Annotated in this window: 39 protein-coding genes (1 of these 39 only partly in view); 16 read left to right on the top strand and 23 right to left on the bottom strand. The window is 63.8% G+C overall.

The features are described from left to right. A partial coding sequence (locus BLT98_RS25220) for a PQQ-binding-like beta-propeller repeat protein (RefSeq protein WP_139179375.1) occupies nucleotides 1-222 on the top strand: 222 nt, incomplete at its 5' end. A gap of 105 nt (nucleotides 223-327) precedes the next feature. Here the strand turns inward: BLT98_RS25220 and BLT98_RS25215 are convergent. Genes BLT98_RS25215 through hemC form a run of 4 tightly spaced genes read right to left on the bottom strand, consistent with a single transcriptional unit; the run spans nucleotide 328 to nucleotide 4,474 of the window. Next, nucleotides 328-1,524: a heme biosynthesis protein HemY gene (locus BLT98_RS25215; protein ID WP_071653290.1), complete on the bottom strand. Its 1,197-nt coding sequence runs from the start codon at nucleotides 1,522-1,524 to the stop codon at nucleotides 328-330. 4 nt (nucleotides 1,525-1,528) lie between these two features. Beyond that, nucleotides 1,529-2,677: a uroporphyrinogen-III C-methyltransferase gene (locus BLT98_RS25210; RefSeq protein ID WP_034786161.1), complete on the bottom strand. Its 1,149-nt coding sequence runs from the start codon at nucleotides 2,675-2,677 to the stop codon at nucleotides 1,529-1,531. Then, nucleotides 2,674-3,456 carry a uroporphyrinogen-III synthase gene (locus tag BLT98_RS25205; RefSeq protein WP_092612616.1) on the bottom strand — a complete coding sequence of 261 codons (783 nt, stop codon included), beginning with the start codon at nucleotides 3,454-3,456 and terminating at the stop codon, nucleotides 2,674-2,676. Before BLT98_RS25205 ends, BLT98_RS25210 begins: the two co-directional genes overlap by 4 nt. Continuing rightward, the gene (hemC, locus tag BLT98_RS25200) at nucleotides 3,449-4,474 is read right to left on the bottom strand and encodes a hydroxymethylbilane synthase (RefSeq protein ID WP_280141270.1); all 1,026 of its coding nucleotides are present in this window, start codon (nucleotides 4,472-4,474) and stop codon (nucleotides 3,449-3,451) included. The genes BLT98_RS25205 and hemC overlap by 8 nt, the downstream gene beginning before the upstream one ends. A 243-nt stretch (nucleotides 4,475-4,717) precedes the next feature. Between hemC and ppc the strand changes: the two genes are divergently transcribed. The 3 genes from ppc (at nucleotide 4,718) to BLT98_RS25185 (ending at nucleotide 10,730) form a co-directional block, all read left to right on the top strand. Continuing rightward, nucleotides 4,718-7,558 (top strand): phosphoenolpyruvate carboxylase, encoded by a 2,841-nt coding sequence (gene ppc / locus BLT98_RS25195; RefSeq protein WP_092612614.1) that lies wholly within the window; start codon nucleotides 4,718-4,720, stop codon nucleotides 7,556-7,558. 177 nt (nucleotides 7,559-7,735) lie between these two features. After that, nucleotides 7,736-9,532: a PAS domain-containing sensor histidine kinase gene (locus tag BLT98_RS25190; protein ID WP_170846493.1), complete on the top strand. Its 1,797-nt coding sequence runs from the start codon at nucleotides 7,736-7,738 to the stop codon at nucleotides 9,530-9,532. A 55-nt stretch (nucleotides 9,533-9,587) separates the two neighbouring features. Further along, the gene (locus BLT98_RS25185; RefSeq protein WP_092612607.1) at nucleotides 9,588-10,730 is read left to right on the top strand and encodes a hypothetical protein; all 1,143 of its coding nucleotides are present in this window, start codon (nucleotides 9,588-9,590) and stop codon (nucleotides 10,728-10,730) included. 64 nt (nucleotides 10,731-10,794) lie between these two features. Here the strand turns inward: BLT98_RS25185 and rpoD are convergent, their stop codons facing one another. Next, nucleotides 10,795-13,353, bottom strand: coding sequence for an RNA polymerase sigma factor RpoD (gene rpoD / locus BLT98_RS25180; protein ID WP_092612604.1), 2,559 nt, complete (start codon nucleotides 13,351-13,353; stop codon nucleotides 10,795-10,797). A gap of 569 nt (nucleotides 13,354-13,922) precedes the next feature. Here rpoD and BLT98_RS25175 point away from each other — a divergent pair. Genes BLT98_RS25175 through BLT98_RS25165 form a run of 3 tightly spaced genes read left to right on the top strand, consistent with a single transcriptional unit; the run spans nucleotide 13,923 to nucleotide 15,538 of the window. After that, on the top strand, nucleotides 13,923-14,432 hold the full coding sequence (locus tag BLT98_RS25175) for a ProQ/FINO family protein (RefSeq protein WP_034786166.1): 510 nt from the start codon (nucleotides 13,923-13,925) through the stop codon (nucleotides 14,430-14,432). A 9-nt stretch (nucleotides 14,433-14,441) separates the two neighbouring features. Then, nucleotides 14,442-15,089, top strand: coding sequence for a 3'-5' exonuclease (locus BLT98_RS25170; protein ID WP_070254960.1), 648 nt, complete (start codon nucleotides 14,442-14,444; stop codon nucleotides 15,087-15,089). A 20-nt stretch (nucleotides 15,090-15,109) separates the two neighbouring features. Beyond that, entirely contained in the window at nucleotides 15,110-15,538 is a 429-nt protein-coding gene (locus tag BLT98_RS25165) for an SMI1/KNR4 family protein (protein ID WP_070278698.1), read from the top strand. A 21-nt stretch (nucleotides 15,539-15,559) separates the two neighbouring features. On the opposite strand, the gene BLT98_RS25160 is transcribed toward BLT98_RS25165, so the two are convergent. Both BLT98_RS25160 and BLT98_RS25155 read right to left on the bottom strand, forming a co-directional pair. After that, nucleotides 15,560-15,907: a DUF4870 domain-containing protein gene (locus BLT98_RS25160; protein WP_034786172.1), complete on the bottom strand. Its 348-nt coding sequence runs from the start codon at nucleotides 15,905-15,907 to the stop codon at nucleotides 15,560-15,562. Nucleotides 15,908-16,006: 99 nt separating this feature from the next. Beyond that, nucleotides 16,007-17,419 (bottom strand): aminotransferase-like domain-containing protein, encoded by a 1,413-nt coding sequence (locus BLT98_RS25155; protein WP_092612600.1) that lies wholly within the window; start codon nucleotides 17,417-17,419, stop codon nucleotides 16,007-16,009. 163 nt (nucleotides 17,420-17,582) lie between these two features. Between BLT98_RS25155 and BLT98_RS25150 the strand changes: the two genes are divergently transcribed. The 4 genes from BLT98_RS25150 to BLT98_RS25135 all read left to right on the top strand — a co-directional run bounded on the left by BLT98_RS25150 (nucleotide 17,583) and on the right by BLT98_RS25135 (nucleotide 20,359). Further along, nucleotides 17,583-18,317, top strand: a complete 735-nt coding sequence (locus BLT98_RS25150; RefSeq protein ID WP_244517691.1) for a c-type cytochrome — start codon at nucleotides 17,583-17,585, stop codon at nucleotides 18,315-18,317. Next, nucleotides 18,314-19,588 carry a cytochrome c gene (locus tag BLT98_RS25145; protein WP_092612594.1) on the top strand — a complete coding sequence of 425 codons (1,275 nt, stop codon included), beginning with the start codon at nucleotides 18,314-18,316 and terminating at the stop codon, nucleotides 19,586-19,588. The genes BLT98_RS25150 and BLT98_RS25145 overlap by 4 nt, the downstream gene beginning before the upstream one ends. Nucleotides 19,589-19,664: 76 nt before the next feature. Next, nucleotides 19,665-19,946 (top strand): type II toxin-antitoxin system HigB family toxin, encoded by a 282-nt coding sequence (locus tag BLT98_RS25140; protein WP_092612591.1) that lies wholly within the window; start codon nucleotides 19,665-19,667, stop codon nucleotides 19,944-19,946. Next, nucleotides 19,934-20,359 (top strand): helix-turn-helix domain-containing protein, encoded by a 426-nt coding sequence (locus tag BLT98_RS25135; protein ID WP_092612588.1) that lies wholly within the window; start codon nucleotides 19,934-19,936, stop codon nucleotides 20,357-20,359. Before BLT98_RS25140 ends, BLT98_RS25135 begins: the two co-directional genes overlap by 13 nt. Nucleotides 20,360-20,411: 52 nt before the next feature. On the opposite strand, the gene BLT98_RS25130 is transcribed toward BLT98_RS25135, so the two are convergent. Then, a complete protein-coding gene (locus tag BLT98_RS25130) occupies nucleotides 20,412-21,047 on the bottom strand; it encodes a class I SAM-dependent rRNA methyltransferase (RefSeq protein ID WP_070224987.1) in 636 nt (211 codons plus the stop codon). A gap of 188 nt (nucleotides 21,048-21,235) precedes the next feature. Here BLT98_RS25130 and BLT98_RS25125 point away from each other — a divergent pair, with 188 nt between their 5' ends. Then, a complete protein-coding gene (locus BLT98_RS25125; RefSeq protein ID WP_034786183.1) occupies nucleotides 21,236-22,021 on the top strand; it encodes a head GIN domain-containing protein in 786 nt (261 codons plus the stop codon). Between the two features lie 60 nt (nucleotides 22,022-22,081). Here BLT98_RS25125 and BLT98_RS25120 read toward each other — a convergent pair whose 3' ends face one another. Both BLT98_RS25120 and purU read right to left on the bottom strand, forming a co-directional pair. Next, nucleotides 22,082-22,624 carry a YaeQ family protein gene (locus BLT98_RS25120; protein WP_034786185.1) on the bottom strand — a complete coding sequence of 181 codons (543 nt, stop codon included), beginning with the start codon at nucleotides 22,622-22,624 and terminating at the stop codon, nucleotides 22,082-22,084. A gap of 50 nt (nucleotides 22,625-22,674) precedes the next feature. Further along, nucleotides 22,675-23,556, bottom strand: coding sequence for a formyltetrahydrofolate deformylase (gene purU, locus BLT98_RS25115; RefSeq protein WP_034786194.1), 882 nt, complete (start codon nucleotides 23,554-23,556; stop codon nucleotides 22,675-22,677). Nucleotides 23,557-23,901: 345 nt separating this feature from the next. On the opposite strand from purU, the gene BLT98_RS25110 reads away from it, so the two are divergent. The 3 genes from BLT98_RS25110 to BLT98_RS25100 all read left to right on the top strand — a co-directional run bounded on the left by BLT98_RS25110 (nucleotide 23,902) and on the right by BLT98_RS25100 (nucleotide 25,511). Next, the gene (locus BLT98_RS25110) at nucleotides 23,902-24,399 is read left to right on the top strand and encodes a phasin family protein (RefSeq protein ID WP_092612585.1); all 498 of its coding nucleotides are present in this window, start codon (nucleotides 23,902-23,904) and stop codon (nucleotides 24,397-24,399) included. 60 nt (nucleotides 24,400-24,459) lie between these two features. Further along, a complete protein-coding gene (locus tag BLT98_RS25105; RefSeq protein ID WP_070254975.1) occupies nucleotides 24,460-24,843 on the top strand; it encodes a KGG domain-containing protein in 384 nt (127 codons plus the stop codon). A gap of 155 nt (nucleotides 24,844-24,998) precedes the next feature. Continuing rightward, entirely contained in the window at nucleotides 24,999-25,511 is a 513-nt protein-coding gene (locus BLT98_RS25100) for a YgjP-like metallopeptidase domain-containing protein (RefSeq protein ID WP_034758768.1), read from the top strand. 96 nt (nucleotides 25,512-25,607) lie between these two features. On the opposite strand, the gene BLT98_RS29615 is transcribed toward BLT98_RS25100, so the two are convergent. From BLT98_RS29615 to BLT98_RS25040, 12 genes are all read right to left on the bottom strand, one after another. Continuing rightward, nucleotides 25,608-26,204, bottom strand: coding sequence for a PEP-CTERM sorting domain-containing protein (locus BLT98_RS29615; RefSeq protein WP_244517701.1), 597 nt, complete (start codon nucleotides 26,202-26,204; stop codon nucleotides 25,608-25,610). 313 nt (nucleotides 26,205-26,517) lie between these two features. Then, nucleotides 26,518-27,063 carry an LOG family protein gene (locus BLT98_RS25090; RefSeq protein WP_034786386.1) on the bottom strand — a complete coding sequence of 182 codons (546 nt, stop codon included), beginning with the start codon at nucleotides 27,061-27,063 and terminating at the stop codon, nucleotides 26,518-26,520. A gap of 11 nt (nucleotides 27,064-27,074) precedes the next feature. Further along, nucleotides 27,075-27,848, bottom strand: coding sequence for a tetratricopeptide repeat protein (locus tag BLT98_RS25085; RefSeq protein ID WP_034786202.1), 774 nt, complete (start codon nucleotides 27,846-27,848; stop codon nucleotides 27,075-27,077). A 41-nt stretch (nucleotides 27,849-27,889) separates the two neighbouring features. Continuing rightward, the gene (locus BLT98_RS25080; RefSeq protein ID WP_034786204.1) at nucleotides 27,890-28,561 is read right to left on the bottom strand and encodes a TetR/AcrR family transcriptional regulator; all 672 of its coding nucleotides are present in this window, start codon (nucleotides 28,559-28,561) and stop codon (nucleotides 27,890-27,892) included. Between the two features lie 138 nt (nucleotides 28,562-28,699). Next, on the bottom strand, nucleotides 28,700-29,317 hold the full coding sequence (locus BLT98_RS25075; protein ID WP_092612579.1) for a phasin family protein: 618 nt from the start codon (nucleotides 29,315-29,317) through the stop codon (nucleotides 28,700-28,702). Nucleotides 29,318-29,452: 135 nt separating this feature from the next. Then, nucleotides 29,453-33,091 carry an EAL domain-containing protein gene (locus BLT98_RS25070; RefSeq protein WP_092612576.1) on the bottom strand — a complete coding sequence of 1,213 codons (3,639 nt, stop codon included), beginning with the start codon at nucleotides 33,089-33,091 and terminating at the stop codon, nucleotides 29,453-29,455. A 301-nt stretch (nucleotides 33,092-33,392) separates the two neighbouring features. Then, entirely contained in the window at nucleotides 33,393-34,352 is a 960-nt protein-coding gene (locus tag BLT98_RS25065; protein WP_092612573.1) for an esterase/lipase family protein, read from the bottom strand. After that, nucleotides 34,349-35,983 (bottom strand): GMC family oxidoreductase, encoded by a 1,635-nt coding sequence (locus BLT98_RS25060; RefSeq protein ID WP_092612570.1) that lies wholly within the window; start codon nucleotides 35,981-35,983, stop codon nucleotides 34,349-34,351. The genes BLT98_RS25065 and BLT98_RS25060 overlap by 4 nt, the downstream gene beginning before the upstream one ends. Before the next feature lie 7 nt (nucleotides 35,984-35,990). Then, the gene (locus BLT98_RS25055; protein ID WP_092612567.1) at nucleotides 35,991-36,512 is read right to left on the bottom strand and encodes a hypothetical protein; all 522 of its coding nucleotides are present in this window, start codon (nucleotides 36,510-36,512) and stop codon (nucleotides 35,991-35,993) included. 76 nt (nucleotides 36,513-36,588) lie between these two features. After that, nucleotides 36,589-37,794: an MFS transporter gene (locus BLT98_RS25050; RefSeq protein WP_244517689.1), complete on the bottom strand. Its 1,206-nt coding sequence runs from the start codon at nucleotides 37,792-37,794 to the stop codon at nucleotides 36,589-36,591. Between the two features lie 90 nt (nucleotides 37,795-37,884). Then, nucleotides 37,885-38,787 carry a LysR substrate-binding domain-containing protein gene (locus tag BLT98_RS25045; RefSeq protein ID WP_092612564.1) on the bottom strand — a complete coding sequence of 301 codons (903 nt, stop codon included), beginning with the start codon at nucleotides 38,785-38,787 and terminating at the stop codon, nucleotides 37,885-37,887. Continuing rightward, nucleotides 38,784-39,548 carry an RNA methyltransferase gene (locus tag BLT98_RS25040; RefSeq protein ID WP_070254993.1) on the bottom strand — a complete coding sequence of 255 codons (765 nt, stop codon included), beginning with the start codon at nucleotides 39,546-39,548 and terminating at the stop codon, nucleotides 38,784-38,786. The genes BLT98_RS25045 and BLT98_RS25040 overlap by 4 nt, the downstream gene beginning before the upstream one ends. Before the next feature lie 195 nt (nucleotides 39,549-39,743). Between BLT98_RS25040 and BLT98_RS25035 the strand changes: the two genes are divergently transcribed. Further along, a complete protein-coding gene (locus tag BLT98_RS25035; RefSeq protein WP_035826389.1) occupies nucleotides 39,744-40,526 on the top strand; it encodes an inositol monophosphatase family protein in 783 nt (260 codons plus the stop codon). Nucleotides 40,527-40,599: 73 nt separating this feature from the next. Here BLT98_RS25035 and BLT98_RS25030 read toward each other — a convergent pair whose 3' ends face one another. Further along, nucleotides 40,600-40,609: the 3' portion of a type II secretion system F family protein gene (locus tag BLT98_RS25030; protein ID WP_244517687.1), read on the bottom strand. The gene runs 932 nt beyond the window's last position; the window shows 10 of its 942 coding nt (coding positions 933-942); the start codon falls outside the window, past its right edge; the stop codon is at nucleotides 40,600-40,602.

The raw sequence follows: 40,609 nt of genomic DNA, 5'->3' as shown, positions 1-40,609 counted from the left end.
GACTACTATATCCGCGGCTACGACGTGCGCAACGGCAAGACCGTGTGGAAAGCCCGCCTGCCGGCCGGCGGCCAGGCCACGCCGATGAGCTATGTGTCGAACAAGTCGGGACGCCAGTTCGTCGTCGTCATGGCCGGCGGCCACGGTTCGCTGGGCACGAAGATGAGCGACACCCTGGTCGCATATGCCTTGCCGGAAGGAACTGCGGTAGCGAAGAAGTAAGTTAGCCAGGTAGCAGCGCACTCCGCCATGGGGTGCGCACAAAGAAAAAGCCGTTCAGTCTGCACTGAACGGCTTTTTTACGTCCGAGGAAATGGCCTGCAAGGCTTACAGGATGGTCGCCAGCGCACACTGCCGGTAATGCGCTGCAGCCTGTTCCGTCTGCTGCAAGGCGTCGTGCATCTGCGCCAGCTTCAGGTGGGCGTCGCGCACCATCTGCGGCTCGTTCGCGTCGGACAAAGCCTGCTCCAGGTGGCGCTGGGCCTTGCCCCACAGTTTTTGCTTGAGGCACAGGGTGCCCAGGGTCAGCGCCAGTTCCGCATCCAGCGGACGCTGTTTCATCCATTGCTCGCAATGCTCGATCTGCAGCAGCAGGGCCGGCGTGCCGCTCGGCGCCGCCGCTTCGCGGTAGGCGCGCACGACGCGCTCGTCCCAGTCGGCGGCCAGCGACTCTTCGCACACGAGGCGCGCTTCGTCGTGCAGGCCGCGCGCATTCAGGGCTGTGGCGGCGCGGCAGGCGATATACGGCTTGACCCGGTCCGCGCTCGGCACGGTGGACCACACGCGCATCAGCGATTCGGCGTCATGCGACGGGTCGGACAGCAAATGGTCGTAAGCCAGTTCGCGCAGGCGTGACGACAGGGCCGGATGCAGGGCGCGGTGCTTGTCGAGCGAACGCACGAGCCGCAGCACTTCCGGCCAGTTCTTCGCCTGCTGCTCGGCCTTGAGCGACCATTGCAGCGCGTGGATATGGCGCGTGCCGCTGGCATTGAGTTCGCGCACGGCGGCCAGGGCCGCTTCCGGCTGGTGGTCGTCGACCAGCAATTCCGTCACCGTCATCAGCCGCGCCGTCTTCAGGCTGGCATCGCCTTCGACGCGGGACAGCCAGCTGTCGCGGCGTTCGGACTGGCGCATGCGGTGCGCGGCGCGCGCGCCGATCAGCGCGGCCAGGCCGGCGTTTTCTTCCAGCTCGGCGGCGCGCAAGGCAGCCTTCTCGGCATGGCCGAAACGGCCTTCGAACAGGGCTTTCAAGGCTTCGCGCAAGCCCTTGTTGCCGTCGCGCTCACGCTTGCGCTGGCGGTAGGCCGCCACTTGCGCCGGCATGCGCACGGTGGCGCGCACGGCGCGCACCAGCAGGTACAGCAGCACGAACAGCACGACCTGCAGCAGCAGGAAGAAGTTCAGCGACAAGTCGATGCGGTACGGCGGATAGAACAGCACCACGTTGCCGGGATTGAAACGGGCCGTCACGGCGATACCGATCGCCGCGGCCATCAGGGCGAGTAACCAGAGAAATAGACGCATGGGCTCAGGACTTCGCTTTGTAGTTGCGCACAGCCGTCAAGCTGTCGGACAAGGTTGGCATCTCGATGGCCAGATTGCTGCCCTGCACCTGGCGCAGCAGGGCTTGCGCCGTCTGCGTGCTCTTGGCGCGGGTATCGAAATACTTGGCCAGCGCATCCTGCGCCGCGATCAAGTCGTTGCGGAAAGCCGTTTCATTGCGCGATAACAAGGCCATGCGGGCATTGAGCAGGCGCAGCTTGACGTTTTCACGCAAGAAATACGATTGCGTCGGCGACAGCATCAGCGCTTCCGGTGTATCGACGCGGCGGATACGGATCAATTGACGCACGTCGGCCCACATGTCGCCGCTCCAGGTATTCCAGCCGTCGCGCACTTTTTGCAGCAGCGGTTCCGGCGCAGGCGGTCCCATCAGCTTGCCGCTCGCATCGCGCACGGGCTTGGCCTTGCCCGGTTTTTCCGGCGCGGCCGGCAAGGCCGGCGTTTCGTCGGACAGCATCGGCAGGGAGTCGACCTGGGCGATCACGGCATCGAGGCGCAGGGCCACACCCGTCGAATCGACGCTGGGCAGGGCCTTGAGTTTTTCCATGTCGCGCCCGATGGCGCGGCGGATGGTGATGAATTGCGGCTTGTCGGAACGCGACAGGCTGCGGTCCGCGTTTTGCAGGGCGATCAGCGCGCCGGGCACGTTGCCGGCCAGCTGCAGCTGCTGGCTGGCCGTCGACAGCACTTGCTCGATTTCCGTCAGCGCCCACTCGTCGCGGTTCTTCGACAAGTCGTTGTACAGTTGTTCCAGCGCCAGCTGCTGGCTTTGCGTTTCGCTCTGGCGGTTTTCCAGCGCGCCCACCTTGATTTCCAGCTCTTTCGTGCCTTCTTGCACGTTGCGCGCCAGCACGCCTGTTTCGGCGTTGCTGACATCGCCCTTTTGCAGGCGCTTGGCCACTTCTTCGCGCAGGTTGCGGATCTGCTTGCTGGTCGACCAGCTTTGCGCAGCCAGCAGCACGGCCAGCACGATGACGGCGATGCTCATGGGCTTTTGCAGCTGTTCGAGCAGGGTCGGCGCGCGGCCGGCAGGTTGGTCGGCCGCCTGCGGCGCCGTCTTCACGGCGCTGCCAGGCGTTGCATTCGGTTCGGAGAGTGTAGGCATTTCGTTCATGGTCGTGATTGTAACGCGGCGAGCACTCCTGCGTCGCCTGATCCTGTCAAGGTGACACGGGCAAAACCCAGGGCCGCCGCCGTTTGTGCAATGCGAGCGTGCGGCACGATCAGATGCTGCTGTTGCATTTTCACAACAACTGTCTTTTCAGCATCCATTTCGCCCAGCAGCGCCAGCAAACCGCGCAGCGCTTCCGAGCTGGTGATGATCCAGTCATTATTATGCTGCAACAGATTTTCCAGGGTCGCCCGCAAGGCCGGCGTCAGCCTTGGCACCTTGCGGCGGTAGGCCGTGACGAACTCGACTGCGGCGCCCGCGGCGCGCAAGCCGTCGGCCAGATAATCGCGTCCGCCATCGCCGCGCACGATCAGCACGCGCTTGCCGCGCAGGGCCGGCAAGTCCAGCGCCAGCAACAGATGTTCGGAATCGCTGCGCGCCGCATCGAGCGGACTCGTGATGCTGGCATTCGCATCCGTGACGCCATGCGCCCCCAATGCCATCCTGCTGCCCTCGCCCACCACGGCCAGCGGCAGGCCGGGCGGCCAGGCGGGCAAGTGCGCAAAGACGCAGTCGATGGCGTTGGGCGAGACGAACGCCACCAGGTCATATTCGGCCAGGCGCGCCAGCACGGCTTGCAGCTGCGCGCATTCGTCCTCGCCGTCAAGCGCGTGGATTTCCAGCAGCGGCAGCAGTTGCACGGGCAAGCCCAGCGCCGCGATTTTGGCGGCCAGCGGCCCCGCTTGCGCCGCGGGCCGCGTGATCACCACGGTGTCAGGCATGCGGCGCCAGGCCTTCGTGGTTGTCGGGTGTGACGGCGCACGAGGCGAGGATGCCGGCGGCATCTTGCCCGCGCAGCAGTTCGGCCACCTGCTCGCCCAGCCGTTCCGGCGCACCGGCCGGGCCACTGACATCGGCGCTGGCCATGCGCGCGCCGTCCGGCGTGGCGACCATGGCGCGCAAGCGCATGTTGCCACCGTCGACTGTCGCGAACGCGGCCAGCGGAATCTGGCAGCTGCCGCCGAAGATCTTCGACACCTTGCGCTCGGCCGTGACGGCTTGCGCCGTATCGGTGTTGTTCAGCGGCGCCAGCAGGCGCACCAGGTCGGCGCCGTCCGCGCGCCCGCTGCGGATTTCGATCGCCATGGCACCCTGGCCGGCGGCCGGCAGGCTGTCTTCCGGCGCCAGCACGGCGCGGATGCGCGACGCCAGGCCCAGGCGTTTCAAGCCGGCGGCGGCCAGGATGATGGCCGCGTAGTCGCCACGGTCCAGCTTGCCCAAACGCGTATCGAGGTTGCCGCGCAGCGGTAAAATCGTCAGGTGCGGATAGCGCGCGGCGATCAGCGACTGGCGGCGCAGGCTGCTGGTGCCGACGACGGCGCCATGCGGCAGCTCGGCCAGGCTGGCGTAGTCGTTCGACACGAACGCATCGCGCGGGTCTTCGCGCTCGAGGATGGCAGCCAGGGCAAAGCCTTCCGGCAATTCCATCGGCACGTCTTTCAGCGAATGCACGGCCAGGTCGGCGCGGCCTTCTTCCATCGCCACTTCCAGCTCCTTGACGAACAGGCCCTTGCCGCCTACCTTGGACAGGGCGCGGTCCAGAATCTGGTCGCCGCGTGTGGTCATGCCGAGAATTTCAACGCTACACTGCGGATACAGGGCGGCCAGGCGCGCGCGCACGTGTTCAGCTTGCCACATGGCAAGACGGCTCTCGCGCGTGGCGATCACCAGGCGGGCGGGAATCTTCGGCGTCAATTCGTTCACGGGCAATTCATTCGGGGTCAATTCGGATGCTTTCAAAACAAGTTCTTTCGCTGTGGCTGTCGTTGTCATTATCGTTGCCATTTGGCCCGTCCGATATCAATTTGTATCGAAAAGGCGCTTGGCGTCGCTATAATCGTTATCCCTTGGCCTAGAAGGCCAAGTCAGGCTAGCGTCCATGTTGAAGACCACAAATTTTATCATGCGCCCCCTCCCCTCTGCGGCCAAACGCCCGGTGCGATCCACATTCCCTTGCTTTTACACTTACTTTGGTTCTTTATTATGCTCAATGACGCAGTAGCACCAGAAATAGTTCCAGCGGCCGGCTCCGACAAGGACGCGCCACTGAAAGAAGACATCCGCCTGCTGGGCCGCCTGCTGGGCGACGTGCTGCGCGAACAGGAAGGCGACGCCGTCTTCAATGTGGTGGAAACCATACGCCAGACGTCCGTGCGCTTCCGCCGCGAAGCGGACGCGGGCGCCGCGCTGGAGCTCGACGCCATGCTCAAGGAACTGAGCCGCGAACAGACGATTTCCGTCGTGCGCGCCTTTTCCTACTTTTCGCACCTGGCCAACATTGCGGAAGACCAGCACCACATCCGCCGCCGCCGCGCCCATTTGCTGGCCGGCTCGCCAGCGCAAAAGGGCAGCGTCAGCTTCGCGCTGAAAAAACTGCGCATGGCCGGCGTGCCGCGCAAGACCGTCGACACCTTCTTCCAGGACGCCCTGATCGCCCCCGTGCTGACGGCCCACCCGACGGAAGTGCAGCGCAAGAGCATCCTCGACGCCGAGCACGACATCGCCCGCCTGCTGGCCGAGCGCGACTTGCCGCAGACGCCGAAAGAGCGGCACGCCAACATGCAGCTGCTGCGCTCGCGCGTGGCCACCCTGTGGCAGACGCGCATGCTGCGCTATTCGAAGCTGACGGTGGCCGACGAAATCGAAAACGCCCTGTCCTACTACCGCATCACCTTCCTGCGCGAACTGCCGGGCCTGTATGACGATATCGAGGACGACATCGCCGCCGAGTACCCGAACGGCAATGGCACCATCGAACCGATCAATGCCGCCTACGTGCAGATGGGCAGCTGGATCGGCGGCGACCGCGACGGCAATCCGAACGTCAACGCGGGCACCATGCAGCACGCGCTGGCGCGCCACGCCACCACCATCCTCGACTTTTACCTCGACGAAGTGCACGCACTGGGCGCGGAATTGTCCGTCTCGACCCTGATGGTGGGCGTGAGCGGCGAACTGCAGGCGCTGGCCGACCAGTCTCCGGACGCCTCGCCGCACCGCAGCGACGAACCGTACCGCCGCGCCCTGATCGGCATCTATGCGCGCCTGGCCGCCACGGCCCGCGCCCTGGGCGCCACCAACATCCTGCGCAAGGAGGTGGGCGCCGCAGCCGCCTACCCTGACGCGGCCGCCTTTGTGGCCGACTTGCGCACCATCGTCGCCTCGCTCGAATCACACCACGGCGCCGCCCTCGTGCGCCCGCGCCTGGCCACCCTGGCGCGCGCGGCCGACATCTTCGGTTTCCACCTGGCCTCGCTCGACATGCGCCAGACCTCGGACGTGCACGAGCGCGTGCTGGCCGACCTGTTCGCGAAAAGCGGCGTAGCCGCCGACTACACGGCACTGTCCGAAGAAGATAAGCAAGCGCTGCTGCTGAACGAACTGGCCCAGCCGCGTTTGCTGTACTCGCCCTACATCAGCTACGCCACGGAAACGGATTCCGAGCTGGCGATTCTGCGCGCGGCGCGCGACATCCGCCAGCGCTACGGCGCGCGGGCCATCCGCAACTACATCATCTCGCACACGGAAACCGTGTCCGACTTGCTGGAAGTATTGCTGCTGCAAAAGGAAACCGGCTTGCTGCGCACCGACTGGCAAACTGGCGACAGCAGCTGCGAGCTGATGGTCATCCCCCTGTTCGAAACGATACCCGACCTGCAGCGCGCGGCCGGCATCATGAGCCAGGTCATGGCCTTGCCCTTGGTCAAGCAATTGATCGCCAAGCAGGGCCAGTTGCAGGAAGTCATGCTCGGCTATTCCGATTCGAACAAGGATGGCGGTTTCCTTACCTCCAACTGGGAACTGTACAAGGCGGAACTGGCGCTGGTGTCCGATTTTCAAAAGGCTGGCGTCAAGCTGCGCCTGTTCCATGGCCGCGGCGGCACGGTGGGCCGTGGCGGCGGCCCCAGCTACGAAGCCATCCTGGCCCAGCCGCCGGGCACCGTCAACGGCCAGATCCGCCTGACGGAGCAAGGCGAGATCATCGCCTCGAAATTCTCCAACGCGGAAATCGGCCGGCGCAACCTGGAATTGCTGGTTGCCGCCACCCTGGAAGCGAGCCTGGCGCCGCAGGAAGCCAATCCGGCCCGCAACAGCCAGCTGGCGCAGTTCGAAGCCGTGATGGCGGAACTGTCGGACCTCGCCTACCACGCCTACCGCCACCTCGTGTATGAAACGCCGGGGTTTACGGAGTATTTCTTCTCGGCTACGCCGATTGCGGAAATTGCCGAACTGAACCTCGGTTCGCGCCCCGCCTCGCGCAAGGCCAACCAGCGCATCGAAGACTTGCGCGCCATTCCCTGGGGCTTTTCCTGGGGCCAGTGCCGCTTGCTGCTGCCGGGCTGGTTCGGCTTTGGCAGCGCCATCGAAGCCTGGATCAGGCAGGCCGACGGCGACGCGCAGGATGAAAAGATCGCCACCCTGCGCGCCATGCATGCCGAATGGCCGTTCTTTGCCACCCTGCTGTCGAACATGGACATGGTGCTGGCCAAGACGGACCTGGCGATTGCCTCGCGCTATGCGGAACTGGTGGCGGACCAGGACTTGCGCGAACGCATCTACAAGCGCATCACGGACGAGCATGGCAACACCTTGCGCTGCCTGGAGCTGATCACCGGCAATACCGAGCGCCTGGCGGGCAATCCGCTGCTGGCCCGCTCGATCCAGAACCGCTTCGCCTATCTCGATCCGCTGAACCACTTGCAGGTGGAATTGATCAAGCGCAACCGCGCCCTGTCGGCGGAAAGCCGGATCGATGAAAGGGTGCACCGCGGCATCCAGCTGTCGATCAATGGCGTGGCGGCCGGCCTGCGCAATACGGGCTGATAGCGTCACATTGCCATCGGCAGGCAGGGGCCGGCACCGCAAGGGCCGGCCCTTTTGCTTGCTCAATGGAAAAATATTCTCAATAAAACAACATTTGGTATTACACTAGCGTCAGATACTTTTCCCTCTTCGGCGCCAGGCGCACCGCAGCGGCCAACCATGACGCCAGGGACGCGGATGAGCAAATGGTCGATTGAAACGCTGAGTACGGCATGCGCCGCCCTCATCCTGATCATGCTGGGCTGGCTGGCAGGCGCAGCCTGGCAGGCACTCGACTTCTGGGAACATGTCTGGCTGGCGCTGCTGCTGACGGCCGCCGCCGGCATCGCCATGTGGCTGATGCGCACGCTGCGCGCCCACCTGGCCAGCACGCGCCAGCAGCTCGATGCCAGCGCCATGCGCTACCGCGACCTGAGCGAAGCGGCGCAGGACGGCATGTGGCAAACGGACGCGCACGGCCGCATCCTGCACGTCAACCAGCGCCTGTGCGACATGCTGGGCCTCCCCGCCGAGCTGCTGCTGGACCATACCATGGAGGAATTCCACGACGAGGCTACCTTGCTGCGCCTGTGTCCGCTGCGCCAGACAGCCACGGATAGCTGCATGGGAGAACTGCATTACCGGCACAGCGATGGCTCGGAACGCTGGGCCATGATCAGCGGCCGCTGCCTGTACGACCCGCAAGGCAGCCTGACGGGCGCCCTCGTGCTGGCCAGCGACATCACGGAACACAAGCGGGCCGAACACGCGTTGAGCGTCGCCCATGCGGAACTGGAAAACCGCGTGGCCCTGCGCACGGCGCAGCTGCTCGATGTCAATCTCCAGCTCTCCGCGGAAATCGCCATGCGCGCGCAAACGGAAGTGGCGCTGGCGCGCAGCGAAGAGCGGCTGCAGGACATCATTTCCATGATGCCCCTGTCGCTGTTCCTGAAAGACGCCGATTCGCGCATGCTGCTGATGAACCAGGCCTGCGAGCAGCAATGGGGCGTGCTATTCCAGGATATCGCCGAGGGACGCGACGTGCAGCACTTTCCCTCGGACCAGACCCAGGGATTCCATGCGGCGGACCAGGAAGCGTTTGCCAGCCGCCAGGTGGTGATCCGCGAAGAATTGGTATGGAATGCGCGGCTGCAGGAAAACCGCCTGCTGCAGACGCATAAAAAACCCATCTTCGACGCGCAAGGCCGGCCACAGATGATCATCGCCATGGGCATCGACATCACGGAAAGCAAGCGCAACGAGGAGAGCCTGCAGCGCACCCTGGCCCAGCTGCGCGAACTGACCGACCACCAGCAGACCATCAAGGAAGAGGAAAGGCGCCGCATCGCGCTCGACATTCATGACGACCTGGGCCAGAACCTGATGGTGCTGCGCATCGACGTGTCGCTGCTGCATGCGCGCACGGCCAAGTCCCACCCGCGCCTGCACCGCCACGCCCAGCGCGTGCTCGACACCATCGATGCCACCATCCGCTCGGTGCGCACCATCATCAATGACTTGCATCCCAGCACCCTGGAACTGGGACTGGGCCCGGCGGCCGAATGGCTGATACGCCAGATGGAAAGCCGCGGCGCCATCCGTTACCAGCTATCGCTCGACAGCGAGGTGCCCGACCTGGGCCTGGACCAGCGCCAGACGTCGGCCATCTTCCGCGTGCTGCAGGAATCGCTGTCGAACATCGTGCGCCACGCCCAGGCCAGCGAAGTGAAGGTGGCGTTGGCGCAGGATACGGACGCCATCGTGCTGCGCATCAGCGACAACGGTATCGGCATGCAGCCGGACGATCACGGCAAGAAGGCCGCCTTCGGCCTGAAAAGCATACGCGAACGCGTCCACGCGCTGGGCGGCGAACTGCGCATCGACAGCCAGGCGGGCCGGGGCACGGTGCTGGCCATCCGCCTGCCGCAGGCGAGGAAAGGCGCGCCAGCCGGGCATGATGAAACACAGGAATTATCAAAAACAGTAGCAAATTAAGTATGCATTCTCGACATTAAAAAGTATAGTAAGTTTTTTCTTTGAGGAAACTATCATGCCGCCACGGTTCTCCCGCTTCCACGCCCCACTGCTCGGCCTGTGCCTGCTGGCCGCCGTCCCCACCGCCAGCGCCACTCTCTATGCCGAACGCGGCTTTGGTGAAAGGGATGGCAACGGCAGCATCGCGTCCGACCTGAATCCGGCGGGCCTGGTGGCCGGCATCATCATGGAGCAAGAAGGACGGCGCCGCGCCGTGACGTATCAGCATGGCCGCATCCGCGAGCTGGGCACCCTGGGCGGTGATGAAGGTTTCACCAAGGCCATCAATATCCATGGCGTGGTGGTCGGTTCCGCGCAGACGGCCAGCGGCGCCTGGCACGCCTTTCACTACGACGCAGCGGGCGGCATGCGCGACCTGGGCACCCTGGGCGGCACCAGCAGCTATGCCACGGCCATCGCGCGCGGCGGCCAGGTGGCCGGCTATGCCGATACCAGCGGCGGCGATTTCCACGCCTTTGTCACGAAAGCCGACCACAGCCTGCAAGACCTGGGCACCCTGGGCGGCGCCAGCAGCTATGCCAGCGGCCTGAACAACCATGGCGTGGTGGTCGGCACGGCCCAGCGCGGCGACGGCTACCGCCGCGCCTTCGTCTACCGCCCCGGCGCGGGCATGCAGGAAATCGGCACCCTGCCCGGCGGGCGCATCAGCTCGGCCACCGCCATCAACGACGCGGGCCTGGTCGTGGGCGCTTCGGAAACGGAGAAGCGCCGCTGGCACGCCTTTGCCTGGGACGGCAGGCGCATGCTCGACCTGGGCGCCCTGATCGGCCAGGGCGACAGCTACGCCACGGCCGTCAACGCGGCCGGACACGTGGTCGGCAGCGTCAGCATCAACGGCTTCGAACCGATGACCTTTGTCTACAAGGAAGGCGTGATGACGGTGCGCCGGCGCGACGATGGCCTGTACCTGACCAACAAGATCACGGATGGCGGGCTGGTGGTGGGCGCCATCTACACGGGGCACAAGTTCCAGGCCTTCGCCGTGCCGTCGCAAGCGTCGCCACCGCCGCCACCGCGCCGCACCCCGCTGGACTGGCTGTTCATCACCTTCATCCTCGGCGCCAGCGGCGTGGCGCTGTACCAGCTGCGGCGCCGTCACCGCGCCGGCGTGTCGGGCCAGCGCATGCATTTTCTGTAAGCCAACGCTGGGGACGGACGAAAAAAAAGAGGCTTGCGCCTCTTTTTTATTGCCTGCTGACTACTTAATTTTGAGTCAAGAAGGTTTTCAGCTTGTCCGAACGCGAAGGCTGGCGCAGCTTGCTCATGGCTTTCGCTTCGATCTGGCGGATGCGCTCGCGCGTCACGTCGAACTGCTTGCCCACTTCTTCCAGCGTGTGGTCGTTCGACATTTCCACGCCGTAACGCATACGCAGCACTTTCGCTTCGCGCGGCGTCAGGGAATCGAGTACTTCCTTGATCACGTTGCGCATCGACGCGTGCAGTGCGGCGTCCAGCGGCGCCAGGGTCGTGTTGTCTTCGATGAAGTCGCCCAGTTGCGAATCGCCATCTTCGCCCATCGGCGTTTCCATGGAAATCGGCTCTTTCGCGATCTTCATGATTTCGCGCACCTTGTTTTCCGGCATTTCCATCTTGACGGCCAGGGTCGCCAGGTCCGGCTCGCTGCCCGTTTCCTGCATGATCTGGCGCGAGATGCGGTTCATCTTGTTGATCGTTTCGATCATGTGCACCGGCACGCGGATGGTACGGGCCATGTCGGCGATCGAACGCGTGATGGCCTGGCGGATCCACCAGGTGGCGTAGGTCGAGAACTTGTAGCCGCGGCGGTATTCGAACTTGTCGACGGCCTTCAGCAAGCCGATGTTGCCTTCCTGGATCAAGTCGAGGAATTGCAAGCCGCGGTTGATGTATTTCTTGGCGATCGAGATCACGAGGCGCAAGTTGGCCACCGTCATTTCGCGTTTCGCGTGACGGGCACGCTTTTCGCCGGCAGCCATCTGCTTGTTGATCTTGCGCAAGTCAGCCAGCGGCAAGGCCACGCGGGCTTGCAGGTCGATCATCTTCTTTTGCAGTTCCTTGACGGCAGGCACGTTGCGGCTGAGGATGGCGCTGTACGGATACTTGCAATCGACTTCGCGGTCGACCCATTCCAGGTCGCATTCATTGCCCGGGAACACCTTGATGAAGTGGGCGCGCGGCATGCCGCATTTGTTCACGCACAGTTCCAGCACGGCGCGCTCGATATGGCGCACTTCTTCCATCTGGCCGCGCAGGGTGTCGCACAGCTTTTCGACGACCTTGGCCGTGAAGCGGATGCCCAGCAATTCCTGCGAAATGGCTTCCTGCGCCTTGATGTAGGCTTTCGAGTTGTAGCCCTCTGGCGCCTTGCGCATCTTGTCGTACTGCGTCGAAATGACGTTGAATTTCTCCAACGCATTCTTTTTCAGCTGGGCCAGCTGTTCGCTGGAGAAACCGGCCGCGCCGCCATTGGCGTCGCCGTCTTCTTCCTCGGCTTCTTCTTCCTCTTCCTCGTCGTCACCGCTGGCGGCGGCAGGCGCGGGGGCAGCGGCGGGCGCCGGGGCATTGCTTTCGTTCAAATCGACAAAGCCGTCGACCACTTCATCGACCTTGATTTCGTCGCGCGAGATTTTTTGCGACAGCGCAACGATTTCGCCGATGGTGGTGGGACAGGCGGAAATCGCCTGGATCATGTCCTTCAGGCCGCCTTCGATGCGCTTGGCGATCTCGATCTCGCCTTCGCGCGTCAGCAGCGCCACGGCGCCCATTTCACGCATGTACATGCGCACGGGGTCGGTGGTGCGGCCGAAGTCGGAGTCGACCGTCGACAGGGCGGTCGCGGCAGCCGCTTCCACTTCATCGTCGCTGGTGACGGTGGCGACGTTGTCAGTCAACAACAGGCTTTCCGCGTCAGGGGCGCGCTCGTAGACGGCGATGCCCATGTCGTTGAAGGTGGCGATGATGCCTTCGATCGCTTCCGGATCGATGATGTTTTCCGGCAATTGGTCATTGATCTCGGCATAGGTCAGGAAACCGCGTTCCTTGCCCATGTTGATCAAGCCCGTGATCTGCTTGCGGCGGCGTTCCAGGTCCGCTGCCGATGCTTCCGGATCGCCCAGTGCGTCCGCCAGGCCGCCCTTGGCCTTGCGGTCGCGCGCTTTCGACACGGCCTTCAGTTCGGCGCGTTCGACGGCGTTCAGTGCTGCCACTTCATCGTTTTCCGGCGTGAATTCGCTCGGTTTGCGGCCACGGCGGCCAGGTACCTTGACGGTCGGCAGGAAGTAATTCGAGGTATCGATGGCGGCCAGGGCATCGGCGTCCGTGGTCTTGCTGACCACTTGTGCGCCGGTGATGATGGTCACGGGCGCCGCTTCAGGCTTGGCGCGCACGACTTTCGAACGGGCTGCCGTCACCACCTTGTTCGTGGCGGCGCTTTCGCTGACCTTGCGCGGCGCGGCCGGGGCCTTGGCGCCGGGAGCGATCTTCACGCTTGGGGTTTTCGCCGGTGCGGCTTCGGCGGCCTCGGCCACGTCGGCAACAGCTTCGGCGGCCGGTGCGCTGACGGCCGCTTCCGCAGCCGACTCGGCCGGTGGCACGGCAGCCAGGCGCGAGCGGCTTTTCTTCACCACGGTGACGACGGTCGGCGCCGTCGTGACGGTGGCTTCCGGATTCGCTTGCGCATTATCGATGAAGTAAGATAAAGTCGTTTTGGGTACGGCAAGTGGCGCCGCAGCTGGGCGTGGCGCCTTGGCGGACAACGTTAAAGTTTTTGGCGTATTCTTCATGAGATATCTCTTAATGCGAGACCAGATGGTGTCGGCGCGAAGTGAATGATTCCACCTAAGCCTGCGAAACCGGACTCGATGGAGCGTATTGTTGCGGCTGCCGTGTTAACGGCAGCGGCGCCTGTCTATCGGGACGTTCAAAGCCCGCGCATCCGTCATGGGGAGCCGCGGGGCCGAAGCCGGGTCAGATAAATAAGCGATGTACATTGCGGAATGAAAAAAAGCCCGTACCAGAACGGGCTTGAATCTATTGTTGTTCAGTGAAGACACAGCGGAGAGCAAGATTATGCACGAAGGCCAGTTATCTGGATAATTGATAAACAAAATATCTGATATCAAAAATATCAATAATCGTGGCCCTGCACCGCACTGCTCCTATCCCCTGCACACCTGAGCCAGACCGTCAAATACGGGGTCCAGTCATCAGCGCAAGCCGACATTATACACATTTCCCGCATTTCGCGCTTGGCACGGCCAGCCACGCGCAGGCAGATCGCAGCGCAAGTTGCCAAAAAAGACAATGCACTTGCCTGTGGCGCGTGCTATGCTCCCCTTTTATAGCCCAACCAATGATGTCGATGACCAGCTCCACGCCAGACCAGCAAGCCACCACTCCTGACACGCCAGTCGATGCAGCCCCAGCGGCGGCACCGGCCGCAGCGACCACGCCGGCACCTGCCGGCCTGACCGCGCGCGCCCTGCTGAAGCAGTTCCAGGAGCAATTCCCGCCATTCCGCGATTGCCTGCCCTTGTCGATCGGTATCGACAAGCAGATCCTGGCGCGCCTGCCGGACCTGGACCGCAAGCTGATGCGCACGGCGCTGGGCATCCACACGGGTTCGCTGCGCTACCTGCGCGTGATGGAAAAAGCCAAGGTACGCTACGACCTCGACGGCACCGCCGGCGCGGAAGTGACGCAAACCCACCGCGACCACGCCACGCAAGTATTGCAGCAACGCTTCAAGAAGGAAGCCGAGCGCAAGAAAGCCGAGCGCGACGCGGCCGCCGCGGAAGAAGCGAGCCGTTTGCGCCTGGAAAAACTGAATCAGCTGACCGCGAAATTCTCGCGCAAAGGCTGATCCGGTTTCATGGACACAGCTGCCGCACCGCCACTGCCCCCCTATCAAGGCATTGCCCTCGACCACGTCAAGCTGGTACGCACCAGCGATGATGCAAAAGCGGCCATGGCCGCCCTGCTGGCAGCGGACGCCATCGGCTTCGATACGGAATCGAAGCCGACCTTTGTGAAGGGCGAGTCCTCCACGGGCCCCCATCTGATCCAGCTGGCCACCGACGACATCGCCTACCTGTTCCAGGTGGGCAGCACGCCGGCGCCGGCCCTGGCCGAACTGAAAGCCATCCTCGAATCGACCACCACCCTGAAAGTGGGTTTTGGCCTGTCCGACGATGTCAAGCGCCTGCGCAACAAGCTGGGCATCGCCCCGGCCCAGGTGCTCGACCTGTCCGTCGCCCTGCGCGGCGGCCAGCGCAACGACCTGGGCGCGAAGACGGCCGTGGCCAAGTTCTTCGGCCTGCACCTGCAGAAATCGAAAAAGATCTCCACCACCAACTGGGCCACGTCGCGCCTGACGGAAAAGCAGATCCTGTACGCGGCCGACGATGCGCAAGTGGCCCTGCGCGTGTACCGCCGCTGGATCGCCGACGGCGGCAAAGTCGCGCCGCAAAAAGCCCCGCGCGCCAGCACGCCACCGGCCCCGCCACCCATCGCCGCCTGAGCAGGCGCGCCTTCTGCAGCATGAACAAGAGCAAGTCCATCGGCACCACGCTTGACGCGATCGCCGCCGCCGAACAGGCGCTGGGGCGCGAACTGCCCGCGTCTCATGTGCAATGGTTATTGGCGAACAATGGCCGCGCGCTGGGCGCCTTGACTGTATTTCCCGTCTACGACGCGGACCATGCGCGCAAGACATGGGAATCGATCACGCGCCACTACCGTGAAGGCTGGCAGGAATGGCTGGAGAGTATGGGCGACAGCGGCAACGACGCCAGTAGCCTGCTGCCCTTCGCCCAGTTCGGCACGGGCGATTACTATTGTTTTGACTATGCACAAACGGGGCCGACCGGTGAACCGGTGGTCGTGCTGTGGTCGCACGAAACAGGCGCCGCCACCGCGGTGGCGCCCGGCTTTGCCGCATTCCTGATACTGCCCGGCCGCCCGGGCTGAAACCCGGCGGCCGGCGCAGTTTTATTTGACGAGCCGCAAGGTCAGGGGATAACGGTAGGTGACTCCGTTGCTGGCCTTCACGGCCGCGACGATCGAACACACCAGGTTGGCCAGCGCCACGATCCAGAACAGGAACAGGCCGATCAGCACGAACGACAGGATGAAGCAGGCGAAATACCAGATGATCAGGGTGATCTGGAAATTCAGCGCTTCGCGGGCGTTCTCGGCCGAGAATTTATCCGCATCGTCCTTCTTGATCAAATAAATGATCAGCGGCGCCACCCAGCTGGTGAACAGGCCGCCAACATGGGACAGAATGGCGATCGTCGTATCTTGCGTACGACCCACTTCCGGCTGCGTGTTATCCATTATCATTCCCATCATTAGTTATAGATACACCAATATAACAGCAATATTTCTTTTTGAAATGAAACACTTGCTGTCGCCAGGGACTTTTTTTGTTCTACGCTATGCCGCCGCCAGCGCCAGCCGCCCCAGGGTGGCGATGGCCTCTTCCAGCTGCGGGCTCCAGGGGTGGCCGTAATTGAGGCGGATACAGTGGCGAAACGCGCGCGTGGCGGAAAAAATGGGACCGGGCGCGATGCTGATGCCGGCCGCCAGCGCGCTGCGGTGCAGGGCCAGCGCATCGATACCGGCCGGCATTTCCACCCAGACGAAATAGCCGCCCTGCGGCCGCGTGACCCGCGTGCCGGGCGGAAAATGCACGGCAATGGCTTGCAGCATGGTACTTTGCTGCGCCGCAAGGGTCAGCCGCAGCTGGCGCAAATGGCGGTCGTAGCCGCCCTGCGCCAGGTAGTCGGCCAGCGCCATCTGCAGCGGTATCGGCGCCGACAGGCTGGTGGTCAGTTTCAAGCGCTCGACCTGGCGCGCGTAGCGGCCCGCCACGGTCCAGCCCAGCCGGAAACCGGGCGCCAGGGTCTTGGAAAACGAGCTGCAATGCATCACCAGACCCGCGCTGTCATGGCTTTTCGTCAGGCCTGGACGCTGCTTGCCAAAGTACAGCTCGCCATACACGTCATCCTCGATCAGCGGCACGCCATGGCGCGCCAGCAGTTCGACCAGCGCGCGCTTCTTTTCCGGCGGCATCAGGCTGCCCAGGGGATTCTGGAAATTCGTCATCAGCCAGCACGCCTTGGGCTGGTGGCGCTGCAGCAACTCTTCCAGCGCCGCCAGGTCGACGCCGTCGCGCGGACTGGTGGCAATTTCCACCGCCTTCAGTTCCAGCCGTTCCAGCGCCTGCAGGCACGCATAGAAGCTGGGCGACTCGATCAGCACCGTGTCGCCGGGCCGCGTGACGGCTTGCAGGCACAGGTTCAGCGCTTCCAGCGCGCCATTCGTGATGACGATGTCGTCGCTGGACACCAGCACGCCGTCGAGCTGGTAGCGCAGGGCGATCTGGCGGCGCAGCTCCGCATTGCCCTGCGACAAATCCGTGACGGTGCTCCACGGATCGAGGCGGCGCATGCTGGTCGACACGGCCCGTGCCAGCCGTTCCATCGGAAACAGATGCGGGCTGGGAAAAGCCGAACCGAAGGGCACGATATCGCGCACGCCCACGGCGCCCAGCACCTCGAACACGAGGTCGCTGACATCGACGGTGGTGCTGGCGTCGAGCGGATGGGAACTGTCCGGCTCGGGCGCCAGCGCGGCGCGCTGCGGCGCCACGTAGTAGCCGGAGCGGGGCCGCGAGACGATCATGCCGCGCGCTTCGAGCAAATAGTAGGCCTGGAACACCGTCGACGGGCTCACGCCCCTGCGCGCATGCTGCTGGCGCACGGAGGGCAACTTATCGCCAGGCAGCAACAACTGCGCACTGATCATGGCGGCGACTTCTTCCGCCAATTCCTCATATCGTTTCAACCCTGCTCCTCAAACTGATCCGTAGTTTTATTGCACAACTGATCCTGTCACAGTGACAGCACCCGGTATATGCTAGGGTAACAACATCCGGGCAGCAACACCGGCACGCCATCCCGACCGACGAGACAGCTCATTTCCCATGCCATTTCCCATGCGACTTTCCATGCTACTGCATTTCCCCCTCGTGCCGGTGCTGACCCTGGCCCTGGCCGTCGCACTGCCCGGCATGACGCTGGCCGCGCCCGCCAGCATTTCCGCCAGCCACGACAGCCTGGAACAGCGCATCAAGGCGTGCACGGCCTGTCATGCGCAACAGGAGCGCCACGACGCCTTCTTTCCCCGCATCGCCGGCAAGCCGGCCGGCTACCTGTACAACCAGTTGCTGAACTTTCGCGAGGGACGGCGCCAGTATCCGCTGATGAACTATATGGTCGAACACTTGCCCGACGATTACCTGCGCGAAATTGCCGAGTATTTTGCGGCACAGCACCCGGCCCCGCCGCCGGCCCAGCCCAGCAGCGCCGGCACGACGGCCCTGGCGCGGGGCAAACAATTGGTGCTGCAAGGCGATGCCGGTAAAAAGATTCCCGCCTGTATCGCCTGCCATGGCCAGCAGCTGGCTGGCGTGGCGCCCGCCATCCCCGGTTTGCTGGGCTTGCCGCGCGACTATATCAACGCCCAGCTGGGCGCCTGGAAGAACGGCATCCGCCGCGCCCATGCGCCCGACTGCATGGCGCAAGTGGCGCAGCGCCTGTCGGACGCGGACGTGGGCGCCGTCTCGGCCTGGCTGGGCACGCAAGTGGCCAGCGCCGATGCGCGTCCGGCCGCCAGCATCGCCCTGCCCTTGCCGCTGCATTGCGGCGGCGTGCCGGGCTCCGCCGCGCAGGTGGCGCCATGAAAAAATGGATGATCGCAGCCGCCATCGTCGCCATCGGCGCAGCCGGCGCCAAATTTCTGCTATGGCCGGCGGACGACGTGGGACCGCCGGCCGCCGCCAGCACCCTGAACCAGGAACAGCTGGTCGCGCGCGGCGCCTACCTGGCCAAGGCGGGCGACTGCATGGCTTGCCACACGACGCGCGGCGGCGTGCCGTATGCGGGTGGACGCGCCTTGCAGACGCCGTTCGGCAAGGTGCTCTCGCCCAACATCACGGCCGACAAGGAAACGGGCATCGGCAGCTGGACGGCCGACGATTTCTGGCGCGCCATCCACAACGGCAAGTCGAAGGATGGCCGGCTGCTGTATCCGGCCTTTCCCTACACCAGCTACACCAAGGTAAAGCGCGAGGACAGCGATGCCTTGTATGCGTATTTCCAGAGCGTGAAGCCGCACACGCAGGCAAACGCGCCACACGCGCTGCGCTTCCCCTACAACCAGCAGATCGCGCTGGCCGCCTGGCGCGCCCTGTACTTCAAGCCGGGCGTGTACCAGCCGCTCACGACGCAAAGCATGGAATGGAACCGCGGCGCCTACCTGGTACAGGGCCTGGGCCACTGCAGCGCCTGCCATAGCAGCCGCACGACGCTGGGCGGCAGCGACGACGGCCTGTCGGGAGGCCTGATCCCCGTGCTGGGCTGGTACGCGCCGTCGCTGACGTCGGACGCGGAAGCGGGCCTCGGCGACTGGGACACGGCGCATATCGTGGCATTGCTGCAAACGGGCGTGTCGCCGCGCGCCACCGTCTTCGGCCCCATGGCCGAGGTGGTACGGCAAAGCTTGCAGCACATGAGCACGGCCGACGTGCAGGCCATGGCCGTCTACCTGAAAAGCCTGCCCGGCCCCGCGCAGCCCGCTCAACGGGCGCCGCGCGACACGTCGGAGCAAGCCCGGCAGCAACTGGCCCTGGGCGCGAAACTGTATGAGGCGCAATGCGCGAGCTGCCACCAGGCCGACGGCAAGGGCGTGCCGCCCGGCTACCCGCCGCTGGCCGGCAACCGCGCGCTGACGACGGAGTCGGCCGTCAATGCCATCCGCCTCGTGCTCAACGGCGGCTTCGCGCCCGGAACCCGCGGCAACCCGCGCCCCTACGGCATGCCGCCGTTCGGCCCCGTCATGGATGATGCGGAAGTGGCCGCCGTGGTCACGTACCTGCGTGCGTCGTGGGGCAATGATGCGCCGGCGGTTTCTGCGCTGGAAGTGAACAAGTACCGCAGCGTGCCGCTGGAGTAGCGCCGTTTGACGATTATCTCAAATTGAGATAATCTGTACATCACGATATCACTTCGTCACGGCATCGCTTTGACATATGCGCATCGTCGCCAACAAGGCTTTGATGGATTTCGCCAGAAAACACCCGCTGGCGGGCGAACCCATGCAAGCGTGGCGCAAGGTCATCGAATCGCGGCCGTTTGCCAATTTCGCCGTGCTGAAGTCGACATTTAACGCCACCGATCGCGTCGGTGATTACTATGTTTTTAATATCGGCGGCAACAAGTACCGGATCATCGCCGCGATTCACTTCAATCGCCAGCTGCTATTCATCCGGGAAGTATTGACGCATAAGGAGTACGACGCATGGAAACCTTGATGCATCGTGAAATGATTACGGAAATCACTGTCCACTATCAAGCCCTGTCCAAGCTCGTTCCTCTGCAGGCAATTCCTGATGCGGCCGCTTATGAACAGGCTGTCAGCGTATTGCATCATCTGCTGGACGCCGGGGCGGCCGATGAACAGCATCCGCTGGCCGGTCTGGTTGACAGTATCGGCCGGCTGATCGGCGACTACGATCAGGAGCATTTTCCGCCTGCCGCCGTCTCGCCTGCCGCGACACTGCGCCTGTTGATGGAACAGCATGCGCTGACGCAATCCGACCTGCCGGAAATTGGCACCCAGGGCGTCGTCTCTGAAATACTCAGCAGCAAGCGAGCATTGAATGTGCGGCAGATCAAGGCCCTGACACAACGGTTCAATGTTCCCGCCAGTGTGTTCATGGCGTAAGCCAATAAAAAAAACCGGCCAGCGCCGGTTTTTTCACGTCAAGCAGCAGTTCTCAGCGGAACTTGCTCTTGTGACCCGTCTTCAAATCCAGCGCATAGCGCACGCCGTTGTCCGTCAACATGACTTCATCGGGCGGCTCTTCGCCGGCCAGGGCGCCGTCGATCAGGGGCAAGCCTTCGCCCTTGCGCATCAGGTCGTCGCAGCGCTCGTACACGTTCACGCAACCGGTGGACGCCATCAGCGATTGCACGATGGCCACTTTCCATGCATCGACGCCGCCGGCGTTGAATTCGCAGATCAGGTAGCCTTGCACGCCGCCGAACAGCTGCACCACCAGGCCGGGCAAGCCCTCGTCTTCGCCCTTGATCAGGGTCAACAGCTGGTTTTCGCCCGCCTTCTTGATGGCTGGCAGTTTTTTCTCGATGGCGGCCTTGACGCGGCGCTTGATCAGCGCGTGGTCGACCGGTTCGTCTTCCTTGAAACTCCAGATGCGCGCGCGGATCTGCGACTTCGAATTGTAGGCGGCACGGGCGATGAACTGCTTCGACGAGCTTTGCACGATGGCCGTCGAGCCAGGCTTCATTTTTTCCTGCGGCTTGCCCTCGACTTTTTCAATCGCGGACGCGTAGATCCACGATTGGCCCAGCAAGCTCTTTTCCTTGCCCTGTTTGATGGTGATGATCAGCATGTAATTCCAGTAGTGTGAGCGGCGCGAGCCGGTCGTCGTATGTCCAATACCGGCATGATACCTCATGCCATCCTGTCGCATCCTCCTGCATTCCATGCCGCTGCTGGTGCAGTCTGTCGCAGCGCGGTACGCAAGCCTGGCCGGCTGGCATACCATGCACACAGTCCAATTCCAAACAGGGAGCAAGAATGACACACGCAATTTTCCAAGCCCGCCATGCCCGCGCCGTGACCACCCTGCTGCTGGCCGCCTGCGCGCTGGCCATCCCGGCCGCGCCGGCGCTGGCGTCGCCGCTCGACTGGATTTCCGGCAACAGCATCCAGGGCAGCGGCAAGCTGCAAAAGCAGACGCGCGAAGTGGGCAGTTTCCATGCCGTGGCGCTGAACGTGCCGGGCACGGTCGAATTGCGTATCGGCAACACGGACAGCGTCACCGTCGAGGCCGACGACAATATCCTGCCGCTGATCGAGACAGCGGTGGAGAACGGCACCTTGCGCATCCGGCCCGCCAAACGCAACGCCAACTTCCGCCAGAGCAGCCTGACCATCGTCATCCAGGCGCGCCAGGTGGAACGCATCAGCGTGGGCGGCTCGGGCAACATCACGGCCACGGGCTTGCGCGCCGAGAATCTGCGCTTCGACGTGGGCGGCTCCGGCTCCATCCACGCGCGCGACCTCGACAGCCGCCAGGTCTCCGTGGCCATCGGCGGCAGCGGCAACTTCAAGGCCAGCGGCAAGACGGAGCAGCTGACGGCCTCCATCGGCGGCTCGGGCAATATCCAGGCGGGCAAGCTGGCCGCACGCGAGGTGCAGGTGAGCATCGGCGGCTCGGGCGAGGCGCAGGTGTGGGCCAAGGATGACTTGACCATCAGCATCGGCGGCTCGGGCGAAGTCAGCTACTACGGCGATCCGCGCATCAGCCGCAGCATGCAGCGTTCGAGCAGCATCAAGCGGCTGGGCAGTGCGCCGAACTGAGCGCCCGCAATGACAAAAGCCCGGAGCGATCCGGGCTTTTTGCGTTGCAAACGGTAAAAATCAGCGGGCCGGCTTCACCGGTTCGCGGTCGATCAGGACCGTGTTGACGCTGTCCGTCAGCCAGATCTGGCCATCCTGGATCGTGCATTGCAGCTGCATGCTGCGCTGCGCCAGCTTGCTCATGTCTTGCGCCGCCTCGGATGGCAAGTTGATCACGGTCAAGTTCTTCGCCCGTTCCAGTTTATTCGCGATCTGCTTCCACCAGATGTGGCTGGTTGCGCCATAGCTGTAGACGATCACCTGTTCCGAACGGCCGCAGGCCTTCAGGATGCGCTTTTCATCTGGCTGGCCCACTTCGATCCACAGCTGGATGGCGCCCGTCAAGTCTTTCTGCCACAGGTCGGGCTCTTCCGTATCGAACAGGCCCTTAGTGAAGGTCAGCGCCTCGTCGGCGTGGATGGCGAACGCCAGCAGGCGCACCATCATGCGCTCGTCCGTCTCGGACGGGTGGCGCGCCAGGGTCAGCGCGTGATCCTGGTAGTAATTGCGGTCCATGTCGGCGATCTGCAGATCGGCTTTGAAAATTGTTGCTTTGAGGGCCATCGTGTTTCTGTCTCGGTAAAGTGGATGTCAATATTGTACGGGCGAAGGTATCAGCGGAAAACCACGGTCTTGTCGCCATTTTTCAGGATGCGGTGCTCGACGAACCATTTCACGGCGCGCGCCAGCACCACGCACTCGACGTCGCGGCCGATGGCCGTCAGGGTCTCGGCATCCATCGCATGGTCGACGCGCTCGACGTCCTGCTCGATGATCGGGCCTTCATCCAGGTCGCCCGTGACGAAGTGGGCCGTCGCGCCGATCAGCTTGACGCCGCGGTGATGCGCCTGCGCATACGGCTTGGCGCCCTTGAAGCTGGGCAGGAAGGAATGGTGGATATTGATGGCGCGGCCATCGAGCGCCTGGCACAGGCCCGGCGACAGTATCTGCATGTAGCGGGCCAGCACCACCAGGTCGATCTTGTGCGTGTCCATCAAGTCGATGATCTTCGCTTCCTGCGCCAGCTTGGCCGCTTCCGGCGCGCCGGCCGCCAGCGGCAGGTGATGGAAGGGAATATTGTAGCTGGCCGCCAGCTGGTAGAACTCCATGTGGTTCGACACGATGGCGGGAATTTCCACGTTCAGCAAGCCGCTCTTGTAGCGGAACAGCAAATCGTTCAGGCAATGGCCAATCTTCGACACCATCAGCATCACGCGCGGCTTGACGCGCGCATCGTGCAACTGGCCGTGGAAGGGGCCGTTCAATTGCATGGCTTGCGACAGGTCGGCGAAGTCGCTGCGCAACTGGGCGTCGCTGACGGCGCCGTCTTCCAGCGCGAAATGCACGCGCATGAAGAACAGCTGGGATTCCTGGTCGCCGAACTGGGCGGAATCGAGGATGTTGCAGCCGCGTTCGGCCAGGAAGCCGGACACGCGGTGCACGATGCCGCGCTGGTCCAGGCAGGACAGGGTCAGGATGTATTCGGGATGCGTCATGGTCGCGGAATAAGGCAAAAAAGGTGGGCTATGCTCGGCTCAGCCACGCGCGCCGGCCATCGGCTGCGCTGCCGCGAGCCGGCTATTGTCGCACGGCCGGGCCTGTAAACCTGCATTTTCCACACAAGCAGCATGGCTGCCGGCGGCGGCAAGCTGATTCACGTTCATTTGATCTGGCGCAAAACCATCGCGTTTTTCCCCCTGCCAGGCCCCATTCTCGCGCCAAACCGCCATCTGGCGTGGAACCTGGCACACCATCCGGCGTCTATCCCTTTGCTTGTTGCACCATACGCCGCATCCGGTACACCGGGTGTTTCCTGGATCCGCTTTTCATTGAGGTAGAACATGTTCACAACCAGTATGTCCCCCAGTTTCAGCCCCGCCCTGAAGTCCCACCTGGAGGCCCAGTGCAATTTCGCCACGGAACTATCGCGCAAGATGTTCGATACGGCGCAGCAACTGAGCGAGCTGCATCTGCGGCTGGCGCAAGACTTGCTGCAGGAATGGAGCAACGCCAGCCAGCAACTGCTGTGTGCGCGCGACACGGGCGAGTTCATGTCGCTGGCTGCTGCCCAGCTGCAGCCGGGCAGCAACAAGCTGCGCCAGTACCAGCAGCAACTCGGCAACCTCGTCGCCAACGCCAATGTCGAGATGAACCGCACGGCAGAGAACCACCTGCCCGAAGCGAGCCGCACGGCCGTGGCCTTCGCTGACGAAGTGGTGCGCAAGACGGCCGAGGAAACGGAAAAAGCCACGCAGCGCCAGCGTGAAATGATCGAAAAAATGCACGCCACGGGCCACCGCGATGGCGCCGGCCACAGGCAATCCGATCAGCCGCATTGAAGACTTGAGTTAAACACGTGAGTTGAACACTGGACCCCACTCGATAGCAAGGAGAGCGACATGGCTAACAATCAAGGTAATGAACAGGGCAAAGGCGCTGGCAGCAGCCAGAAAGCCAGCGAATCGGGCAGCGCCAAAGGCACGAGCAAACGCGGCTTTGCCGCCATGAACGAGGAGCAGCAACGCGAAATCGCCAGCAAGGGCGGCCAGGCAGCCCATCAAAAGGGCACGGCGCATGAATTCGACTCGGAAGAAGCACGCCGGGCCGGGCAGAAAGGCGGCGAAGCCGTCAGCCGCAACCGCGAACACATGGCGGAAATAGGCCGCAAGGGCGGCGAAAGCCGGCAATCGGCCCAGCGCGCCAATGAAAACCGCGGCGGCACGGCGGCGCGCAGCGGCAACACTGGCCGGCAGGGTGGCAAGGAAGAAGACGACAAGGGCTGATCCGGGCTGACCGGGATTACCCGGACAGCGCGGCTTGACGAAGGCACGGGACGGTCCCGGCGGCCCCGCGCAAGGGCTGGCGCAACGCGGGGCGCGGCGGTATGGTACATTCTCGCCTTACCGACATCTCCGCGCCCCGCCCCGCCCTTCCCCGCATGCAGCCATCCCTGAAATACCTGAGCGCCTATTCCGAACAAACGCAAGCGCAAGTGCAGCAACTGATCGCGCAAGACAAGCTGGGCGACGTCCTGTTGAAACGCTATCCGAACGCGCACGATGTGCGCAACGACAAGGCGTTATACCAGTATGTGCAGGACTTGAAAAATGAATTCCTGCGCAATGCCGAACCCATCAACAAGGTGGCGTTCGACAGCAAGATCCATGTGATCCAGCATGCGCTGGGTTTGCATACCTCGATCTCGCGCGTGCAGGGCGGCAAGCTCAAGGCCAAGCATGAAATCCGCGTGGCCACCATGTTCAAGGAAGTGCCGCTGGAATTCCTGCGCATGATCGCCGTGCACGAACTGGCGCATGTGAAAGAAAAGCAGCATGACAAGGCGTTCTACAAGCTGTGCACGTATATGGAACCGCAATACCACCAGTATGAATTCGACGTGCGCCTGTACCTGACCCAGCTTGACCTGTCAGGCCAGCGCCTGTGGTCATGAAGTCAGGGTCATGAAGTCCACGTAACAATGCCGCCCGGCATCCACTGGGCGGCATTGTTTACGTATGCGCCGGCATGGCCGGCACCATGTTCAGGCTCAGGCGGCGTTCTTGCGGCGAAGCATGAAGCCCAGCAGGCCCAGTCCGCCCAGCAGCATGCCGTAGGTGGCCGGTTCCGGCACGGCGCTGACAGTGGCGGAGATATTGTCAACCTGGAAGGTGTGCAAGGCGCCTTCCTTCCACGATGCCGACAGCAGATTGCTGAAACCCGTAAACGTGTAATCGGCAAAGGTGTGGCCGCCGCCAAGGCTGAAGGTCTGGGTCACCGTGCCGCCGCCCATTTGGTGGCCGACAAAGGTCACATCGAAGGAACCAGGCAAGCTCACGAAGTCGGCCAGGCTGATCGAGCTCAGCGAGAAAGCGGCGCCATCGGCGCGCGACAAGGTCGTTGTCGACAGGGCTGTCGCACCCAGGCCGGCCGAGCCGGCATAGGCGAAGCTATCCTGATGTGCCGAGCTCAACAGGCCCAGGAAGCTGCTGTCAAAGTTATAGCCGCCTTCGGAGTAGGAATTGAATACGGAACCAAAGTAGCCGGGATGTTCGAGCGAATCGAAGCCGATCGTCGTCGTCTGCGCCTGAGCACCGCCAGCGGCTGCAAGAATGGCGGCGACAGCGGTCGCGCGCAAGAGGGTCATAGGTTTCAAAATAGCATCCTTTCGAGATGATGAAGTAGCGTGGCTGTGGCAACTTGAAATGGCTCGGCACCGTTTTTTAGGAGTCTTGTCGCGCTCACGGGTGTCCGATAGTCCTAACTTTTGAACAGGACAAGTAGACCACAACCATAATTAAAAAGCATCTTCATTTTCAAAATAACATGCATAGAGAGAAATATTATGGACATATATTTATCAATTGAATCATTGAGCGCGATCAATTTTCCCGTGTGGAAATAAAAAAAGCCATGCACTGCGCAGTGCATGGCTCCCTGTCAATTTCTATGAGGAAAGATTACGGCGCGCACTCCTTCAGGCGCTGTACCAGCGCGGCAGGATCGGCGTCGGCATTCAGGAACGCCGCGTGCTGCGGGCGGATAAAGCCCTGTTCCTTGCCGTTTTGCACGAAAGCGATCAAGCCATCATAGAAACGGTCGACATTGAGCAAGCCGATGGGTTTGGCGTGCAAGCCCAGCTGGGCCCACGTGAGCATCTCGAACAGCTCTTCCAGGGTGCCATAGCCGCCGGGCATGGCAATGAAGGCGTCAGACAGGCTGGCCATCATCGCCTTGCGCTCATGCATGTCCTTCACGATGAACTGGCGCGTCAAGCCCGTGTGGCCCACTTCGCGCTCGACCAGCTGGGTGGGAATCACGCCCGTCACTTCGCCGCCCAGGCGCAGCACTTCATCGGCGATCACGCCCATCAGGCCCACCTTGCCACCGCCATATACGAGCGAGATATTTTCCGCCACCAGCACGCGCGCCAGTTCGCGCGCCGCCACGGCATAGTCCGGCGAGACGCCCGCATTGGCGCCACAGTACACACATAAAGCCTTGATCACAGTAATCCCTACCCTTTCAATTCATCGATCGCCGCCTCGACCTCGAGGCGTTCCTTGGCGTCCAGTGCCTCGCACTCGGCCGCCTTTTCATACAGTGCCAGCGCTTCCGCCAGCTTTTTCTTTCCGTCGAGCATATTCAAGGCGCGCGCATATTCGCTGTGCGCCAGCGCCGAATACGGCGTCAGGGCCAGTGCCGTCTTGAAGTGCTGATAACCGTCTTCCTTGTTGGCGCCGTAGGTCAGGCTGCCTATCATGGCGCCGACCTTGTCGATAATTTCCGTATGATAAATCCCAAACGCGATATGCGCTTCCGCATGCATGGGCGCCACCGTCATCGTGCGGTCCAGGCTGTTGCGCACGCGCGCGCCCATGCCCTGCGCCAGGGCCTTGACGACGGACGTGCCCAGCGCATAACGGCCCAGGCTGTAGGCATGCCAGTAGTAGCCGGCCGGATTGTCCGGCTGCTCGCTCTGCTGGCGCTCGCAGCGCTCCGCGACTTCTTCGTACATGTCGAGTTTCCGGCTGTCGTCCACTTCCAGGTGCGTGGCATAGATGCAGGTCGCCTTGTGCGCCACCGCATAGCCGGGCACGCCGACGGCCAGGCCCAGCTTCACGGCGCGCTCGAAGTCGCCCGCATGGAAGGCCAGCCAGGCTTGCACCAGCGCAGAGTGCGTGGGAAAGGGTTCCACGTCACCCGCATGCAGGCGCGCCCAGGCCGCTTCCAGGGTTTGCGGCGTGTAGACATATGCCTCGTCCGGATAGGGGAATTGTTTCCAAGCCATATATCTCTCCTGTAAATAGCGACGTGGCGCCAGCAGCCGCGTCAGTCGTTCTTGAGTTTCGTCACATACTCTTCCGACAGTTTGCGAAACAGCAAATGCGTTTCATTGCGCAGATACGGGCCGATCAGGGACAGCACCTGGTAGCAGCCGCGCGCCAGCGCATCGGACATCGATTGCTGCTCGCTGTACTTGCGCGGATTGCGCACATACTCGTACGACAGCCAGTAGGTGGCGACAACCACCATATTCGTCGCCATCGCAGCAATTTCCATGTCCGACGCTTCCAGCGACTGTTCGCTGCGCAAGTCTTCGCACAGCTGCGTGGCCACCTTGATCTTGTGCGCCAGGATCAGCTTGAAGTGCAATTCCAGTTTGCGGTTGCGCGACAGCAAATCATTGAGGTCGCGATAGAAAAAGCGGTAGCGCCAGATCAGTTCGAACATCAGGTGCAAATACAGCCAGACATCCTCGATATTCGAGCGGCGACCGTCGGGCACGGTCAGGATGCGTTCGATTTCCGCCTCGAACTGGACGAAGATCGAATTGACGATGTCGTCCTTGTTACGGAAGTGGTAATACAGGTTGCCGGGCGAAATGTTCATCTCTTCCGCAATCACGGTCGTCGTGATATTCGGCTCACCAAACTCATTGAACAGGCGCAGCGACAACTCCAGGATGCGTTCGCGGGTACGGCGTGGTGCTTTTTGTAGCATGGCGGGCAATCTCTCTGTGTTCTGCCTCAAGCATACCACCTAAAATAGCCATAATGAAACACTCCGCCCCTGGCCGCCGGCGAAAAACCCAGGCAAAAAAAAGCCTGCGCGAGCAGGCTGGAGGAATGCGGCGTCAGCTCAGGCGGCCGGCGCTTTTTTCTTCGCCGCCGGTCTCGCCGCCGGTTTGCTCAGCGGCTTGCTCACCGGTTTGGCTGCGGCGCGCGGCGTAGCCCTGGCTGCCGGCTTGGCCGGGGCCTTGGCGACGGCCGCTTTCGGTGCGGTTTTTGGCGCGGTTTTCGGTGCGGCTTTCGGCGCCGCCTTCACGGCGGGCTTGGCCGCAGCCTTCGGCCTGGGCGCCGGCGCGGCCTTGGCCGACAGCGCCGCCACTTGCCGGCTCAAGGCATCGATCTGCGCGTGCAGCGCGGCGAGGTCCTGTTGCGTGGGCACGCCGATGGTGGCCAGGGCGCGCGCGACGCGCTCTTCAAACACCTGTTCCAGCTTGTCCCAGGAGCCGCTGGCCTGCTTGCCCACGCCATCGGCCAGCTTGCTGACACTGTCGCTGACACCGGCCACCTTGTCTTCGGCGCGCTTCTGGAATTCCGTGCCTTCCTTTACCAGCTTGGAAAACACGCGCCCGCCCTCTTCCTGCGCCTTGGCAAAGGCACCGAGGCCCGCTTGCCAGATCTGCTGCGCGGACGAGCGCACGGCGCTTGCCAATTCCTTGTCTTCCGTCGGTTCCTTCAATTTCTTCACCATCGCCAGCTCCCGTCATGTGAAAGGCCATGCCACTTCATGGATGCATTTTATTCTAGTGAGCAAAACTAGAGACGGGGGTCTAATTCGATAGAAAACGGCTGCTCAAGGTGCGCCAGCGCACGCGGCGGCCAGAACCTAGGCCGCCGCCTTCACCTGGCCATGCAGCAGCTTGTGCAGGCGGAAGCCTTCGCGGATATTCTCGCGCAGCACGGCGCCTTTCCACGGCTTGGTATAGAAGCGGTCGACGGCGCCGCGGTTGATGGCCGCCATGATGGGCGTCAGGTCGGCAAAGGCCGACAGCATGATGCGGAAGGTGTCGGGACACAGGTGCTTGACCCGCTCCATGAATTCGGTGCCGCTCATGAGCGGCATGCACTGGTCGCACAGGATCACCTGCACCTTGTGGCGCGCCAGGATGTCGAAGCCTTCGGCGGCCGTCTGCGCCGTGAGGATGCGGTAGCCGTCCTGCGCCAGGAAGTCGCTGAGCACGTCGAGCATGAAGACATCGTCGTCGACGATCAGCAAGGTTTGCTGCTCTTCGCCACCGGCATCCTGCGGCGCCTGCAACAGCTTGCCGCCCATCAGCATCTGTTCGAATTCCTCGTGCGGCACGGGACGGCTGAAGTAATAACCCTGCATCTCGTCGCAGCCGTGGCGCCGCAAATAGGCCAGCTGCGCATCGTTTTCCACGCCTTCGGCGATCACTTCCAGCTTCATGCTGTGCGCCATGCTGATAATGGCCAGCACGATGGCCGCGTCGTCCGGATTGCTGGTCACTTCGCGCACGAAGGCGATATCGATCTTCAGCTTGTCGATGGGGAAGCGCTTCAGGTAGGCCAGGCTGGAATAGCCGGTGCCGAAATCGTCGATGGAAATCTGGATGCCCAGCGCCTTCAGGTTGCGCAGCACGGCGATGGTTTCCTCGGCATTCGACATGAGCGAGCTTTCCGTCAGCTCCAGCTCCAGCAGCTCGGGCGCGATATCGTATTTGCGGATCGCCTTGAGCACCTCCTCTTCCAGGCCGCCGACGAAAAACTGGATGCCCGACACGTTGACCGACAGGTGCACGGGCCCGATGCTGCTGGCGCCCCATTCGCTGATCTTCCTGCACGCTTCGTCGAGCACCCAGTTACCGACGCGCACGATCAGCCCCGTTTCTTCCAGCAGGGGGATGAACAGGGCTGGCGAGACCATGCCGTGGCCGGGGCGGCGCCAGCGTATCAGCGCCTCGGCGCCGCTGATGCGTCCCGAGATGATATTCACCTTGGGCTGGAAGAACAGCACGAATTCCTCGTTGTCGATGGCGCGCCGCAGGGCGTTTTCCATGTCCAGCCGCGCCATCGACTGCGCATTCATTTCCGCCGTGAAGAAGCGGAAGGCGTCGCGGCCCGCTTCCTTGGCGCGGTACATGGCCGTGTCGGCATATTGAATCAGCGTGTCCGCATCGATGCCATCGTCGGGGTACACGGATATGCCGATGCTGACCGTCACCGTCACCTCGTGGCCCTGCAAGTCGAAGGGCTTGCGCATCGCCTCGCGGATCTTGTCGACCACGCCCACGGCATGCTGGGCGCCATCGGGCAGTACCAGGATGGTGGCAAATTCATCGCCGCCAAAGCGGCCGATGGTATCGCGCACGCGCAGGCAATCGACGAGCCGGCTGGAAAACTGGCGCAGCAGATCGTCGCCGATGGTGTGGCCCAGGGTGTCGTTGATATTCTTGAAGCGGTCGATATCCATGAACAGCACGGCCACGGCCCACTGGTGCTCGGACGCCTGGGTCAGCGAATGGGTCAGCGAGGCGTAGAACTGGCTGCGGTTCGGCAAGCCCGTCAAGGTATCGAAATGCGCCAGCTTCATCAGGCGGTGCTCGGCATCCTTGCGCTCGGTGATGTCGCGCGCCACGGCCACCAGGATCCAGCTCTGCCCCGAGCGCAGGGTACGCCGCTGCACTTCCACCGACAGCGGCGAACCGTCCTTGCGCTGCAGCTGCAATTCCGTCATCGGGCCGCCCTGGTCGCCGGCCAGCAGCTTGTTGTACAGCTCTTCCAGCTGGGATTCGCCCTCGTGCGCGCGGCCCGGCCCCACGCGCAGGAAATCCTCACGCTCGAAACCGAGCATGCGGCAAGCCGTCTGGTTGACGTCGACGAAGCACATGCCGGCACGGTCGACGAGGAAAATCGCGTCGGCCGTGGCATCCATCGCCAGGCGGAAGCGGCGCAAGTCTTCATCGAGGCGGATGCGCGCCGCCATGTCCAGGGTCAGCTGCTCATGGTGGCGCTTGATTTCGTCGTACAGCAGCAGGTTATCGTAGGCGACGGCGATCTGCGCCGCCACCGTGGCGGCGACGCGCTCGTCGACTTCGGAAAATTCATTCGCGCCCAGCTTGTCGACCAGGTACAGCCAGCCGTGGCTGCGCTCGCGCGAGGCGATGGCCACGCCCAGAAAGGAATGCACGGGCGGGTGCGTGTCGGGCAGGCCCAGCGCGCCAGGATCGCCCTTCAAGCCGTTGACCCGGTAGGGCTGGCGCTGTTCCAGCAAGCGGTTCAGGATGCCCGTGCGCGGTGTGCTGGCGATGCGCTCGAGGTTTTTCTCGGCGCCGCACGAGGAAAAATAGCTGAGCTTTTCCGCGCCCTCTTCCAGCATGCCGATGCAGGCGTACTTGGAGACGCAGATATTCTGCGCCACCTTGCAGCCCGCCTCGATCAGGGCGCGCGGATCGCGTTCGGCGCCCAGCTCGATGCCCAGTTCGATCAGGGCCGTGAGGCGCAGGCTGACGGCCTGCAGGCTCGACAGCGAGCGCGACAGGCGCTCCGTCATGACGCCCAGGTCTTCGGGGATGACGGCCTGGCCCTCGCGCTGGCTGGCCAGCTGCGAAATCTGCAGGCTGCTCGATTCGAGTTCGTCGAGGTAGCCGCTGACCTGGTGCTCGATGCCGGCCAGCTTGCCCGTGGCGGGAGGCGCCGCGGCACCGCTGACCTCCGGCGCAGCCGGCACCTGGGCCGCCGCCGGCATCAGTCCCAGCGCCTCGTTCACCGTGCGCACGATGACTTCGGGGTCGGACGGTTTGGGCAGCACCCAGCGCACGCCGCACGCCTGCGCCAGCAAGATCGCTTCCTGTTCGCGGTAGGTGGCCGTATAGAAAATGATGGGCACGTCGGTCAGCACGGGATCGGCATGCACGCGCGTGACGAATTCGTAGCCGTCCATGTTCGGCATGAGGATGTCGGAAATGATCAGGTCCGGCCGCTCGGTGCGCAGGATTTCCAGCGCGTCGGCGCCATTCGCCGCTTCCAGCAGGCGGTGGCCGCCGTAACCGAGCAAAGCGGTCAGGAATTCGCGGTTCAGCACATGATCATCGACGATCAGGATGGTGGCTATGTCGTTTTTAACTGGCGTCGACGGCGCCCCGGGTAAAAAAGATTCCAGCTCCGCGACGAACAAGTCGGGCTCGATCGGCTTGCCGATGTAGCCATTGAAACCCGCTTCGAGCAGACGTTCGCGGTCGCCCACCATGGCCAGCGCCGTCACGGCCAGGGCCGGGATATTGCGCAGCTGCGGATCTTTCTTCAGCTCGGCCACCACGCCATAGCCATCGAGCTTGGGCAAATGCACGTCGCAAATGATCAAGTCCGGCAATTCGCTGCGCGCCATGCGCACGCCCTCTTCGCCGTCATAGGCGGCCAGCGGCGTGTACCCGAAGGCACGCAGCAAATACACCATCAATTCCATATTGGTGGCGTTATCTTCAATAATCAGGATACGTGCGGACAATTAGCGCCCCCAATAAAAACTGCATGGACTCATTTTCTGCCTGCGTTCAACTTTTCGCATGCGCGGGCTACATAACAATCCTACAATATCTTGCCATAGATCCTGAGAAAAATCTGGCCGCCGGACGTCTGCAGAACGGCGCAAGCGGCCTCAGGAACAATTTTTCCCGCTGCCCTTCTGACCTTAGCTTAATACAGTACGCCAGCGGAAAACAGCATTATCTGCCCATGGCGTTGTTAAACAGGGGCAACAGCAGAGTCAAAACAGACAGTCTTGCCATGCAGACAAAACACAACAGGACTCAGGAAAAATGCGGGCAAGACGGAGGCTGGGCGGCTTCGTACTTGATAGTGATTTCCGCTAACAGCTGACGCAGCACGCGCGCATCGCTGGCCAGCGCCACGTGGCCGATGCCGCCGAAGGCCAGATTGCGCGCGCCGGGCAACTGCGCGGACGACTGCGGCGCGACGATATTGTCGTGGTGCGAGTACATCGAGGTGATCAGGGCGCGCGTTGCCGGCGTTTCGCTGGCAGCCAGCTGCGCCAGCCAGGCGTCCGGCGCGCCATGGATACGCCTCATCTGCCGGGCATTCGCGCCTGCCGCCAGGTTGGCCAGCGCCGTGCCGTGGTGCGGCGTGCCGATGGTGATGATGCGGGCGACACGCCGCGCGCCATGCCGGCGCAGCCAGGCGCGCGCCACCAGGCCGCCCATGCTGTGGGCGACGAGAATCACGCGGTCGCTGCCCGTGCGGGCGCGCAGCGCCTCGATGGCCTGCTCCACCTGCGGTACGCAATCCTCGATGTCGGCGACGATGGGTTCCAGGTCGACAGCGTCATGCGCGACGCCGGCCCGCGCCAGCAGCCGGCTCAGTTGCGCCCAGTAGCCGCGGTTGCACACATAGCCGTGGATCAGCAGCACCGGCAAGCCCCGGGAAGCCGTGGCGGCGTCCAGCGCATGCAGGCGCGGACGCAGCATGCCCCAGGACGAGGCCCACAGGGTGGCACGCAGTTCGCCCAAGAACAGCCGCGCGGCACCCCGCACACCCAATTGATATTCCTGTGGCACGGGGCTACCCAGCCGCCGGCTCTGCCAAAAATTGCGCGCCACGACCAGTGCGCGCACGGCCAGCAGCATGGCCAGCGCCAGCAACACGGCCTGCACCGGCGAAGCCACGCCCCACGCCTGCATGGCCAGGTACGCCAACCCCAGCACGGCCAGCACTTGCAGCAGCATCAGCCACTTGAGTATGCGTGCGATCATGCTGACGCTGGAACGGGCACGGGCGCCGGTTTGCCCGTCAGCTCCCGCGCCAGGCCGCTGGCCAGGCGCGCGGCCAGCGCATACAGCGTCAATTGCGGATTGGCGCCTATCGACGTGGGCAGCAGCGAGCCGTCGTGCACGGACAGGTTGCGCAGGCCGTGGTAGCGGCCATCGGCACCCGTCACGCCCAGGCGCGCATCGTCCGACATGGCGCAGCCGCCCATCACGTGGGCCGACACCACCCGCGCCAGCAGCACCTTCATCGGCAAATCGCCGATGGCCTGCTTCGCCTGCGCCCAGCTGGTGTAATGGCTGGCCATTTCATGCACGGGATAGACACTTTTCGCGCCGGCGGCGAACTGGATTTCCGCCATCGACAGCAGCGCGCGCCGCACGCCATCCCACATAAAAGGCGTGAGCGGATAGTCGAGCACGGGTGCGCCGAAGCTGTCGATCGATACCGTGCCGCCCGCCGAATCATGGTGAAAGCCGTCGCGCAGCAGGGCCAGCAAGCCATGCGCATGGGGAAATTCGCGCATGGTGCGCGCGTGTTCATCGCCGAAGCCGCCCATGGTGGTGGCCATCAGCAGCGGATGCAGCGGCGGCGCTTCGAGCTTGTAGCCGATGGGACCATCGATGGGCGCCGCGTGCAGGAAATGGTCGGAATAAATCGTCTGCGGCGCGCCCGCATAGGCGTCGACGCGCTGCGGGAACAGGCCCGCCGAGATCACCGTCGGATGCAGGAAGGTGCGCCGCCCCAGCAAGCCATGCGGATCCGGCGCCTGCGAGCGCAACAGCAGCGCCGGCGAATTGATGGCGCCGCCGGCCAGTACAAAGTGTCTGGCGCGCAAGGTGAGGCGCACGCCCGTGGGCGCCTGCCCGGCGGCGTCGAGCGCCGTCACCTGCAGGCTGTCGATGCGCTCGCCCTTGAAGCTGAAACGCTCGGCGCGCGCATGCACGAGCAGGCCCGCGCCCAGCGCCAGCGCCGACGGGATCGTCGTCACCAGCATCGACTGCTTGGCGTTGGTCGGGCAGCCCATGCCGCAGTAGCCGAGGTTCCAGCAGCCGTTCACGTTGCGCCGGATGGCGGCCGTGGGAATGCCCAGCGCCGTGGCGCCACGGCGCAACAAGTCGTTGTTTTCATTGGGCGGCGCGGCCCAGTCGCTCACGTGCAGGCGCTTTTCCATCATGGCGAACCACGGCGCCATGGCATCGACGGAATAGCCGGACAAGCCAAAATGCTTGCGCCAGTATTCGAGGGTGCCGGGCGGTGTGCGGAAGCTCGAGGTCCAGTTGACGGTGGTCGAACCGCCCACGGTGCGCCCCTGCAGGATATTGATCGCCTTGTCGCGCGTCTTGCGCGCGGCCGATTCCTGGTACAGCGCGGGATAGGCGTCCGCTTCGCGCATCTTGAAGTCTTGCGAGGACTTCAAGCCGCCCTCTTCGACGATCAGCACTTTGAGGCCGGCCAGCGCAAGGATTTCCGCCGTCACGCCGCCGCCGGCGCCGCTGCCGATGATGACCACGTCGGCTTCCAGCGTACGGTCGGCGGCCACGGTGCTGGCGTCGGTGACGTTCCAGCCGCTGGCCACGCCGATGGCGATGGGGTCAAGAATGGGAGATGTGCTCATGGATGCCTTATGCGCTCAGTTCGGGCAGCGGCCCCGGATAGCCGATGGCGGCCCAGTGGGCGGCATCGGCATACCAGGCGCCGAGGATCAGATCGTGCAGGGCCAGGTAGGCCGTCTGCAAGGTGGCCAGGCGGTGCGTGCGCCACGACTGCAGAAAGGCGGCCACCTGGGCGGGATCGGCTTCGCGCCAGCCGCCATGCACGCCGGCGACGAAGCGCCGCGCGGGCGCCAGCGCCAGCAGGCCAAACAGGTCCTGCACTTCCTGCTGCGCCGCCAGGGGCAAGCCGCGGATAGCCGTGTCCACGCCGGCGATGGCGCCATCGAGCGCCGCGGCCCGCGCGGGGGCTTCCCGCGGCAGCGCGCTGCCCAGCATGGCCGGCACGATGGCCACCAGCGCCGCGCGCGCCGCGCCATCGAGCACGAAGCGGCCAGGCGGCGCCGGCCCGCGCACCAAGCGATAGGCCGCCCCTCCGGCGGCCAGCGCGCAGGCGCCGAGCACGCCCAGTTTCAGAAACGATCTGCGTTGCATACCCCTATCCCCTTGTTTTATACCGCCTTTTGCAGGCCAGTGTACGCCAAAGGCAGTGGGCGTTTGAACGCAAAAACTAGAGCGGAGAGTCTAGTTTTTGCGCCTGAAACCACAGCAGCAGCATTGCCAGCAGCGCCGCCAGCGCGCCGCCGATGGCAATGCTGGGCAAGCCGAAGGCGACGATCAGCGCACCTCCCAGCGCGCCGCCAAAGGCCGTGCCCGCATTGAAGGCGGCGATATTCAGGCCCGCCGCCACGGCGTCGCTGCCCGGGCAATGCCGTTGCGCCAGGCGTAGCAGCCGCATGGTAGACAGGGTGACGAGGGCAAAGAACAGCAAGCCCAAAGTGCCGCACAGGGCCAGCATGGCCACGGGCTGGGCGCGCAGCAGATAAAACCCCAGCAGATTGAGCGCCAGCGCGGCCAGGGCCAGCACGGTGGAGCGCAGCGCGTGGGGGCGGTCGGCGCACCAGCCGCCCAGCAGGTTGCCGCCGATGGCGCACGCGCCAAAACACAGCATGGCGGCGCCCAGCCAGCCCGCATCGAGCCCGCCCAGCTGCAGCAGGAAAGGCGAGACATACGTGAAAAAGCTGAAGGTAGCCACGCTGACCAGCGCCGCCACGCCCGCCGCCAGCAGCAGCGGCGGCTGCAGGATGGCGCGCAGGCTGGCCAGCGCCGATACGGCGGCGGCCTGCTGGCGCGCTGCCGGCATGGCGAAGCGCAGGCCGGCGCCGCCGCACAGGGCCAGCACGCCGATGGCCGCGAAAACCCAGCGCCACGACGAGACGGCGCCCAGCCACGTCCCCAGCGGCACGCCGCCGGCCAGCGCCAGGGTCAGGCCCAGCCAGACGATGGACAGCGCCCGTCCCGCGCGGGACGGGTCGACCAGGCTGGTGGCCGCATGCGACGCCACCGCCATGAAGACGCCATGCGCGAGGCCGACGGCAAAGCGCACCCCCAGCAGCGCGCCCAGCGCTGGCGCGGCCGCCATGGCCACGCTGCCGGCCGCCAGCACGAGCATGGTGGCCACCAGCACCTGGCGCACGGGCCGGCGCGCCAGCATGGCCGTCAGGATGGGCGCGCCGATGGCCGCCCCCAGCGCGTACGCGGCGATGGCGCCGCCGGCCGCCGCCACGCTGGCGTGCAAGTCGCGCGCCATGGGGGTCAACAGGCCGGCGGCGATGAATTCGCACAAGCCGAAGGCAAAGCTGCACAGGGAGAGCAGGTAAATGGAGAGTGGCAGCGTGGCGGACGGCAGCACTGTGCGCGAGGACATGGTGGACATGGCAGTTCCTGACAATCAAAACGCTATGCTGGCCTCTCGTTCACCATCTGTAAAATATCTTATTTATCTTGAAACGAGACTTTGAAAGTCTCAATAGGCGGAAAAGTGCCGCAGCTGCGCCAGCAGTCGCTCGCGCACGGGAGACATGCGCTGCGGATCCCACGCCATGTACAGGTCAAGCTGGCGCAACGGTTCGGGCGCATCGCTGTGGAGCGGCAGCATGACGACGCCGGCAGGCCGGGACGCCGCCAGGCTGGCCGGCAGCAGAGCCACGCCGAAGCCGGCAGCCACCAGCCCCAGCACCGTTTGCAAACGGCGCGCCTGCTGCGCCACGCGCGGCACGAAGCCCGCGTGCAGGCACAGGCTGGCCAGCTGGTCGTGGAAACCCTGGCCCAGGTCGCGCGGCGAAGCGACGAAATCGTCGCCGGCCAGGTCCGCCAGATCCACGCGCGCCTGGCCCGCGCAGCGGTGGTTCGACGGCAGCGCGATCACGATGTCTTCGCCGGACAGGCGCTCGAAGCGCAAGCCCGGCGTGCTGCGTCCCGGCGCGCGCAGCAGGGCGATATCGACCTCGCCTTTTTCCAGCCACTCGACCTGCTGCTGCGTCGACGCTTCGCGCAAGGTGAACTGCACGGCGGGCGAAGCGGCGCGAAACGCGCGCAAGGCATTCAATACGTGGGCATACGGCGTGATGTGGATAAAGCTCAGGCGCAAGTGGCCCTTGATGCCCTGCGCCACGCGGCGCGTGGCCGCCACGCCCTCTTCCAGGCTGGCCAGCACCTGGCGCGCCGTGGCCAGGAAAGCCATGCCGGCCGGCGTCAGGCTGACCTTGCGGTTCGTGCGCTCGAATACGGGATAGCCGAGCGCTTCTTCCAGCCGCAGGATGGCCTGCGACAACGGCGGCTGCGCCATGTGCAGCCGTTCAGCCGCGCGGCGGAAATTGAGTTCCTCGGCGACGGCGATGAACTGGCGCAGCAGCCGGGTCTCTATCATGGGCCTTTTTTCGCCACCGCCAGGATATGCCGCGCGATGCCGCGCAGGATATTGACTTCTTCCGTTTCCAGCCCCGTGCGCGAAAACAGGCGTTTCAGCCTTGGCATGAGTTTTTTCGGGTTGTCCGCGTCGAGAAAATCGATGGCCACCAGCGCCTGTTCCAGATGCGCGTACATGCCGTCGACCTGCGCCAGGCTGGCCGCGTCGCCATGGAAACCGACGGGACTGGCGATCTGCCCGTCGCCGAGGGCCGCCACGCGGCATTCATAGGCGACGACCTGCGCCGCCTGCGACAGGTTCAGCGAGGAATACTCGGGGTTGGCGGGGATGTTGATCAGCACATTGCACTGCTCGACGATCTCGTTGGGCAAGCCGAAGCGCTCGTTGCCGAAGATGACGGCCGCGTGCAAGTCTTCGCTGGCCGCCAGCTGGGCCGCGATGGCGCGCGGGGCCGTGACGGGCGGAGAAAATTCGCGCAGGCGGGCTGAGACGGCCGCCGCGTAATTGCAGCCTTCGAGCGCCTCGGCGATGGAGCCGACGATGCGCGCGCCGGACAGGATATCCTGCGCGCCGCTGGCGAAGGCCACCGCTTCCGCGTCCGTCAAGGCATCGGGAAAGCGGGGATTGACCAGCACCAGATCGGAAAAACCCATCGTTTTCATGGCCCGCGCGACGGCGCCAATGTTGCCAGAGCGACTAGTTTCGACAAGAATAAATCGCAGGCGTTTGAAAAGAGACGTGTTGATTTCGGGCAGATTCATTTAAAATAGCGCTATTGCGCGGTATCGATACAGGAAATTTCGGGAAACGGAGTCACAAAACGCTGACTCCAGGCCGGGATTTTAACCACTTCGGCACCGCTCCGCTCTTTAATTCATTCTTGCACTCTATCGTACCGGCGCCGAAAGGCGACGCTGGGCGGTCGCGTGCTTTTAACGGAAGCTCACATGCACCCAATGCTCAACACGGCGATCAAAGCCGCCCGCCGCGGCGCCGCCGTCATCAATCGCGCCTCTTTTGACCTCGACCGCGTCGTCGTCACGGAAAAACAACATAACGATTTCGTCACTGACGTCGACCAGGCGGCCGAACAAGCCATCATCGAGGTGCTGTCCAAAGCCTACCCGGACCACGCGTTCCTGGCTGAGGAATCGGGAGCTTCCGCCAACTCGCACGACGAGAATGAATATCAGTGGATCATCGACCCGATCGATGGCACCACCAACTTTATCCACGGCTTCCCCCAATACTGCATCTCGATCGCCCTCGCGCATCGCGGCGTCGTCACGCAAGCCGTCATCTACGACCCGGTACGCAACGACCTGTTTACGGCCACCAAGGGCGCCGGCGCCTACCTGAACGAAAAACGCATCCGCGTCACCAAGCTGGACCGCATCTCGAACGCCCTGCTGGGCACCGGCTACGTGGCCGGCAGCGCCCGCGCGCTGGACGAATACCTGAAGATGTACGCGATCATGGGCGAACGCAGCCAGGGCGTACGCCGCGCCGGCTCGGCCGCGCTGGACCTGGCCTACGTCGCTTGCGGCCGCCTGGACGGCTTCTACGAAAAAGGCTTGAAGCCTTGGGATATCGCCGCCGGCGCCCTGATGATCACGGAATCGGGCGGCATCGTCGGTGAATTTTCCGGCGAATCGGACTACCTGTACAAGGGCGACGTCATCGCCGCCAGCCCGAAGATCTTTGGCCAGATGATCACCCTCTTGACGCCATTCGCCTGATTGCCAGGCGCGGTCTGACGTAAAAAAGCTGCCGGAGGCGACTCCGGCAGCTTTTTTTTGCCCCGGCCAGCCCTCAGCTGCCC

The sequence above is a fragment of the Janthinobacterium sp. YR213 genome, assembly GCF_900099875.1.
In the GTDB taxonomy this organism is placed as follows: domain Bacteria; phylum Pseudomonadota; class Gammaproteobacteria; order Burkholderiales; family Burkholderiaceae_D; genus Janthinobacterium; species Janthinobacterium lividum.
Note: the sequence above shows the minus strand (reverse complement) of the source record. Positions and strands in the feature narration are given on the sequence as shown.

Excerpts from the sequence above, each read along its gene's own strand:
- ppc (WP_092612614.1), top strand. The coding sequence starts at position 4,718 with ATGCTCAATGACGCAGTAGCACCAGAAATAGTTCCAGCGGCCGGCTCC.
- BLT98_RS25190 (WP_170846493.1), top strand. The coding sequence starts at position 7,736 with ATGAGCAAATGGTCGATTGAAACGCTGAGTACGGCATGCGCCGCCCTC.
- BLT98_RS25065 (WP_092612573.1), bottom strand. The coding sequence starts at position 34,352 with ATGATCGCACGCATACTCAAGTGGCTGATGCTGCTGCAAGTGCTGGCC.
- BLT98_RS29615 (WP_244517701.1), bottom strand. The coding sequence starts at position 26,204 with ATGACCCTCTTGCGCGCGACCGCTGTCGCCGCCATTCTTGCAGCCGCT.
- BLT98_RS25035 (WP_035826389.1), top strand. The coding sequence starts at position 39,744 with ATGCTCAACACGGCGATCAAAGCCGCCCGCCGCGGCGCCGCCGTCATC.
- BLT98_RS25215 (WP_071653290.1), bottom strand. The coding sequence starts at position 1,524 with ATGCGTCTATTTCTCTGGTTACTCGCCCTGATGGCCGCGGCGATCGGT.
- BLT98_RS25085 (WP_034786202.1), bottom strand. The coding sequence starts at position 27,848 with ATGGCTTGGAAACAATTCCCCTATCCGGACGAGGCATATGTCTACACG.
- BLT98_RS25210 (WP_034786161.1), bottom strand. The coding sequence starts at position 2,677 with ATGAACGAAATGCCTACACTCTCCGAACCGAATGCAACGCCTGGCAGC.
- BLT98_RS25045 (WP_092612564.1), bottom strand. The coding sequence starts at position 38,787 with ATGATAGAGACCCGGCTGCTGCGCCAGTTCATCGCCGTCGCCGAGGAA.
- BLT98_RS25145 (WP_092612594.1), top strand. The coding sequence starts at position 18,314 with ATGAAAAAATGGATGATCGCAGCCGCCATCGTCGCCATCGGCGCAGCC.
- BLT98_RS25120 (WP_034786185.1), bottom strand. The coding sequence starts at position 22,624 with ATGGCCCTCAAAGCAACAATTTTCAAAGCCGATCTGCAGATCGCCGAC.
- BLT98_RS25205 (WP_092612616.1), bottom strand. The coding sequence starts at position 3,456 with ATGCCTGACACCGTGGTGATCACGCGGCCCGCGGCGCAAGCGGGGCCG.
- BLT98_RS25105 (WP_070254975.1), top strand. The coding sequence starts at position 24,460 with ATGGCTAACAATCAAGGTAATGAACAGGGCAAAGGCGCTGGCAGCAGC.
- BLT98_RS25100 (WP_034758768.1), top strand. The coding sequence starts at position 24,999 with ATGCAGCCATCCCTGAAATACCTGAGCGCCTATTCCGAACAAACGCAA.
- rpoD (WP_092612604.1), bottom strand. The coding sequence starts at position 13,353 with ATGAAGAATACGCCAAAAACTTTAACGTTGTCCGCCAAGGCGCCACGC.
- BLT98_RS25055 (WP_092612567.1), bottom strand. The coding sequence starts at position 36,512 with ATGCAACGCAGATCGTTTCTGAAACTGGGCGTGCTCGGCGCCTGCGCG.
- BLT98_RS25040 (WP_070254993.1), bottom strand. The coding sequence starts at position 39,548 with ATGAATCTGCCCGAAATCAACACGTCTCTTTTCAAACGCCTGCGATTT.
- BLT98_RS25135 (WP_092612588.1), top strand. The coding sequence starts at position 19,934 with ATGGAAACCTTGATGCATCGTGAAATGATTACGGAAATCACTGTCCAC.
- BLT98_RS25075 (WP_092612579.1), bottom strand. The coding sequence starts at position 29,317 with ATGGTGAAGAAATTGAAGGAACCGACGGAAGACAAGGAATTGGCAAGC.
- BLT98_RS25185 (WP_092612607.1), top strand. The coding sequence starts at position 9,588 with ATGCCGCCACGGTTCTCCCGCTTCCACGCCCCACTGCTCGGCCTGTGC.
- BLT98_RS25125 (WP_034786183.1), top strand. The coding sequence starts at position 21,236 with ATGACACACGCAATTTTCCAAGCCCGCCATGCCCGCGCCGTGACCACC.
- BLT98_RS25165 (WP_070278698.1), top strand. The coding sequence starts at position 15,110 with ATGAACAAGAGCAAGTCCATCGGCACCACGCTTGACGCGATCGCCGCC.
- BLT98_RS25130 (WP_070224987.1), bottom strand. The coding sequence starts at position 21,047 with ATGCTGATCATCACCATCAAACAGGGCAAGGAAAAGAGCTTGCTGGGC.
- BLT98_RS25150 (WP_244517691.1), top strand. The coding sequence starts at position 17,583 with ATGCTACTGCATTTCCCCCTCGTGCCGGTGCTGACCCTGGCCCTGGCC.
- purU (WP_034786194.1), bottom strand. The coding sequence starts at position 23,556 with ATGACGCATCCCGAATACATCCTGACCCTGTCCTGCCTGGACCAGCGC.
- BLT98_RS25140 (WP_092612591.1), top strand. The coding sequence starts at position 19,665 with ATGCGCATCGTCGCCAACAAGGCTTTGATGGATTTCGCCAGAAAACAC.
- BLT98_RS25060 (WP_092612570.1), bottom strand. The coding sequence starts at position 35,983 with ATGAGCACATCTCCCATTCTTGACCCCATCGCCATCGGCGTGGCCAGC.
- BLT98_RS25080 (WP_034786204.1), bottom strand. The coding sequence starts at position 28,561 with ATGCTACAAAAAGCACCACGCCGTACCCGCGAACGCATCCTGGAGTTG.
- BLT98_RS25110 (WP_092612585.1), top strand. The coding sequence starts at position 23,902 with ATGTTCACAACCAGTATGTCCCCCAGTTTCAGCCCCGCCCTGAAGTCC.
- BLT98_RS25175 (WP_034786166.1), top strand. The coding sequence starts at position 13,923 with ATGATGTCGATGACCAGCTCCACGCCAGACCAGCAAGCCACCACTCCT.
- BLT98_RS25170 (WP_070254960.1), top strand. The coding sequence starts at position 14,442 with ATGGACACAGCTGCCGCACCGCCACTGCCCCCCTATCAAGGCATTGCC.
- BLT98_RS25050 (WP_244517689.1), bottom strand. The coding sequence starts at position 37,794 with ATGTCCACCATGTCCTCGCGCACAGTGCTGCCGTCCGCCACGCTGCCA.
- BLT98_RS25160 (WP_034786172.1), bottom strand. The coding sequence starts at position 15,907 with ATGGATAACACGCAGCCGGAAGTGGGTCGTACGCAAGATACGACGATC.